Below are 57,671 nucleotides of genomic sequence, written 5' to 3'. Positions count from 1 at the left end.
CGGGACGCTGAGGCTGCACGACCTGACGCTTAGCAGCGCGGCCGCGCTGGGAGATGTGTACATATCCAGGTACAGCGCCTGACATGGTTCAACCTTCTCTCAAAGTCTGTGTACGGGATCCCAGTCGTACGTGGTGTGGGGTGCGCCGGAAGTGACGCCGAGTCAAACAGTCCCCAATACCTGTTCGAGTCTCAATCCTCTTACTTAATATTTCTCCTATTTGACGGATAAATCAAGCGGATTCAGCATAGTGGATTCATCTTTATGGGCGAGAGGAGTACAATGCCCCCTCTCGCGTTTTGGGGTTTCAGGGGCTACCTGAAGCTTTCAGTATTTTTTCCCTTATAAATATTCATAGCTTCTTTTATTTACTGGTTTCACCCTGTATTTTCATGTGAAGCTGTGAATATGCTCAATATATTTTAAGCCCCTCAAAGCACTATAGTGTTCCTCATCACATATTATCAAGGGTGTTTCATAAACCCACACAAGCGCCTAACAACACCATAAACACCCAAGACAGCAGACCGTTAGACACACATCCCCCAACACCACACCATATAACCTGCGCACAGCCTCCAGCAGACACAACAAAGCGCCCCCGCACATGCTTAAACATATGCAGAGGCGCCCCACTCACATCACGTGAATAACGCTGAAAACTACTCAGCCAGACCGTACAGGCGGTCACCAGCATCGCCCAGACCCGGAATAATGTACGCCTTCTCGTTCAGACGCTCATCACGAGCAGCCAGGAACAGGTCAACATTCTCCATACCCTCAATGCCCTTCTCCAGAGCAGCAATGCCCTCAGGAGCAGCAATCAGGCACACGCAAGTCACAGACTCAGCACCACGCTCACGCAGGAACTTAATGGCCTCAATCAGAGTGCCACCGGTAGCCAGCATCGGATCCAGCAGGTACACCTGACGACCAGTCAGGTCCTCCGGCAGACGCTCAGCATAAGTCACAATATCCAGGGTCTCCTCATTACGAGCCATACCCAGGAAGCCCACCTCAGCGGTCGGAACCATGCGAGTCATACCCTCCAGCATGCCCAGACCAGCACGCAGAATCGGAACAACCAGCGGCTTAGGATCAGCAATACGAACACCGGTAGTAGTCGCCACCGGAGTCACAACCTCAACCTCTTCCACGCGAATCTCGCGAGTCGCCTCGTAAGCAAGAAGAGTCACCAGCTCATCAACCAGCTGACGGAAAATCGGGGACGGAGTGTTCTTATCACGCAGAACACTAATCTTGTGAGAGACCAGCGGGTGGTCAAGAATCTTAATACGCATAATACGATTTTACCCACCCCCGAATCAGCAAGCAGCGGTAAAACCCTGGAAGTGGCACACACCCTATAAAACCAGGCGAATACCGCCGCACAGCCACCCACCAACGCACTCACCAAAGCACCCGTCAGCACCACCCCAGAACAACCCGGGCATGCAAAAACCCGCCGAGACGAATCTCGACGGGTTTTCGTTGGTGCGGTGGTGGAGGGATTTGAACCCCCGTTGGCTTTTACACCAAACATCATTTCGAGTGATGCACCTTCGGCCGCTCGGACACACCACCAACAGTGGAAAACTATAGCACACCCCCAACAGGAGAGCAAGAAAAACCACGTGCGGCAGCCGGGTGTCGCCCTCTTCACGGCCCCTTTTCACCGTGCCCTTTTCGACACCCGACACCGAAGTCCCGGCTACGTCTACAGACCCCAACAGGTCCGCCTAATGACGGATATACCCATCTACAACCAGCATGACAGCACGCGTTGCATCCTCAGCATTGCGCTCCGCCTGATGCACTTCACGATCCATAGCAAACATGTAAATCGCACCGAACATAGAGATCGCAATCGCACGAGGATTCTGAGCGGTATCAACCGTATAGCGGCGAGCCACAGCCTCCGTCATCTCCTCCAAAAAATCCAGAAGATTCAGACGGTTATCGCTCATCGCCTCAGTCCAACCATCCGCACCCTTCCACGCCTCCGAAAGCCACATCCGAGTAAAACCCGGACGGTCCTCAAGATACTGGAACGCGGCGCGAACAGCACTCCGCAACGCCTCACGCGGATCAGAATGAACCGACGCCGCGCGACGCGCATCGCTCAGCAGCAACTGCGTGCCGTACTGAACCAGCTGATCCACCATGGTCTTCTTAGAACCGAAGTTGTAATACACGGTTCCCTTAGAAACACCCGCCCGGGCAGCCACCTCTTCAACAGTGGCGTACTCAAGCCCCTTTTCGGTCATGATTTCCATAGCAGCGTTGAACAACTTCAACTGAGTTCTACCTGTACGGCCGGGACGACGACTTGAAGCTTCAGCGACTGGGCGCTGCAACATCAGCAGTCCTCCCTCCCTTTTTGCAGATATATCTCTATTTTATTAGACAGTTTTCCCCCGGTGCGACTAAACAGGGTTTGTTACACCGTAATCTCCGGAGCCAGCTTCTTCAGCGACCACGTACGATCACGACGCGTGCCAATGTAACCCAACATCAGACCAGCCAGACCCCACAGAGTCAAAACCAGCATGATGCCCCACAGGCTCGACTCATTAATGCCATACGCCAAACGACGCGTACCCGCCACCGCATAGCCCATCGGGAAGAAATCATGCATCCAACGAATCGACTCAGGCAAAGTCTCATACGGCATCGTGCCGCCCGCAGTAATCAGCTGCAGAATCAGAATGACCAAAGCAACAAGCTTACCCGGCGCACCCAAAATCACCGTCAAACCATGAATGAAACCGGTAAAGACCAAAGCCACATAGCAGAGGAACAGCCACACCAGCCACGGATGAGCCATCTCAAAGCCCAAACCAAACTTAATCGCGGCAAACATCAAAGTCGCCTGAGCTATACCCACCAGGCCGAACGGCATCCAGCTACCGAGCATCACACGGATCGACGGAGCATGCGAAGCCAACGCACGGTTATTCATCACGCGCAACGTCTGAACCAGCATCAAGCCGCCAATCCACAACGCCAAGCACATGAAGAACGGGCCCATGCCTTCACCATAGTTACGGCCCGACGCCAAGGAATCATGCGACAAAGTCACCGGGTTCGACATCGTATCCGCAACCTTCGCCTGATCAGTCGGCGCAAGGCTCGGAACCTGCTTAGCACCAGAAGCCAGGCCGCTCTCCAGCGACGAAGTACCATCCTTCAACTCGGAAGCACCATCATTCAGCTGAGTCGAACCATCAGACAGTTTCGCCGTACCGTCAGAAAGCTGCGACGCACCATCCTTCAGCTCATTCGCGCCATCAGCCAGCTTCTGCTGACCCTCAACCGCAGACTGCTCCTTCTCCGCCAAAGTACCGCTACCATCCTTCAGCTCGGCAGTGCCGCTCTTCAAAGAACCAGTACCCTCCTTCAGCTCAGAAGCACCACCGGACAGAGTCGCAGAACCACTCGCAAGGCTCGAAGCACCCGAAGCAATCTTGGAATTACCATCCGCCAAAGTCGCCGAACCCGACGCCAACGAGGATGCGCCAGCATCCACACGAGCGGCACCATCAGCCACCGACGAAGCACCCTTCGCCAACGACGAAGCACCGGAATCCAGCGAATCCACGCCAGAAACCAAAGTCTGAATCTTCGCCGCAGTCGACGACGTACCATCAGACACACAATGGCTCGACTTCAACGCGCTCAACTTCGACAGGGCATCAGCAGCGGCAGCATCACGAGTAGCCAGATGCGACTGCAGAGCCTTCTGATTCAGCTCAGCAACCTCATTCTTCGTCTCCTCAGAATCAACAGCCGCCACCAGCTGATCAGCCTGCTCCTGAGTCAACGTACCCGCCTCAACCAGCGGAGTCACCCGAGCACGAACCTTCTGCGCACTCGCAGACACCACAGTATTCGACAAGTCACGACCAAAATCGCCACTACCGGCAGAAGTATCCGTCTCATGCAGACGCATGCACATCGCGTTCAGCTGAGCCGGCAGCTCACGAATACCCGCCTGGTCCATGCCTTCACGCATCTGATGGATACCCGACGCCAAATCATTAGCGCCCTTCGCAACCGCCGCAGAGCCATCCTTCAAGCTCGCAGTACCCTCAGCCAGAGTCGCCGAGCCGTCCTTCAGCTTCGCCGCACCATCAGAAGCAGACGCCGCCGCCGAAGCCAAGGTCGACGAACCATCCTTCAAGCTCGAGGCACCATCAGCAAGCTTCGCGGCGCCAGAATCCAGCTTTGCGGCGCCCGAATCCAAAGTCGACACACCATCAGCAAGCTTCGCGGCACCCTCCGCCAACTGCTTCTGACCGTCCAACAGCTGGGACTGACCATCAGCCAAAGAGGAGGTGCCATCCTTCAGCTTCACGGCACCATCATTCACCGTGGCGGTGCCGTCCTTCAGCTGAGTGATAGCGTCCGCCAGCTTCACCGTACCGTTATTTACCTTCGACGCACCATCAGCGGCCTCACCCATCTTCGAATGGATGGTCGTGAAGCTAGCCAACAGCGAATTAGCCGTCAAATTACCGACCTTCTCAGCCACCGAATCACGGACCGCAGTGCCCGCCTTCGTGACGATATTCGTCAGCACATAGTTATTGGCATCATTCGTAATGACCTCAATACCCGCCGAACGCGCATCAATAGTGCCCGTCTTACCGTCAGCATCAGGCTTGAACGAACCGGCACTCTGCAAATTGCGGGAGAAATCCTTCGGAATCACCATCGCAAAGTCATAGGTACCCTTCTCCACGCCCTCAACAGCCTCAGTACGAGTCTGCACCTGACGCCAATCGAACGTACCGGCATCCAGCAGGGACTGGCGCACATCAGCACCGGTGTTCACCTGCTGACCCTCAGAATCCGTCGCGCCTTCATCCTCAACCACCAGGGCACCCACAATGCCATTCACATGACCGTAAGCATCCCAGTTACCGTACAGGTACAGGGCACCGTACAGCAGCGGAATACAGGACATCGCAATGAGCACCAGAACCGGCAAAACACCGCTAGTCAGGCGCTTAAGCTCAACAAGAGCCACACGCAGAACAGTCATTCTTACTCCTTCTCAGCGTTTTCGCCATGTTCGGGGGAATCATTGGAGGGTTCAATCTCGCCCTCAACAGGAGCCGGCACGTTTTCCTCAGGGACACGACCGACCACAGCACGCGCACCATGCCACGATTCAGAAATATGCGGAACAACAGCCACAACCGTGCGAGGGTGGTCCTCATCGGCGGCAAGCTCCTCCAGGTACGGAAGCCACATGTACGTGTGGTTCAGGTGTCGGGAAGGAGTATCGAAAACCAGCAGGTCAGAGGGGCTATGCTGAGCCAAAGCAGCCATCAGCTCAATATTCATCTCGCCACTAATCTCATCCATCCACAGGCTGTCCAGCTCCTCAAGACCGCGCTCGGCCAACCAGCGGCTCGCACGGGAACGACCAAAAATTGGCAGGTTATAGGAGAGCATCTCCGACACATAATCGTGCACGCGCATATGCTGCTCAGGAGCAGTCACATCAGGAGAGTCCACCACGCTGCTGAGAGCACGCAGACGCTTCATCGAAATACGGCGAGGCTCATCATCGCCCTTGCTCCAGCTAATCGTTCCGCCGGACAGGGGAAGGCGACCAGTCAGCGCCAACGCGAGAGAGGTACGCTCCAACTGGCTATCCGCCTGAACGATAATGACTTCACCCTCGCCCACTGAGAAGGTGGTGCGGTCAAAAAGCGGAGTGTGGCGCCCTTTTGCCCAAATATTGTCAACGCTTAACACGGTTAGATCCCCTCAGAGAATGGATGGTTCGGGTGAGTTTCTGGGAGTCATCCGCGGGCACCGCGCGGGGTGTTGAACGTCAGGCGCGGGCAGGCGGAGGCTCCAATGCCTATATATGGTAGACCCGGTTATGTGTGATGTGGTGGGCTTTTCTTGAAAAACATGGGCCATTTTTGAAATTTTTGAAGTATTTTTCAAATAAATGGGGTTTTTCGTACAAATAACGCGAAAAGCCACGCATTCCCTGCGCGGCTTTTCACGTTATACAAACTATCTTTTAGGGGTGAGGCCTAGGGCAGGTCAGAGGCGGCGTTCCTTAAAGAAGTCCACCATCAGCTGCGCACACTCATCAGCACGCACCCCCGCATACACCTCGGGAGCGGGAGCAACCCTACCGTCACGCAGTACATCGTAACGACTGCCAGCAGCCCCCGTCTTCTCCTCCCAAGCACCAAAAACCACCGTCGAAACGCGCGACGCCAGGATTGTGCCGGCACACATCAGGCACGGCTCAACCGTCACCACGAGCGTGCACCCGTCCAGGCGCCACTGACCACGATGCGCCGCCGCCTGACGAATCGCATTCACCTCCGCATGGGCACTGGGATCATGCTCCCGCTCGCGGGTATTGCCTGCCGAACCAATAATGGCACCCTGCTCATCCACCACCACAGCACCGATAGGAATCTCGCCACGCTCACCTGCAGCGGCACCCTCGGCGAGGGCGCGGACCATCCACTCGCTGTGTTCGGGGCGAGCGGGAATATCGCTGAGCACAGCGGAAGAACCGTCTGTGACCGTCAATTTTGAATATTCCGAATATGACATACAACCTCGTCAGGGGAATAAATAAACGTTAATAGGCGCAACTAGTGGGTAGTAGCCAAAGAGAAAGGATACACCGCAGAAGCACCCGCCAGCCGCAGCTCACGCGCCACAACCGTGAACGCCCACCGCGAATCCACGACATCAGAAACCAACAGAACAGGGCACCGATGCTCACGCACATAGTCCAGAACTTCTGCAGGCACCCGGTACGAGCGCAGCACATCCGCACAGCGGAATGCGCTATTACCGCCAAAGAAACGCGGCTCCCCCACCAGAGACACCCGGCCCAAATCCACCAGACGACCCACCGACGCCAATCCCCTACCCAGGGACTGAGCCAAACGAGGACGCACCGGCGAAGGCAAAGTCAACACCGCCACCGGACGACCTGCCTCAGACCACTCCCAAGCGGCAAGCACCTTCACACAAGCGCGACCCAGCTCGGCAGGGACCTCAGAATCAACCGGCTCACCCAGCTCATTCGTCGCCAGAAGCTCACGCAGACGTGTACCGTACCCCATGTCGCTCAGACGTGCCAAAGCGTAACCGGATTCAGCCTGCTCGTCCTTAGACAAACGACCGCGCGGCGCATCCGCACCCATCAGCTGGTCCAGCCCGCTCGGCCACATGCGGCGCGGTTGCAGGGGCACGCCCACCGTATTGAAGCTGCTCTGTGCCGCCTGCTGCGCCTCAGCGGGAACTTCAACCGGGTACCAGGGGCCCGCGCACACATCGCAACGGCCGCAAGCAGTCGCGGAAGCATCATCAAGCTGCTGAGCTAGGAAAAGCATACGGCACTGACTAGTACGTTCATACTCGAGCATGGCGTTCTGCTCCGCCACACGAGCCTGCGCCACCGCCGCGTAACGGGCACTATCGTACTGCCACGGCGAAGAAGTTCGGTGCCAATAGTTGCCTTCCTTCACGGCGGCACCCTCAACGTCCAGCACCTTCAGCAGAAGCTCCAGGGTGGAGCGGCGCAACTGAACGCGCGCCTCCAACGCAGTAATACTCAACCCATCCGGGGACTGGGCGAGGGCATCCAACACCGCCAGCGCCTGCTCCTCGTTAGGCATGGAGGCGGTCGCAAAATACTCCCAAATGGCGCGGTCTTCACGACCGGGCAGGAGCAGAACATCAGCGTTGACGGCACCTCGTCCGGCGCGGCCAATCTGCTGGTAGTAGCTCACCGCAGACGACGGCGCACCCAGGTGCACAACAAAACCCAAATCAGGCTTATCAAAACCCATACCGAGGGCACTCGTCGCAACAAGGGCCTTCACCCTGTTTTCCTTGAGTGCCTGCTCTGCAACCAGCCGCTCATCCGGGTCAGTTTTACCGGTGTAGGCGAGCACCTCGTAGCCGCTGGCACGCAGAGCATTTGCGGTATCTTCTGCCGCAGAGACAGTCAACGTGTAGATAATGCCCGAACCGGGCAGGCTGTTCAGGTGCGTGAGCAGCCAACCGATGCGTTGCGCCTCATGGGGCAGGGTCAGAACACCCAGGCGCAGGGACTTGCGGGACAGCGGACCACGCAGCACATGTACAGGTGCGGTGGTATCAGTGCTGAGCTGTTCGGCGATATCGCGGCTAACGCGGTCATTCGCGGTTGCGGTAGTCGCCAGCACCGGCACGCCCACCGGCAGAGATCTAATGAGCGAACCAATACGGCGGTAGTCGGGGCGGAAGTCATGGCCCCAGTCAGAAATACAGTGCGCCTCATCAATAACGAGTAGCCCCAGGCGCGGCAGCAGGTACGGTAGCCACTGCTCGCGGAACGCCGCGTTATTGAGGCGTTCGGGGCCCACCAGGAGTACGTCGAGCTCGTTAGCTTCGAGGCGGGTGCGGATTTCATCCCATTCGGTGACGTTCGCGGAGTTCACCATGGCGGCGCGCACTCCCGCGCGGGATGCCGCCTCAACCTGGTCACGCATCAGGGAGAGTAGCGGGGAGACAATAAGCGCCGGGCCCATACCGCGGGCACGCAACAGCAGGGAGGAGATGAAGTAGACCGCGGACTTACCCCAGCCGGTACGCTGCACCACCACAGTGCGGGCTCGGTCGGCGACGAGGGCACGAATCGCCTCGTACTGGCCATCGTGGAACTCAGCATCAGAAACTCCGGTGAGGCGACGCAACACTTCGCGGGCTTCAGCGTACAGAGGGTCAGCGTGCAGGGAATCGGTGCGCAGGGAGTCCGCGGGGCTGGATGCTGACTGCTGGGGGTTCATGGTTCTCTCCAACGGTGGGTGGTTGGGGTCATCGCTACGCCGCGACGCGCCGTGCTCTCTTTCCATCATGTCACACCCGGTATCACCCGGCTCTGCTGATGGTCATTTCTTGGGGAGGCGTGCGAGCGCCGCGTCACCTCGTGTAGTTTCGCGGTGCGGGTGGGGAGATTTACGCCTCGCTCACCCGTGCATCCGGCGTAAATGCCGGTAGAATTGTGCCAGTAATGCACAGCCTCCGCATAGTTTTGCACAATGTTCACCATAGGTACGCTTTCTATGCTGGTGTTACTCCGCCGCCGATCCGTGTGTGCGGTCCACTCACAGTTCAGGATTTTTCATGACTTTTCTTGCCACCGCTTTGGCGCATCTTCCGGTTGCGCTCTTGGGCCTCGACCTTGAGCAGTTCCTGCTTAATACTGGCCCCTGGGTTCTGGTTGTTTCGGCAATTATCGTATTTATTGAGTCTGGTGTTCTTTTCCCGGTTCTTCCGGGTGACTCTCTGATTTTTGCTCTGGGTATGCTGCATGAGCAGATGGGCCTGTCCCTGTGGGTTGCGTTCCCGGTCCTGGTGCTGGTTGCTATTGCTGGCGCTGAGGTTGGCTACCAGATTGGTGCCCGTTACGGCCGTAAGATCTTCAAGGATGACGCGAAGATTCTGAGCACTAAGAACCTGCACACTACTGAGGAGTTCTTCCAGAAGCGCGGTAGCTTGGCTCTGGTGCTGGGTCGTTTCGTACCGATTGTTCGTACTTTTGTGTCTCTTGCGGCGGGTATTTCTTCGTACGACCGTAAGAAGTTCCACCTGTGGAATGTTGTTGGTGCGGTTGCGTGGATTGGTTCGATTGGTCTGGCGGGTGTGCTGCTGGGCGGTATCCCGTTCGTGCACAACAACATTGAGTACATTGCTGTGATTATTGTGGCGGTTTCTGTGGTGCCGGTTATTATCGAGTACCTGCGTGGCCGTTCGAAGGCGAAGCAGGAATCTGCTGAGTAATACGTGAGTCCTTCTCGGCTGCTGAGCCGGGAATGAGAGAGGGTGGGGATACCGTCTGGTATCCCCACCCTTTTGCGTTCTCTCAAGCCCGGTGGAGGCGACGTTCCGGAAGCGAGCTACGCCTCCGCAAGGTTACTACCTCCGCGGGGTTACTTTAGGCCCATGCGTCGCAGGTCTCCACGCATTTGGATGTATCGCCCCACCTGCGGCTGGCAGAGAAGAACAATAATCACGATGCGGCTGATAAAATCAAAGGCGAGCTTCGCGCACAAGACTTCAAGGGTCATAAACGGGCCAAAGAACAACACCCTAAGCATTTGCGAATTGTATCCATTGTCAAAGAAAACGTGGGCACAGAGAACTACATACACAATATCCAGGATCATGCGTAACGCGCCCTCAATAATAATCACCACTCGCGCCCACTCATAACCCTCATTGAGGTACCAGGCAGAGACTGCTCCAAGGACAATAGGGAGAACCATCGTAAGCCCCATCGTCATACCTGCAAACATGTAAGCGCCCGTAAATTCTAGACCCACAAGAGGCTGTAGAGGGTATGTGGACATGTACAGCACCAAGAATAGGGATACAGCCCAGATGGCAATGGGACGCGACGGAAGATTAATAGCACGCTGGACGTCCGGAACACCGTGTACGGGGCGAGAACCAGCAGGAACTGGAGTCTGGGGTGCCACCGCTACGGGTGCTGCGAAGTTCGGTGCCGGAAAGTTCGGTGCTGCGGCATTAGGCTGAGGCGCCTGAGGTGCCAGCGCGCCCGCCGAGGCGCCTGAGGTGCCAGCGCGCCCGCCGAGGCGCCGGAAGCGTTGTTAAACATCGTCGTTCTTTCTCTCGTATGCTCGCACTATGGTGTGCAAATCGGTGTTTGTTCCACTTTTTTAGGTAGATTTACGCGAAACCTACCTAAAAGAGTTATTTGATGTAGTTAGCTGAGAGAATAATACTTTTTCAGTATAGGGTAAGCCCTTAGGGGGAAATAGGGCTTTTTATAGAAAGACTGGAACCTTTTAGGCAACTCAAAGGGTTTTACCAGCTAGAAGATTGCGATGTTTAACGCGAAAGGGTGGGGATACCGTTTGGTATCCCCACCCTTTTCATGCTCTAAACCTTTTGGTGATAGTGGTGCCGTCTGGGGCAAACGCCCTAGTTGAGGCGGTTCCCACCCTCGTTGGAGTTTGGGTCAGATACTGGCGAATTCTGACCGACCACCTGGCTATGCGGTGTGTTGCCGGTAGCCGTGTACGCCCACGCAGAGGGACGAGTCAGCAACACAATGTTCCGGATGTAGAGGATAGTAATGACAACACCAACCGCGGTACTCAAGAGAAGAGAAATCGCCAGGTCCATAGAGTCGTAGGACTGCAAATATTCCATCAACCAGGTGAGATAGCGGGAGTCCATCAAGAAATCTTGCGCAAACCAATACATACGGCTCAAGACCTCGTAGGCGCTACACACGAGGATAAGTATGTGCGCCCATCTGTGCCCTTCCCAGGTCTTCCAGAAGAGGAAAACCTGGATAAAAATGAAGATGAGAGGGAAGCCCAGCGTGAAGAGAAGAGACAGCGCCCCCAAGCTGGAGGTTAGATTCTTAAGGAGTATGAACGTTTGAATATTCCTGAAAAGCAACAGAATAATGATGACGGTCATGCACCGCTTAGCACTGCGCAGGGCCCTCGGGCGTACCCGACCCGCACGTTCGGAGGCGACAGCGTAACCGGCGGTCGCCTCCCGGTAGCCGGTGGTGGTTTGCTCGGAGGCGCTGGCGCCGGGTGCGCTGTCCCCCGCCGCATTACTCTCTGCAGTGCCACTGGGGGCGGTACTGGTGGGGGCGGCGTTACTCTCTGCCGTGCTATTTTCAGCCTCGTCGGAGGGCAACAGCACACTGTACTCGGGAACCGTGTACTCCGGGTCATTCAACGGTTGCTTCGGGGTACGTTCTGACATCGTCATTCCTTTCTCCCCTGGCGCCCACCCCGCGTTACAGTGCACAGGGCGGGCGTTAAAGAGTCTTACCCCAAGGATATAAGGAGGCGCGCCACACCCCAGGAAGGCGGTACCCTTTCTCAGCGTATTCAGAGGTACCCGAGTCATCACGTGCGCCATTCCGAGAGCTAGCCTCGGAACTCCTGACGTTGTTGCGCCTTTCTACGTGCCCCATCCAGCGCTACGGTGTGGCGGGCGAGGGTTGTTTCTCTCTGATGAGATGCGTTCGCCGTCCTTGTCATCAGCGAAAAGTTCTCGAAGTTCTGCCGGGACCTGACCGGCAGCCTGTCTCGTCTCAGACATCATCTGCTGGTGTTCTAGTGCACGTGCTCCGCTAACGATTTGGGTGTACGTCCTAATAGGAGCACGAGTCAGCAGCACAATCATCAGGAGGTAAAGAATGAGAGTAAAAACGCCGCTCACGATACGCACCAGGCTGGACGCCGCAGCCGCTCTAGAGCTTAACTCCGAGAAATTATCCGCAAGAATAAGCACACCGCTAGCAGCCGCGAGAGCGCAGTAGATGATGGCAAGAATGCGCGCCCACTCGCGGCCATCCCAGATCTTCCAGAGAACAAAAATCGGGATGGCGGAGATGATGAGGGTAACCACCAGTGCAGAGAAGAGAACACTCACCACCATCTCAAAATCGATATACGACCGGCTTAGAATCGGCAGAAAATTACTCAGGGGCCCCAGCACGATAATGGCGGCAGCGCACCACATGACGCTGCGCATAGCCTTCGGGCGCTCCGGAATTACCTGCTCGGAGGCGGCAGTGTAGCCGGTGGTCGCCTTCCGGTAGCCAGTAGTGGTTTGCTCGGGGGTGCTGGCGTGTTCGGAGACGCTGCCGCCGGGTGCGTTGTCCTCTGCCGCGCTAGTGTCTGCGGCGCTACCGGAAGCTACGTTGCTGGAGACGGCATCGCCCTCTGCCGCGCTGTTTTCAGGTTCGCTGGAGGGCAACAGCACGCTGTACTCGGGAACCGTGTACTCCGGATCGTTCAACGGCTGCTTCGGGGTACGTTCTGACATCATTGTTCCTTTCTTCTCTTCGCACCTGCCTCGCGCGCTGTAGCACGGGGCGGGTGGCAAAGAGTCTCCCCATGGGGAGGGGCATCCGCCCTAGTTGAGGCGGTAGCCTTCCTCGGTGTACACGGAAGTATCTTTGTAGCCGCGCTGTTCGTTACGGGAGTTCTTCCGCGCATCCGTGCGGCGGGTCGTCTTGTACTGCTGAGCGACCGCTTCTTCAGCGCGTCGGTTAGCTTCCTTTTCTTCCCGACGTGTCTGCTCCTCTTCCAGGCGAGCACGCGTTTCTGCGTCTGCACTCTGATGACCAATGACATGACCGCCACCGGCGTTCACCTGTTCGCGTGCTTCCATCCGTGCCAACCTCGCGGTAGCCATAAACAACCTGGTGGGACGGCTAATGAGCAGCACAACTATCAGGGTGGAGAGGAGCGTAATCAAGGTGTCAGCAACATTCTCAGACAGCACAGCTGACGCGTAGTACTGAGAACTCCACGTCTGCGTACCATTCAGCAACCGGGAAAGATAACCAGTCGTCAGGAAGGTGTTCACAAAATCTATCAAGCCCCTGATAGCTATAAAAGCGAAGCTAATAAAGATGACGACATACGCCCAGAGTCGGCCCCTCCACAGTCGCCAAAGGACAAACATCGGCATGGCGTGCTCAACGAGGAGGAGCACTACACCGGGGATGATGAAACCCACCCATAATTCGACGCCACCGGCTGAACGCCCATCAATCATATGTAGGAAAATTTTATGGATTGCTTCCACCGCCATAATGGCAACAAAGCATCGCATGACGATACGTAGCGACTTCGGGCGCGGCGGGAGCACAACCTTAGGCGCGGCAGGCGCGGTGGAGGCGGCGGTAGCCTTCGCACCATCGTGCGCTTCCTGTTGGGGCTTATCCGACCCGCCAGACGCGCCTCCGAAGTTAGGCTTTACACCCGCCTTCTGGGCGCGCTGAACCTGCTGTATCTCAGCCAGCAGGCGGTTCTTCTCCGCCGGGTCCTTCGACAACGCATAATCGGCGGAAAGCTCACGCAACAGATGCTCGGTAGAGTCCTTGACCGGGCCTTCTTCCTTCTCGATCTGACGAAGAACATCCTCACGGGTCGGCTCTTCCTCATCATCCGCCATGCTGTCCTTAATGATCTGCATCTGCTCCCGAATCGCCGCGGGGCTCGGGACCACGCCCACAGCCGGGCGAGTCAGCAAAAACAGGAGAACGGCGCTACCCGCCGTAATTACCGCAACCAGAGCCTGCGTCACGATAGACGAGGCGGTAGCAGGATGCGATACAGGGTCAAGGGCGGTAAACGCGGGGAAAAGCACCTGCGCCAGGCCAAAGACACCGGCAAAAGAGAGCACACCGCTCAAGGAACACAGCAGAAGGTACAGCATCAGCAGGCGGCGCGGATTAACGTACCCTGCCTTGATGTAGTCCAGAACGAACCAGAGGAACGGCACCACAAAGACGGCGTCAGGCAGAATCTTCGGCACGGCATAGCCAATGAACGAGCCGATGTTCAAACTACGACCCGCAGTTACGAGAATCTGGTACGCGTCCAAGAGGAAGTACACCAGAATGAGCATCATCGCAATGGAATACGCTTTACCGAGAATCGCCATTCCCCGGTCGAATTGTTGCTCCTTATCGCCAACTATGCCGAGGTTCCTTTTTGCCTCTTCAAACGCCGCCCTCTCATCGTAGGTACGCTTGGCAACGCCGGGGCTCGTCTGCGGTACGGACTCGTGTGCAGGTTCGGAAGTAGGGTGCACGGGTCATCCTAACAGTGGTTGGTGAATAGTGGTTGGTGAATAATGTTATCGGTGAGCCGCAGGCCCGAAACCCGCGGCTAGAATCTATACGACCAGAATCTGCAAGGCTAAATCAGGTAGTCCTCGCTACGGCGCAGACGCCAATCACGGCGCGCCTCCATGTAAGAACGCGACTGACGAGACCACACCAACGCCAACGCCACCACGCACACCAGCATGTACGGCGCAGCAATATACACGGGCGTGTACAGCGGTGAAGCGCTACTGAGCAGCAGCTCAACATCCTGGCTCGGCGCACCATTCAACGTACCCAGAAGAGCCGCAACCGCCAGCATAATCAGCAGGGACGCCAACACACCCAACGCCAACGCCACCGACAGCACCAGCGCCGCCCAACGGTAACCACGCAGGTACGCCACCGTGCAGAAAGCATGCAGCGCCACGTTACCGAAGGCACTCACCAGCAAGAACATCACCGGATAGTACGCCTGCGCCTCCACCAGCGACTGGGCGCGCCAGGTCGAAAAATGCGACAGCTGCGTCGTCGCATACGTGACACCCGTGTACCCGATCAGCACCAGCCAACCCACGGCAATAGCGAGCAGAACCCAACCCGCCACCGACACGAGAGTCGGGGTGGCAGGCTTCGTAGGATGCGTGGTGTTCGGGGCGGATGGCGGAGAGGACTCGACGGCGGACATAGCGGAATCTTTCGGATGTCGGCTGATAGTGTGCGGAAGATGTATGAGCGAGTGTGTGGTGTGTGGGTGGCGGCGCGGCGTTCGTCTACCGCGCCGCCTCAAAAAATTAGGAAGAAATGGACGGGTCAACCGTCGCGGAAATACTGTCAGGTAACGACGGCGAATCTGCCTGATTCGCCATCGCAATCCGCAAGTTATTGAAGCGGTAAATGGTCAGCAACGATAAGCCGACCTCGCTCAACCAGACCAGGCCCAAAGCAACAAGTATCAGCAGGGGGTCTAGGCCCATCGAAACCCCAGCCCAGTCAAGCATCAGCAGCAGGAACGTAATCGGTGAAAGCACCAGCCCCACCGCAACATACCCAATCAGGGAGCAGATAGCCCAGACGCTATACACGGAGGCGTCCGCCGAATCACGCGGAGGGCGCATCAGTGGCCACATCTGAACCACCAGGTAAAGCGCCGCCACAAAACCAAAGCAAATCGCCAACGGCTGCGTGTACTGAGAAATAATGAGACCCTCAACCAGGCTCAAAATACACAGAATAACCGCGCGGACCAGCAGGTTCTTCTTGAGCATCTGCTGGCGTTCCTTCACCTCTTCAGCGGTGTAAGTGCGCAGAAAAGCGGGAACCTGACCCTGCCCCGGGAACGGCGGTAGAGGACCCGTCGGATGCGTACGCACCACAATCGGCGGGTTCGTACCATCCTGAATAATGACGGTAGAAGTCGCCGAAATAACCGGATGCGAACCAGTCACCACCGACGGCACGTTCAGAGGAACGGACACCTCCGGCGTGGCAGGAGTCGCGTGGCGGATAGGCGCCTGATAGCGAGTCTGCACACTGATATCTTCATCCGGGTGTTCTGCGGATGAAGCAGCATCTGTGTTCAGATGTGTAGCGCCCATGGGTGACCTCCTGACAGGTGCTGGTCGTGTTTCTGTCTCTACCGTATCACGCGTACTTTAAGGGAATCTGAGCAGTAGCTGGGCGCCGCAGGCAACGCCGCCCAGCATCATTATTTGCCTCCGTTGAGGCGCAGGTTAGCCCTGCTCCGCCGCCTGCGAAACCTCCACGTTCGGCCCTGCTACCTTCTGCTCTTCTGCATTCTGGCGCCCTTCCTCCGCCTTCTTCCGCTTGCTACGGCGCAGGCTCCTGCGAACCGCCAAACTATAGAACAGCGAGAACAGGATCTCCAACGCGAAGGAAGCCATCACCGTCAGCAGGCTCACCGTATAGAACATGCCCACACGGTCCAGCAGAGTCTGCGGGCCGTGCAGGGTTACGAGTACATACGTGAAGAACGCCGTCATGATGGTAGCCGCAACCCCGGATGCCACATTCGCAAGCAGCACCAGCTTCACCGAACGGTTCGCCCGGTAAATCATGGCAAGCCATATGTGCATCACCAGGTACACCAGCGGCACCGCACCAATCGGGAAAAGCGTGACGCGGATGAAGTAGTAAACAATAATCAGCGAAGGAACCACCAGCAGGAGCACACGCACCAGGTAAAGGTTCTTAGCCGGCAGCGGGTACTCACTGGCAACATTCCAGAACTCATCAGCCTGCTGCTCCAGCTCCTCAATCACCTGCAACTGCATGAGCTGCGCCTGCGACATGTGCTCCTGGGACATATGCTCCTGCGGCACAAGATCCGCGGAGCCCTCCACCGGCGCAAGCTCAGCGGCAGAAACCGGTTCGCTCCTCCGCATACGAGCGGAATCAGCCATACTAGCCCTCAAAAATGCCGCGCGAACGGTCCTTACGCACGCTCTCAGCAGGGAAAATACGGCCGCTCATGCTGATGTACACGCCCGGCTCCAGCAGGTTCAGGGCAGCAATAGCGGCACCCAGGTTGAAGCCGGCATCCGAACGAGCCATCACAGCGGGCTGCATCGCGCCGGTCAGCACCACAACCTTATCGCCCAGGTCGGCGTGCTCCACCAGGTAGCGGGCGGTCTCCGGCATGGTGTCGGTACCGTGGGTGATGAGCACCTGGTCGTTAGTGACAGCATTCAGAGCCTCGGTCAGCTCGGCACGATCCTCATCGGTCATGTCCAGGCTGTCCTTGCCAATCAGCGGGCGAATATCGAAACGCACATCAGTGATAACGCGGTCCAGCAGGTCCTTAGCGGCAGGCTCACCAATGTCCATGGTGCCCGCGACGGAGTAGAACTTATCGATCGTGCCGCCAGTGGCAAGAATCGTAATTTCTTCGGGGTTCTTAATGGTGACGCTCACGGGGTTTCCTCATCTTTTCGGGTCAACGTACACGAATTAAAAACTGCCAGGCCAACCCGGCAGAATACGCCCCCACCGCACGGGATAACCACGGGGTAAAACCCCGCGCACGAGGGTGGAGACGCAAAAACCCGCCGACCCCCGCAAAGCGGGAGGCGACGGGTCGGCTAGTGCGCCCTGTGGGGCTCGAACCCACGACCTGCGGATTAAAAGTCCGTAGCTCTACCGACTGAGCTAAAGGCGCTCCTATCCACACAAAACTGAAAGTGTGCAGATAGAAATACTATACACTACCGGCGCACTACCAACCCCAGCGCAGTGGCGGTACACTGGAAAATCCTATGTCTACACCCGCAGCATCAACCGGCGCCTCCGGGCGCACCCGACACCGAACCCACCACCGACCCGTCCTCTACTCCGCCGAGAAATTTGAACGCCACGAAGGCGGCATGGACCCCGCCGCACGCGAGGAGGCGGCACACGCCTCCGCACGCATCCTGCTGATGCGCGGACGCGGCACCGACGAGCAGATGACCGAGCGGCTCGTCAGCTTCACCGACGACTACGGTATTGAGATGCTCGCCGAACTCTGGTCCCACGCGAGCGCCCACTCCCTGCCGGGTGCCCTGTGGCGCATGTACTGGCTGCGGGATACGGTGCACCGTTCTCCGCGCGGGGTGAGCCGCGCCTTTGAGCTGGCCATGGCGGAGGATTACCGTTCGCACGTGGTGGCGGGTGTTCCCGACCCGCCCGGTGCCGATGAGGTGGTCCGCACGATTGATGAGATTCTGGCGGGCCTGTACACCGGCGATATGGATATTGCGATGGAGCGTTGCGCGGCGTTTGCGCACGTGGTGGCGTTGGGTATTCGTACCGATTATGCGCGCTCTGCCGGTCAGGATGGTGCGGTTCCGGGTAGCCACGAGGTGAAGCGTGAGGCGGTGGAGCGTCGTGCACGCCTGCCGCGTCAGGCTCAGCAGATGGAGCAGATCGCGCACGATTTGGAGGCGGTTGCCGCCCAGTTGCGCGCCGTTGAGGCTGGTCAGCAGGCTAACGGGGGTTCCGAAGCTGATTCTGCGCAGGAAAAATCGCAGACTAACCTCGAAGCATTCTAGTCTTCTGCGCCGTTTAGCCGCCCAAAAATGTGGTTTCGTGCCGCGAATTGGCACAGGTTCCACATTGGGTCGCACAGGCGTGAAAAGCCTGTTTCCGATTGACTCTGCGCCGGGTGCGGGTAGATAATAATTACAAGATGTCGGGTTGCTAATAGGTAGCCCCGGGCTCCAAATCTTTAGCCGCTTCGAGCGGCCTTCCGCCGAGAGGCGCTCCCAACCCGACATCCCTAAACGTTCCGGTGGGGGTCGAGAAATCGACCCCCACCGTTTTATGTTTAACCCCGGTCAAGAGGCCGCTATCAGCTCGGCACGATTGCGCATGAAAACCGGGTGTCCGTGAGATACCCACGAGCTGCGCGCACCCGCAACCCCTAATACTGGTTAGACTGGGAACTATGCTGCACCGCCTTTTTCCCCACGCTAACGAATCCCTCGCCTCCCTCGCTGAAATTTCAGCGCAGGTCGGTGAGGCAGCCGCGTTGCTCTCCGAAATGGTCGGCTCCCCCGTCGCAGAGTACCCCGAACTCTTCGAACGCATGCTCACCCACGAGGCGGACTCCACCAACCTGCTGTTCCGCACCCTCACCGAGGTGCGCAGCTCCTTCTCCCCGCCGATTCCGCGTGAAGACCTGTACACGCTGGCACGCAAGCTCACCAACGCCGTTGAGAAACTCACCAGCGCCGCGCACGTGCTGTCCCTGCACAGCATTGACGGCTTCGCCACGCACATCACCTCAATCCTGGACATTATTCAGCGTCAGGCGGTGCTGACCGCCGCCGTCATCCCCAAACTCGCCGATATTCGCGGCCTCGACAACTACTGGATGGACATGCTGCGCATCTCCCGCCAGGCGCTGCGCACCGCCGAAGAATACGACGCGTACATTGCCGAACGCTACACCCCCGAACGGTACCGCCGCTACGCCACCTTCCTGGCGCAGCTGACCGCCGCCTCCAATGCTATGCGTGATGTGTCCGCCGAAATCGGTCGCATCATCGTTCAGGAATCCTAATGCTCCTGGGTCTTCTCGCCTGCTGCGCCTTCATTGCCGCGGTCTACGTCACCGGTGTGCACGACGCCTCAAACGCCGTCGCTGTTCCGGTGCGTACCCGTGCCCTCGGCGAGCGCTCCGCCCTGTACCTTGCCGCGCTGTTCAACGTGCTCGGCGTGGTCGGTGCGTTCCTGCTGCTCGGTGAGTATTCCGCCTCGTGGGTGAGCGCCCCGGAGGGTACCACCGGCCTGAACGGCATCGTTGCGGCGCTGCTGGTCTGCGCTATTTGGGGTGTGCTCACCTGGTTCCTGCGGTTGCCGTCCTCTTCGACCCACGCGCTGGTGGGTGCCCTTGCCGGCGTGAGCTGGTGGACCCAGACGAAACTCGAGGACGGTGCTGAAGGCTTCGGTTCCCTCGCCTTCCTGCCGCATATTTTTGGGGCGACCCTGCTGCCGCTCTTCTACCTGCCGCCGCTCATTTTTCTGCTGTCCTGGCTGATGGTGGTGCCGTTCTACCGGCTGGTGGTTGGTCATAACCCGCGCCTGGTGAATCAGCACGCCCGCGAGGTACTGGCGGTGTCTGCCTCCGCAATTTCGCTACTGCACGGCCTGCAGACCGGCTACCTGTACCTGCTGCTGTGGGCGCTACTGAGCGAACGCATCATGGACCCGGCGCTGATTCAATCCCTCACCCGAGGCGGCATGCTCCTGGGCACCCTCATCATTGCCCTCAGCCTGGGTGCCGGCACGCTGACCGGTGGCCGCCGCATCGGCTACACCTTCGCGTACAAGATGGTGCGCCTAGATCCCTTCCGCGGCGCGGTCGCACAGGGCACCACCGCCGTGGTTCAGGTACTCGGCTACTTCCTGCTGCAGGTGCCGTTCTCCTCCTCGCACCTGGCGACCGCCTCGGCGCTCGGCGCGGGCGTGAACCAGCGTTTTAACGCGCTGAAATCCAGGATTGTTCTGCAGATTCTTCTGGTGTGGCTGGTAACCATTCCGGCGTGCTTTGTGCTCGGTGTGCTGGCAATGGTGGCGCTACAGTCCATCCACTAGATTTTGGGGACGCTGCATACCCCACCGTGCCTACTGCCGCGGGATAGGCGGGCGGCGGGTTGAGTCTGAACAGTGCACACCTTCATAATGGGTTGAGTTCTTGGGCTGGCACGCGCCCACTCACCCTCGACTGATTGTGGTTATGTCTTCTCCTACCGTAGCTATTCTGGTCCGCACGAAGGACCGCCCCCGCTTTCTGCGCCGCGCCCTGGAGAATATTGCGCAGCAGACCTTCACCGACTACACGGTCTGCGTGATCAACGACGGTGGCGACGAGCAGGCAACCCGCACCGTTATTGAGGCATCCCCGCTGGGCTTGCAGGGCTCTGATGCGCAGGGTTCCGGCCGCGTGCAGCTGCTGACCACCGCCGGCGACAACATGGAGGCGGCATCCAACGCCGGTTTGGCGGCGACCACCTCCAAATACGTGGCGATTCACGATGACGACGACCTGTGGGCACCCGAATTCCTGGAACGCACCGTCGCCGCGCTGGAAGAGAGCGGCGCGCTCATGTGTACCACCCGCATTGTGGAGCGGTACGAGCGTGAGAACGCCGATGGCGAGTTCGAGGTGTACGAGGAGCGTATTTTCCACGACGGCCTGCCCGGCGTAGGTTTGCAGTTCCTGTTCCGCACGAACCGTGCCGTGCCGATTGGCATTCTCTACCGCCGCAGCCTGCACGAGCTGGTCGGTTTCTACGACGAGTCTCTGCCGGTGGTCGGCGACTGGGAGTTCAACATGCGTGCCGCCTCTGTTGCAGATATTCTGCTGGTGGATGAGCCGCTGGCGTACTGGTCGCTGCGCCCCGACGCGGAGGGCTCCGAGGCGAATAGCGTGAAGCGTCAGGCTGATCACGCCCGCTTCGATTCGATGGTGCGTGCCCGCGCTATCCGCGAGGATCTGCAGGCGGGTGCCCGACCGGGCGCATACCTGTACCAGGCACATCTGGCGGCTGACCTGGAGCGCCGCGTGATTGACGGGCACGATCTGACCCGCGAATCCCTGGACATTCTGCGCTCTATTGAGAGCCGCCTGGAGCGTATTGAGGCACGTCAGCAGGCTATTGAGTCCCGCCAGCAGAGCATCGAGGAGCGCCTGCGGGTTCTGAAGCACCTGCGCGCACCAGGCCGTGCACTGCGTTCCTTCGCGCAGCGTTCGCTCAATCAGCGTTCTCAGGCTCGTCGCGGTGATGAGACTGGTTCTACCGGCGAGAAGGGCGCATAGCCGTGGCAGAGAACAATCATTCTTCTACAGCACTGCCCGTTACTGAAGCACCGCACTTTAATGAAGCACCGCGCGTACTCGTCATCGGCGATATTGGCCAGCACACTTACCACGTGGGCGACGAGGCCATGACCATCGCGAGCGCCCAGGCACTTTCCGAAGGCGGCGCGGCGGTCACCCTCATGACCCGCGATGTGGGCCATTCGGCGCGCTATATCGGCGCGGCTGCTCATGAGGCGGGCGCCCCCTACGAGTACCTGCCGTTCCTCCTCTTCCCCTGGGCACCGGCTGAACGCGAGCTGACCCTCGCGGCGCTCGAATCTGTTCTGGCGGAGCTGCACGCTGACCGGGAGCGGCCCTCCACCGCCGAGCTGGTGGCGTTACCGCAGGTGCAGGCGCTGCCGGAGGTGCTGCATCCGCTGGAGCAGACCGTCGAGCGCATGGTGGAGTTTGCGGACTCCATCGCCGCCATGGACGCGGTCGTCATCTCCGGCGGCGGCAACCTCAACTCCCGCTACGGCTGGCTGCTCTACGAACGCGCCGCCGCGGTGCGTGCCGCCGAGCATGCGGGCGTGCCCGTGTACGTGACCGGCCAGTCCCTGGGCCCGGTCCTCAACCCCGAGGACGCGCAGATCCTGGAGCGCATGCTGCGCACCGCCCGTTCGGTGACGGTGCGCGAACGTTCTTCCCTCGCTTGGTGCCGTGAGCGGGGTATTGACGCGCGCCTGAGCGTAGATGACGCCACCGACTACCCGGTAGCTTCTCCGGCGCGTACTCTGCACTATGCGGAGGGTGTTTCCGCAGGTCAGGCGCTTGATGAGCTGCCGGAGCACTACGTCTGCGTGACCGTCAACGAGTGCACCGACCAGCAGGCACAGCAGATTGCGCGCCTGCTCGACGGCATGTGGCGCGAGCACGGCTACGCACCCGTCTTCCTGAGCCACTACGGTGACCCGCAGGACCCGGCAAGCGGCGATATTCAGGCGCACCAGCGCATCGCCGAGCGGCTCAGCCCATCCACCCCGGCGACCCTGCTACCGATTCTGCACGCCGACCAGAGCATCGCCGTGCACCGTGCGGCGGCGTTTACTCTGACCAGCCGCTACCACCCGGCGGTGTTCTCCGCCGCGGCGGGTATTCCCGTGCTTGCCCTCGTGCCGGATGCCTTCACGCAGATGCGCGTGGGCGGCGCCCTGAGCCTGTACGGGCTGGGCGAGTTCACCCTGCCGTTGGGCATGCTCGCCGGTGGTGTTCCCGAGCTGATGGTTGCCGCCGCCCTGCGACACGCGGCGGTGACATCGGATGCGCGCCGCACCGAGCTGCTGGAGGTTCTGCGAGCCGAACGTGCCTACCTGCTGGCGCAGATTCTTGCATCTGGCGCAGAAAAGCTGGACGAAGTAGAGGCACCCGCGCCCTTCCCCGCCGTGGAGCAGATTCCGGCGATCCCCGAACCGCTGGGCGCGACCGTCCGTGCCGCCCGCGAGCTCTTCACCGAAACCTCCCTCACCGCGGGGTTCGAGTGGGCGATGTCTGACCAGGCGCATTCCTGGGATGCCGAGCACCGCCGGCAGCTCGAACGTGCCCGCGCAATCGGCGGCGGGTACAGCGCGCATGGTATTCACAGCGCACACGGCGCCGAAGAAACGCACCCCGTAACCGTTGAATCTGACGCACCTTCCGAGGCACCCACCGCCCGCCCCGGCCTACTGGCGAGGGTAGCGCGCCGCCTCCGCGGCTAGATTCGCGGCTAAGCCCCTTGCACTGAGGTTTCGGCACGCAAGCTGAGGTTTCGGCACGCAAAACCGCCCAAGCCGGGGCGCTAAGCAGGGTTCGGGGCGCGGGGTCTCTCACACTTCAACCCAACACTCCCCTACCCCCTTGTACACGGCACACGCGCCGGTATGATGGTGCCCATGGCACGATTCGCAGACATTCTACGCACTACTGAACAGAACACCCGACAGTTCATCCGTGAGGGTATTCACCGAGTCCGAGCAGACTTCTTTCAGTCTGTGCAGATTGTTGCGGCGTCTATGGGCGCTTGGCTTTTCGCTGAGCGCGTCCTGGGCCACCACGAGCCCATTTTCGCGCCGGTCGCTGCCCTCGTATCCCTCGGCTATGTGAGCGGCGCGAAGCACTCCCGCCGAATCCTTGAGGTCTCCTTCGGCGTGACCCTCGGCATTCTCATTGGCGACCTTCTGCTAATCCTGCTTGGTCACGGTACCTGGCAGGCGGCAGTGGTGCTTTTCTTGACCGTGATTATTGCCCGATTTATTGATAAGGGCATTATTTTTACGATTCAGCTCAGCTTCCAGGCCTGTTTCACGTTGCTGCTGCCCGTACCTGACGATGCGTTCACCCGCAGTTTCGACGGCATTGTGGGTGGCGCCTTTGCATTCCTCGCGATGTACCTGATGCCGCGCGACCCGCGCAAGAACCCGCGTGCCCGCGCACAGGCCCTCATGGATGCGTTCGCGAAGGTTTTCCAGCTCTCCTCCGACGCAATCCGCTACTACGACTACAACAAGGCGTACCAGAGCCTGCTCGACGCGCGCGCACTGCAGCCGCTCTACGATGCATGCCGCGGCGACCTGATTACCGCGCAGGGTATGAGCGAGCTGTCGTGGAATAGCCGCAAGAGCAAGGGCGAGCTGGCGCGTATGTCGAAGACCCTCGCCGCGGTGGATTTGGCGATTCGTAACGACCGCGTGCTTAACCGCCGCATGGCATCCACGATTCACCACGTGCAGTTGCGTACTGCTGCGCAGCTCTCGCTCAGTGACGCGCTGAACGAGCTGTCGCTGGCGGCGCAGAGCCTCGGCCTGGGCATGTCTGCACCGACCGAAGGCGAACGCGAGCACTACATGATGGAGGCACGCGAACGCATGATTAAGCTTGCCGGCACCCTCGAGCCGCGCACCATGGGTGTGGCGACTTTTGAGGGCGAGTCGCTGGTGCTGATGCTCCGCCTGATTGTGGTCGACTTTTTGGAGGCGACCGGCTTGTCCCACAAGGACGCCGTGGCGGTTCTCGTGCCCCTCGGCGAGGCAGTCACGAAGCATGCACCGCGCACCTCGGCAATCCCGATTGTTGACGCTGACATGGACGACTCCACGGTGGTTGATGACGTGACCGATAGCGCGGTGAACACCCACCACACGAACAAGCTCAATACCCGCTCAATCAACATTATGTTGCACGAGAACGAGGAGGAGAGCCGCTCCTCCTAGCGGGGCTCTAGCAAGGTTCTGGCGGGGTCAGCGGCAACCGTCAAGACACAGAGGAGGGGGCTCCCGGCGGCATTCACGCCAGCCGGGAGCCCCCTCTGCTGTGTTCTTAAAGGTTTTACTTCTGCGGGAAGAGCAGCGCGAGCGCCTCACCCAGGGTGGTTACCTCACGCACGGTGACACCCTCGGGTACGTCCCCCACTCCGGTCGGGGAGGCGGGCACCAGCACGTGCGTGAAGCCCAGGCGGCCCACCTCCGCGATGCGCTGGCGGATGCCCGGAACGGCGCGCACCTCACCCGCCAGACCGACCTCGCCAAAGACCGCGAGTTTGCGCGGTAGCGGCTTATTTTGCGCCGCCGAGGCAAGCGCCATGACGCACGCCAAATCGGCGGCGGGCTCAGCAATTTTCGCGCCGCCCACCGTGGAGACGTAGCAGTCGAGCTTGCCCACGTTCAGCCCGGCGCGGCGCTGCAGCACCGCCAACAGCATCTGAATACGCGCCGAATCCAGACCGGAAACGGTGCGGCGAGGGGCGGGCGCCACCGCCTGATCCAGCAGCGCCTGCACCTCCGCGAGCAGGGGGCGGCGACCCTCCATCGTGACGGTCACACAGGTGCCAGCCACCGGGTGCGGGGTACTCGAAACAAACATGCCGGAGGGGTCCAGCACGGGCGCAATACCGTCCTCGTACATGTCGAAGCAGCCCACCTCATCGGTGGGGCCGCATCGGTTCTTAATCGCGCGCAGCATGCGGATATTCGAGTGCTTATCACCCTCGAACTGGCAGACCACGTCCACCAGGTGCTCGAGCAGGCGCGGGCCCGCGATGGTGCCCTCCTTGGTCACGTGCCCCACGAGCAGGGTGCACATATTGCGTTCCTTCGCGGCGGCAATGACAGAGGCGGCGACCTCGCGCACCTGGGTGACGCCGCCGGCGCTACCCTCAACTTCCGCGGAGGCGAGGGTCTGCACGGAGTCGATGACCAGCAGGGAGGGGTTGACCTGCTCAATATGCGCCAGGGCGGTGCCGAGGTCGGTTTCGCTGGTCAGGTAAAGGGTCTGCGCGATAGCGCCGATGCGGTCGGCGCGGAGCTTGACCTGCGCAGCGGATTCCTCGCCGGTGATGTACAGGACCGGGCGCGGCGGCTGGGGTGCGCTATTCTGCGCGGGGGTGTTCGTACGGTTCTGCGCGCCCTTCTGCCCCGTAATCCCCGCGGTGCCGCGCGCGAAGGTGGCGGCAACATCCAGCAGCAGGGTGGACTTGCCCACGCCGGGTTCACCCGCCATGAGGATGACCGCGCCGGGTACGAGCCCGCCGCCGAGCACGCGATCAAATTCGGGGTTTCCGGTGCTCATGTAGGCGGCTACGCGCGAGTCAACTTCTGCGATGGGCTGGGCGGGTTTCTGCACGCTGGATGCGGCGCGGGTGCGCGCGCGGGTGCCCCCGGCGGCTTCTTCGACGGTGCCCCAGGTTTGGCATTCGCCGCAGCGGCCTACCCATTTGGCGGTGGTCCAGCCGCATTCGGTGCAGCGGTAGGCGGGTGCGGTTTTGGTGTTTTTCGTGCGCGCGGTCATGGGTCTATTTTAGGGTCTGGGGCGATACGGCGCGCGGTGTTTGGTCACGGCGAAATGGGGTGCCACAGAACGCATTTTTACTCTTAAACGCAGATAGTTTAGCCCGGTGCACTCCCGTATAAATATCGAGAATATCCGTTCGTTTTTGAGGCACTTTAGCCCGCCGTTCCGCCCCTGACCTGGCTCAATAACCACCCTTACGGGTACAATGGTTTTCGTGCAGATGAATTATAGTGACCTATTGCTTAAAACTATCGCCCGAATCGCCCCCGGCACCGAGCTCCGCGAGGGCCTGGAACGCATCATGCGTGGCCGTACGGGCGCACTCATCGTACTCGGATCCGACCGCACCGTATCCTCCCTGTCCTCGGGCGGTTTCAACATCGACACTGAGTTCTCGGCAACCCGCCTGCGCGAGCTGGCGAAGATGGATGGCGCTATCATCTGCGACCGCGACGCCACCCGCCTGCTGCACGCCGGCGTGCAGCTCATGCCAGACGCCTCCATTGAAACGAACGAGTCCGGCACCCGCCACCGCACCGCCGAGCGCACCGCAATTCAGACCGGTTTCCCGGTGATTTCGGTGAGCGCGTCGATGTCCGTGATTTCGGTATACGTTGACGGCACCCGCTACATGGTTGAGGACAGCCAGTACCTGATGGCTCGCGCAAACCAGGCGATTCAGACCCTTGAAAGCTATAAGAAGCGTCTGCGTTCGGTGCTCTCCAACCTGTCTGCCCAGGAGATTGAGTCGAACGTTTCCCTGAGCGACGTGGCGATGACCCTGCAGCGCATGGAGATGGTGAACCGCATTATCCGCGAGGTCAGCCACTATGTGCTGGAGCTCGGCGTGCACGGCCGCCTGATTGCCCTGCAACTGGAGGAGCTGCGCGCCCCCGAGATGACCGCCAGCGACCTGATCCTGCGCGACTACCTGCCCGAGGTGAACGACGAGCTGATTACCGCCGGCGTTGAGGCGCTGCAGAACCTGGACGATATGGACATCGTGGATCTGCGCACGATTGCCCGCACCGTCGGCTTTGGTGAGAACCCCGACCTGGAGCTTCATCTGCAGCCTCGCGGTTTCCGTCTGCTCGCCGGTATTCCGAGCATTCCGAACGCTATTTCTGAGCGTCTGGTGGAGCGCTTTGGTAGCCTGCAGGCTCTCATGGCGGCGTCCCTTGAGGACTTGCGCGCCGTGGACGGTGTGGGTGAGGCTCGTGCCCGCACGGTGCGTGAGCAGCTATCCCGCATGGCGGAGAGTAGCCTGGAGAAGTACCTCTAAGAAGACCTATACGAAAGCCCCCGCGCCGGAAGAATATCCAGCACGGGGGCTTTTTTCTGACCTCGCGAGAACCTTTTGCATTATGATGTAGTGACAGTGAAGCTTACCCTTCACACCTTGACACCCCAAGGAGGTCACAATGTCGTACTCACAAACTAAACGCCCCCTCCCGTTCTTCGTGTGGGCGTCCCCCATCCTGTTCCTGATTTACCTGCCGCTACTGTGGTTCAAGGTCATCCCCAACTCTTTTGAGGTGACCGACCTGTCCACCCTGCTGTTGGCGGCTCTGCAGTGGACTGCCTTCGGTAGCCTGCTCGGATACCTGGGCGAGCGCCGCTTTGCTAAGCCTCGCGCTTCCAAGTAATAACCATATAAAAGCTAAAGCCCCCGCGCCGGAAGAATATCCAGCACGGGGGCTTTTCGCGCCCATTCATAGGCAAAAACTATGAAAGTTCAGACGTTGTGAACATCAGGTTGGTGAACTACTGAATCACAAAGTTCACCTGAGCCGAGCTCACACCATTCACCGTAGCGGTCGCCCAGTAAGAACCCTTCTGAGCGGTCGAAGCGGAAGAGCAACCCAGGACGTTGATCTTACGGTCCCACGCCAGGTCGGTTGCCGCCTCGGCACCTGCGGCTACCTCAGCCTTCTGAACGGCAGTCGCCGCGCACAGGCTGCGGGTGTACACCTGAGCCGCACCGGAAGTGATGTTCAGGTCCACGCCGGTGTTCGCGCCCTCGCCGCCCACAGCGCAGGGGGTCTTCGAGGAGTTCGTGTAGGTCACGTGGAAGGACACCTGCTCACCGGCGGCGAAGGTACGCTTCGCGGGGGTGACGGTCACCTTCAGGTCGTTCGCGGTACATGCCGCAACAACAGCCGCGTTGGTCACGCTCGGAGTCGGTGCGGGAGCGGTCGGGGTTGCTGCGGGGGTGGTTGCCGCAGTGGGGGTCACGCTTGCGGTGGGTGCCGCAGAAGCGGTCACCGAAGGAGTTGCCGAAGCAGTAGCACTAGCCGACGCAGACGCGGTTGCAGAGGCAGTCGCGCTAGCGGACGGGGTAGCCGAAGCAGTTTCGGAGGGGCGAGCACTGAAGCTCTGGAAGGGTGCACCGGAAGCCGTCGCAGTGGAGGCTACAGTGGCGTCCTTCTTGCCGTTAATCATGCCGACCATGGAGGTCACGCCGGCGACCAGCAGCAGAATGACAGCGAGCAGAGCAATGACCGCCACGATACGACGACGGCGGTACACTTCGGGAGGCAGAACGGGACCATTTTCAGACATACCCTTAAGGATACCGGGTTTAACCCTGAGAATCACAGTGAACCCCGTTCATGCGGTTTTGGGAATATATGCCCTGTGGCGTAGGCTTTTCGGATGACCTCAGAGCCCAAACGCACCGCACGCACACGCCCCGAACCCGCCCTACCCGAAGGCACCAACATCGAGGCACTCCACCACCGAATCAATGGATGGTTCCTCGACCAGGCACGCGATTTGCCGTGGCGTCGCGACGAGTGCACCCCCTGGGGTGTGATGGTCAGCGAGTTCATGCTGCAGCAGACCCCCGTCAAGCGCGTGCTGCCCGTGTGGGAGGAGTGGATGCGCCGCTGGCCCACCCCCGCCGACCTTGCCGCCGAGCCCGCCTCGGAGGCGGTGCGCGCCTGGGGCAGGTTGGGTTACCCGCGCCGCGCGCAGCGTCTGCACGGTGCCGCAGTGGCGATTGTGGAGCAGCACGGCGGTGAGGTTCCCGCCGACTACGAGGCGCTGCTGGCTCTGCCGGGCGTGGGTTCCTACACGGCGGCGGCGATTAGCGTGTTCGCGTTCGGTCTGCGCGCCACGGTCATTGATACGAACATCCGCCGCGTGCACGCGCGCGCTGTCTCCGGCAAGGCGCTACCCTCCCGCTCGTTGACCGCGGCTGAGACTCGCCTGGCGGAGGCGCTCATGCCCGCCGATACCCCCACCTCCTGCCTGTGGAATGCGGCGACCATGGAGCTCGGTGCGCTGGTCTGCACGGCGAAGTCCCCGAGCTGTCAGCTGTGCCCGGTGGAGGATCTGTGCGCCTGGGTTGCGGCAGGCAAGCCGGAGGCGGACTACACCCCCAAGGGCCAGAGCTGGCACGGCACGGACCGTCAGGTGCGCGGCGCGGTCATGGCGGTGCTGCGTGCGGCGCATGAGCCGGTGGAGCGCGACCTCATCCTGGGTGCGGGTGTAGCCTCGGCTGGTGACACGGCCTCTTCACCCACTGCGGCTTCTTCGCCCGATCTGGCGTTCCCGGCGGACGCACCCGCGGCGGTGCACCGCCCGCTCAAGGCGCTGTACGCCCTCTCCCCTGCCGCCGAGCAGCTGCAGCGCTGCTACGCGGGGCTGCTGGCGGACTCTCTCGCCCGCGAAGTCACGCAGGGTGGTACTGTGCTCGTCTCGCTCTAGTACCCGCCACAGAGAGGCTCCTAGAGCCTCCCAAAAGCATAGAAACGCCTGAGGGGCGGTACCGGAAGATTACCGGTACCGCCCCTCAGGCGTTTAGTGCGCTAAAACTTAGCTACCTAGGGCTTAGTCCCCACCCTGACCCTCTCGAGCCTCAGAAGCAGGTGCCTCAGCTGCGGGAGCCTCAGCGGGAGCCTCAGCGGGAGCCTCGGAGGACTCGCCCTCGTTCAGCTCCTGCACCGAATCCAGAGCCAGCTCCTTCATCGGCTGAGAAGAGAAGACGAACTTCGCGGAGTCGCCCTCACCCTCAACATCCACGGTAATCTTCTCACCGGGCTTGATGTCGCCGAAGAGGATCTTCTCAGACAGGGCGTCCTCAATGTTGCGCTGCATCTCGCGGCGCAGAGGACGAGCACCCATGGACGGGTCGTAACCCTTAGCCGCCATGAGAACCTTCGCAGCGTTGGTCAGCTCAATGGACATATCCTGCTCCGCCAGACGCTTAGCCAGGCGACCCACGAACAGGTCCACAATCTGCAGAATCTCAGACTCGGAGAGCTGCGGGAAGACGATAATGTCGTCCACACGGTTCAGGAACTCGGGGCGGAAGTGCTCCTTGAGGTTCTCCATCACGCGTGCCTGCATGCGCTCGTAGTCGGCTGCGGTGTCATCCATCGCCTGGAAACCAACCGGGATGCGGCGGTTCACGTCACGCGAACCCAGGTTGGTGGTCATGATGATGACGGTGTTCTTGAAGTCCACCACGCGACCCTGCGAGTCGGTCAGGCGACCGTCTTCCAGGATCTGCAGCAGCGAGTTGAACAGGTCGGCGTGAGCCTTCTCAACCTCATCGAACAGGACCACGGAGAAGGGCTTGCGGCGGACCTTCTCGGTCAGCTGGCCGCCCTCATCGTAGCCAACGTAGCCGGGAGGCGCACCGAACAGACGCGAGACGGTGTGCTTCTCCTGGTACTCGGACATATCCAGGGTGATGAGCGAATCCTCATCGCCGAACAGGAACTCCGCCAGAGCCTTGGCAAGCTCGGTCTTACCCACACCAGTCGGGCCGGCGAAGATGAACGAACCACCGGGACGGCGCGGATCCTTCAGGCCTGCACGAGTACGGCGGATAGCGCGGGACAGTGCCGCAATAGCGTGCTCCTGGCCGATGACGCGCTTGTGGAGCTCCTGCTCCATGGTCAGCAGGCGGGTCGACTCTTCCTCGGTGATCTTGTAGACCGGAACACCGGTGGAAGCAGCAAGAACCTCAGAAATAACCTCGGGGGTCACGGTGCCGAATGCGTCGCCGCCTTCGCGCCATGCCTTCTCAGCTTCTTCCTTCTCAGCCAGGACCTTCTGCTCCTGATCACGCAGGCCTGCGGCCTTCTCGTAATCCTGGGAGTTGATGGCGTCTTCCTTCTGCTGGCGCAGCTTGGCGGCCTTCTCGTCGAGCAGCTTGATTTCCGGGGGTGCGGTCATGCGCTTGATGCGCAGGCGTGCTCCCGCCTCGTCAATCAGGTCGACAGCCTTATCCGGCAGGAAGCGGTCAGAGATGTAGCGTGCCGCAAGGTTCACGGCGGTCTCGATTGCCTCGTCGGTAATGGTGACGCGGTGGTGTGCCTCGTACTTGTCGCGCACGCCCTTGAGGATCTGCACGGCGAGCTCCTGGGAGGGCTCCTCAACCTGAATCGGCTGGAAGCGGCGCTCCAGGGCGGCATCCTTCTCAATGTGCTTGCGGTACTCGTCCAGGGTGGTGGCACCGATGGTCTGCAGTTCGCCTCGAGCCAGCATGGGCTTGAGGATGGAGGCAGCGTCAATCGCGCCCTCAGCTGCACCCGCACCGACGAGGGTGTGAATCTCGTCGATGAACAGGATGATGTCGCCGCGGGAGCGGATTTCCTTCAGGACCTTCTTCAGGCGTTCCTCGAAGTCACCGCGGTAACGGGAACCTGCAACCAGGGAACCGAGGTCCAGGGTGTACAGGTGCTTGTCTTTGAGGGTCTCGGGGACGTCACCGTGCACGATAGCCTGTGCCAGGCCCTCCACGACGGCGGTCTTACCGACGCCGGGCTCACCGATCAGCACGGGGTTGTTCTTGGTACGGCGGGAGAGGACCTGCATAACGCGTTCCATCTCCTTGTGGCGACCAATAACCGGGTCCAGCTCGCCCTCACGCGCTGCGGCGGTGAGGTTGCGGCCGAACTGATCCAGGATGGTCGAACCCGCGGGAGTGCCTTCGCGAGAGTTACCTGCACCCACGCCGGCGGTTTCCTTCTCACCGGAGTTGTTGCCGGGGTAGCCGGAAATCAGGTCCATGACAGCCTGGCGCACGGCGGCAGGCTCAGCACCCAGCTTGACCAGCACCTGGTTTGCCACGCCCTCGTTCGCGCGCACCATGCCCAGCAGGATGTGTTCGGTGCCGATGTAGCCGTGGTTCAGCTGAATAGCCTCGCGCATGGACAGTTCGAGAACCTTCTTCGCGCGGGGGGTGAAGGGGATGTGACCGTTAGGCGCCTGGGGGCCGGGGCCGACGATGTCCTGAACCTGTTCACGTACTGCGTTCAGGGTAACGCCCAATGATTCCAGGGCGCGAGCACCGATGCCTTCGCCCTCGTGAATCAGACCGAGCAGCAGGTGTTCGGTACCGATGTAGTTGTGGTTGAGCATGCGTGCCTCTTCCTGGGCAAGCACCACAACGCGCCGAGCTCGATCGGTAAAGCGTTCAAACATTTACGCACTCCTTGCATTTTCCTATTGATACAAGAGTACGTTGAGCTGCGGGTTTATGCCCCGCGTGTGGGCGCCTGTTCGCCATCAAGAGAACAGATGAGCTGTTCGGGGCGTATTGAGCGTGTTTTCGGGCGCCTAGGAGGGGGTTCCGCGGGATTTTGGGGAGGTTTCAAGGGGATAGCTCAGCAGGCGAGGAAGATAGCGGGACAACCAGCACGGAGGGGCTACAAGTGGGTTCGGAGGGGCGGTAGCGCCGATACGAAGGCTCCCGAACACGAGGAACACACAAGAAGCCACACAGACCCACACGGGAACCCCTAGTTTTCTGCACGCGCGTGAATATAATGCAGAAATTTTTAAAAATTTATATGTTTGCGTGAGAAATTTCAATAATTCGCAAAAATATATACAGCGCCATTGGCGATAAATATTTTTACGCAATTCACAGGCAATCCGCAGCAGAATTTCCACCGATAATCATCGTGGTATCGGGGGAAGTATCAGGGGAAATCTCCACGACAGCACACGGTGGCACACTTATTATTTTCGGCTCTATTCAGGGTAGACCCCACGCCCCACACAGAGGGAATATCCGACGAATAACAACAGCATCAAAGGGATTAATGCGCCAACACCTTTAGTGTTCCTGCCGATGCATGAAATCTAAATGAACGCAGATTCCGAATGTAAACTATGCCGCTGTGGCCGACCAACTCCCCCTCATCATTGCACAGAATGTACCATCAACCAACCCAATATATTTTACGCGTAAATAGTTAATTGGAATTAGCCATAAAACATCCGCCCCATTCAGATATGCAGAACATACAACACATACAAGAGGGCAAAACAAAAGGCGGACGGTGATAACACCGTCCGCCCTAAGCACCCGGAGGTTTAGAACCTTAAAGAACCAACCCCTCCGGCTACACGCAATGCGTAGAACCCTTAGTCCTGAGCCTTCATTGCTTCGTAGTATGCGTCCTGAATATCCTGGTGGATGCGGCCGCGGTCAGAGACCTTGTGGCCGTTAGCCTTAGCCCACTCGCGGATTGCTGCGGTCTCGGGGTTGCGCTTGACCGGAGCAGCGGTGCCGCGGGGTGCACGGGTGCGCTGGGTAGCGGTACCCTGCACGCGGCGGGACTTTGCCACGAAGGGGCGGATAGCGTCACGCAGACGAGCTGCGTTAGCGGAGGACAGGTCGATCTCGTAGTGAGCGCCATCCAGGCCGAAACGGATGGTTTCGTCTGCGGGGCCGCCGTCGAGATCGTCTTCAAGGATGATGCGAACCTTCTGTGCCATTGAGGCACCTCCTCATCTGTTGCATATATCCTGTGGATAAACCCAAAAGCCTCTATCGGAGATTGAGAAAATAGTGTGCCGGATATATTTATGTACTAATTTTCTTTCACATAATAACAGAAATATATTAAAGATTCCGAAAACTTCCTGAATATTGAAACAATGCGCTGATCGCCCTGAGCGATATATCCATTCCGTTCACCTCCGTTAAATCCTCACCCACCCCGCACACATTAATGCGCAGTTTAGAGTGCAAATACTTTGGATTCCTCCGGCACACACTATGGGGACAATATCGAACAATGCACAACACGGCACCACCAACAATCCCCAGGAATTACATCACCCGCACGGGCACCCACAATACGCCATTCACTCCAGGCATTCCTAGGCTATTCAAAAGCGAAATTCTGATCCTATCCCAACAGCTCATTCTTTTCTACACAACACATTTGTGTACAAGAACAGAAGCATCTGCCAGAGTGAATAGAGCAGCATAAATCAGCACCAGAATAGAACGAAAATCCCCTTTAAAAGCCCCTGACCTGTGCAAATAAACAGAAAACTCCACCTCAGAAGCTATACACCGTGCAAAACAGTGCACATAGAACGGCGGGTGCCGCAGATACATACCGTACCCGCGGTACCCGCGGCACCCGCCGCTACAAGAACCCTAGAGGTGAAGTAGAAGCTTAGGCTTCCGGCTTCATCAAGGGGAAGAGAATAGTCTCACGAATACCGGGCTGACGCACCACAGTACCCGGACGCTCCGGATCCTGGTCGCCCGCCAGCAGCATAATCAGACGGTCAATACCCAGACCCAGACCACCCATCGGGGGTGCACCGTGCTCCAGGGCGCGCAGGAAGTCCTCATCCAGCTCCATCGCCTCGTCATCACCGGCAGCAGCCAGCAGCGACTGAGCGGTCAGGCGCTCACGCTGAATAACCGGGTCAATCAGTTCGGAGAACGCGGTGCCGCGCTCCATACCGCCAATAATCAGATCCCACGCCTCAATCAGCGGCTCACCGGAACGGTGCGGACGCGCCAGCGGCTGAGCGCTCGGCGGGTAATCGTACACGAAAGTCGGGTTCACCAGGGTCGGCTCAACAATCTCACCGAAGAGCTCGGTCACCAGCTTCTCAGCGTCCCACTTCAGGTCGATGTCCACCTCGTGCTTCTCTGCAATCTCACGCAGAACGGAAGCGTCAGTCTCCGGGGTGATCTCAACGCCTACAGCCTCGGACAGGCCCGGGTACACGCCAACCCACTTCCACTCACCGAACAGGTCAATGGTGCCGTTCTCGGTCTCAATACGCTCGGTACCGACAGCCTTCGCGCAGCTCTGGATAATCTCCTTCATGCGCTCAGCCATCACAAACTGGTCAGCGTAGGTCTCGTAGCATTCCAGGGTGGTGAACTCGGGGCTGTGGGTCGAGTCCACACCCTCGTTACGGAACACGCGGCCAATCTCGTACACGCGGTCAATACCACCCACCACTGCACGCTTGAGCGGCAGCTCGGTCGCAATACGCATGGTCATCGGCTGGTCAAAAGCGTTCAGGTGGGTGCGGAACGGGCGAGCCGTCGCGCCACCGTGCACCAGCTGCAGAACGGGGGTCTCAACCTCAATGTAGCCGTGATCCTCCAGCACGCGGCGGACGGTGCGGGTAATCAGGGCGCGCTTCTTCACCAGCTCGCGAGCCTCATCGCGAACCATCAGGTCCAGGTAACGCTGGCGAACGCGGGTTTCCTCGTTGAGGTCCTTGTGCAGAACCGGCATGGGGCGCAGCGCCTTCGACGCCATCTTCCAGTCGGTCACCATAATGGACAGCTCGCCGCGGCGAGAAACAATCACGCGGCCGGTCACGAACACGTGGTCACCCAGGTCAACCAGGGACTTCCACTCAGACAGGGACTCCTCGCCAACTTCAGCCAGCGACAGCATCGCCTGGATGCGCTTACCCTCGGTACCACCCTGCAGGGTCGCAAAGCACAGCTTACCGGTGTTACGGACGAACACCACGCGGCCACCAACATGCACCACACGGTCAGTCTCGTCGCCAGCCTTCAGCTCCTCAGCAGCCAGCTTCGGATCGTACTCGGCGCGCAGATCCTCAATGTGGTTGGGCTCCACGCGGTTACCCTCAGAATCCAGCAGACCCACCGGGTATGCCTCGCGACCCGACTCGATCAGCTTCGCACGCTTCTCCAAGCGAATCTGCATCTGCTCGGACATATCAGCAATCGCCGGTGCGGCAGTGTGCTCAGTGCTCACAGTGATACCTATCTGTGTAGTGTGTTGGGGACTCTTCTAAACGAACGAACGCTTAGCGCAGGTCCATGTTGTCAATCAGGCGGGTCGGGCCAACGAACGCAGCAACCAGTGCCAGCACTCGCTCCGACTCCTCAGTCGGCTCACCGAAAGTCATCGGGTCGACCAGTTCCAGGTAGTCAAGGCGTACACCCGGAGTGGAGTTGATACGCTCACGCGCACCGTCCAAATCAATCTCGTGGAAGCCACGGTTCAGCGAATTCTCACGCAGCATCGCCAGGGTGCGGGACAGCACCAGGGCAGACTCGCGCTCCTCATCCGACAGGTAGCCGTTACGCGAAGACAGCGCCAGCCCGTTATCGTCGCGAACGATTGACACAGGGCGCATGGTCACGTCGTGGTTGAAATCGCGCACCATACGCTGGATCAGGATGTACTGCTGAGCGTCCTTCTGACCGAAGTACGCATTCACCGGGTGGTTACCGGCTGCGGGGCGAATAATGTTGAAGAACTTATTGACCACGGTCAGCACGCCATCAAAGTGGCCCGGACGGGTCGCACCCTCAAACTTGGTGCCCAGCTCGCCGCTCGAAATGCGGATGAGCGGGTCGCCGTCGGGGTACATCTCTTCAACCTCGGGAGCAAAAATAATGTCAACACCGGCAGCACCAGCCAGGGCAGCGTCTGCCTCCAGGGTGCGCGGGTATGCTTCGTAATCCTCGCCGGGACCAAACTGCAGCGGGTTCACGAAAATGGAGGCGACCACTACATCGTTCTGTTCAGCGGCGCGACGCAACAGGGTTGCGTGGCCGTCGTGCAGGGCGCCCATGGTGGGCACGTAGCCCAGGGATGCGTTCTGATACTGAACTGCGGTGCCGTTCTGCTCCGCCTCCTGGCGGGCTGCTCGGTCCAGTTCCTCCTGCGCTGCGGCAAGGGATTCGGTGATTGCCGTGCGGAAATCCGCAATGGTGGTCACGACTCGGGGCATCGAAGTCTCAGTCATGACGAGAACTCCTTGTTTTCGGGGGCTGAATCATCAATATCGCCGGGGTGGTTGCGGTCCGAAGACTCACCCAGCAGATTCTCAATTCGTCCCAGTTGTTCATCGTTTAACAAACCTCTATTATGCGCTCTTTTTGCGGTTGCGTGTGCCAGAGCGGCGTAAGAGTCTGTAATATCACCTGTTTTCTCATGCTCTGAGTACTCATTCAGAGCCTGAAGGTGAGCCTTCACGGTGCCGGCGTCTCCACGTGCCACGGGCCCGGTGAGAGCGCCTTCGCCGCTGGCGAGCGCATTGTCCACGGCGGCTCGCACGAGCGGCCCCATGTAGCGTGCCGGGTCCTCAATACCGATGGAGGCGAGCATCTGCTGGGACTGACCCAGGATGGTCACGAGGTGGTTCGCGGCGTGCGCCAAGGCTGCGTGGTAGAGCGCCCGGTCAGCCTCAGCAACGTGCACGGGTTCGCCGCCCATTTCCACCACGAGTGCCTGAGCAATCGGGATGAACGGTGCCGGCCCGGTCACGGCGAAGCAGGTGCCGTTCAGGCGCTGCAGGTCCACAGACATGCCGGTAAAGGTCATGGCGGGGTGAATCGCCAAACCGATAGCGCCCAGCGCGGTCGCCGGTGCGAGAACCTCGGTGCCGTGACGGCCGGAGGTGTGCACCAGAATCTGACCGGCGGTAATACTTCCCGAGGACGCCAGGTAGGTGATAAGGCCCGGCAGCTCATCATCGGGAACCGCGAGAATCAGCAATTCGCTACGCTCAGCAATCTGCTCCACCGGCAGCAGCGGCACATCGGGAAGCAGCATCGCGGCGCGCTCCTGAGAAACCTCAGACACCGCGTGAACACCCACAATAGTGTGCTCGCAGGCGCGCAAAGCCGCACCGAGGACGGATCCGACCCTCCCGGCTGAAATAATTCCAATGCCCAAACGCGCAGGTTTTGAATGCTGTATCACGGCTTTAAGTATATTCTCCCTTTCACGCCGGCCCTGCCGTCAGTGTTATGAAGAACACCGGCGGCAGAGCGCGATCTGTAGTTTTACTGGCGGGGAAGCTCAGCTGACGGATGAGCTAAACCGGCAGGTTAGCGCGCGCTGTACCCGTTCGCGCTGTACCCATTCGCAACAGGCGCAGAACCCAGCGCAGGTTCCGGTACGCGGTAGTAGGGCTCAATACCCTCCAGCCGAACCGTCATCAACCACACCAGGTCCTCGCAGACGCGCTGCGGTAGGTGCATCATGAGCGTGCGCACCGGGCCGGGCACCGTACCGAAATGCACGCTCGCGCATCCGAAGGCACGCTGCAGCGGGCCCTGACCTCGGCTCACGCTCAGCACACGGCTGACCGGAACAATCGACAGCGTACGGATAAAGTAGCCGCCACGAATCAGCAGCAGGTCACCTCGCGTATGCTCGCCAACGCTCGAACGTGCCGCATCAGAATCAATGCGGGTGGTCGCCCGCACCGAACCGGCAGTGTAACCGACCGTGGTTACGCCGTTACGCTTCCAGGTGAGCAGGTCCATCCAGCGTGCCGAAGAGGGCGTCACAATCATTGCCGGAACCTGCGGCTTCTGACTCTTCAGCGAACCATCGGCGGTATCCAGCAGCACCTGCGCCTGCGCCTCATCCAGGGCGGGCAACAGCAGACGCAACACCATCAGCGCCTCCTGCCTGTTACCCACCGGCAGGGCAACATTGCGGGTCACCAGCTTCTGGTTGTCGTTCTTCTCAATACCAATACCGGCAATGGTCATCTTGATGCGGTACCAGCCGAACGCACGCCACAGGATGGACTGCTCCACAGCCAGCGCCTGAATACGCTCAACCAACACGTTCTGGGTGTGCGTGCCGGTGAAACCGTACCGCAGGGTCACGCCGCCCTGACCGCTGGGGGTGATTTTGAAGTTTGCGGCACCATCAAAACGTGTCCAGAGGGCAACCACGTAACCAACCATGGGCGCGAAGGTGCCGGGCAGTATCGCCATGAAAATGAGGAACGGGCTCTCACCAGCCAAGATCGCGGTGAAGACAGCGGCACCGATCATGACGCCCACGGCGGGCACCAGCCACACCAGGTGCTCCAGCATGATGGAGGCAATCAGACGCACATTCGAGATGCGGAAAATCGGCGGCTGCGAGGGGTCTGCAGCGACCGGCATCGGCATACGAGCGCGAGCGCTGCGGCGGGATGCTGCGGGTTGCTGAGGTGCAGGCTGCTGGGTGCCGTCTTGATAGGGTGCAAACTGGTCGGGTGCGGGGTGCTGGGGTACAGACTGCTGAGTACCATCCTGCACCGGCGCACCATAGGAGGCCTCGAACGGCTGGTGCAGCTGATCCGCAGCCGGCATGCGCTCCGCCGAAATCTGCATGCTATCGGGCAACACGTCGACCGGGCGGCCAGCCGCCTCCGAACGCAGCAGGTTAATGCTCGCCATCGCGGTGCGGCGCAGAACCTCCGCCTTGCGGGCAGAAACGTACTTGATGTGCAGCGCCTCCGAAGAGCCGTCAGCCACCTCAAAACGAAGCTCCGACAGACCCAGCAGGCGCGCCACCAGAGGACGCGAAATGTCCACGCTCTGCACGCTCTCCAGACGAATCGTGCGGTTCTTCTTGAACAGAAAACCGCTGCGGCGGTGAATCGCTAAATCATCCAGGCTGTAGCGGGTAAACCACCAGTCAATCGAGCCACCGACCAGAATCAGTACGAGCACGGCGAAGCCGATGAGCTGCGAGTACGTCGCGCTGAGGTAACTACTGTTCTCGTCGAATGCCTGCGTCAGGCGCGCACCCCACTCATTCGGCGGGGTGGTCAGAATATTCAGGATAATGCTCTGAAAGAAACCAAACGCCAACAGAATAATGAACCAGAGGTTCATGATGAACGTGCGGATATCGGCACGCCACCACTTCTGCTCCTGCGGCACCTGAGATACAGGAGGCTGCGGTGCCTGCGACGCGGGGTTGGGCGGAACCGGGGTACTCATTAGAGTGCCGCCATTCGCTCATCGGCGCGGCGCACCAGATCCGCGCGCAGCTCCTCCGCCACGTTCAGCGGAATACCGAACAGCACCATCGTGCCGGTCGTCGTGCCCGCGGTGCGCACCGTCAGGCGGGCAACACCGCACATGCGCTCGAGCGGGCCCGAATCCACATCAACATACTGGATACGACCGTACGGCATGGAGCTCATGGAACGGAACACGATGCCACGGCGAGCCATCAGGTGATTCGACTCCAGCGCGTAGCCGAGTGCGCGAGTGCGGCGCGGAGTGGTCAGAATCCACCACAGACCCCACAGACCAAACACCGCGATTACCGCCAGACCGACGATGCGTAGCGCCTCCGGGCCGCCGAAGAACGCACCCGCACAATACAGGGCAACACCCGCAAGAATCGGGAACGCCAAGGCAGAAATAGTGTGCACAAAACGAACCGTCAGGTAGCCGGAGGCGGCGGGCGCCCACTGCGGCTCCGGCACAGATTGCGGGGGCACAGGCTGGGAAGATACTGGCTGTGGCGCGTTCGGGTACGCGGCAGCGGGCGGAACCTGCTGACCGTACTGTGCCTGCTGCTCAGGCTGGGCTTGCTGTCCATAAGGAGCACCAGGCTGACCGTAAGGCTGCTGGTACTGCCCGTACTGGTTCTGCTGAACAGGCTGACCCTGACCATACTGACCCTGCTGGGCGTCCTGCCCATACCGTCCATTCGGCGAATAACTATTCTGGTTAGGAGCCGACATAGGTTCCTCCCTCTCGCGGCTTGACAGCACCGGAAGAGGAGGCCGCATCCTCATCATCCTCCGGCGGAATACGACAACAATGCTGCGCCCACAGGCCAGCAATCAACAGGGCAACACTGCCCACACAATTAACAAGAACCTCCCAAAAGACCACCGAAAAACCGCGCGTAGACACCATCGCCACATGGTAGCCAAGAATCGCACCGCACCAGCCCGTCAACAGGGCACCGGTCATGATGGCCCCCTGCGCATACGCCACCGCACGCGCCGCAAGAATCGGGCCCATATGCGGCACCTTCTCACGCGTCTGAATACGACGATAACGAGCCACCTGCACGCCCAGCCACACGGCACCCGCCGCAACCAGCAGGCACACCGCGCCGAGCATCCACGAAAAATTCAGCTCGCCAAAACCGGCGCGAATCATCACGGAATTCACCATAACAGCGACAGCGGCAGCGCACACCGCCGCCACAATAATCGCCCGATAGCTCAGGGGCTTCATGGTGTTTCCTTTCGGTAGGTTTCTCTACCTTCCAGAGTGCCACATTTAAGGCTAATCAGGTACCTGCATCTCACGCATATAGCTAATAGCGTCTTCATCCGCCCCAACCAGCGTGCGGGACAGCTCCGCAACGTTCACGACCTCGCGGCTCAGCGGCGCAGGAACCTCATCCGGCCGCTCCCCCGAAGGCTCCGCACGCCGGGTCACCGTCAGGCGCGCCTGCGGGTCCATCTGCGCCCACGGCACCAGCACAAAAGCACGCTCCTGCGCCCGCGGATGCGGCAAAGTCAGCACCGGATCCTCAGAGATCACGCCGTCATAGTCAATCACGTCAATATCGAGGGTGCGCGGGCCCCAACGCACCAGGCGCTCACGGTGATGCGCCGCCTCCACCGCGTTACACAGCTTCAGCAGCTCGTAGGCGCCCAGGTCAGTGGCCACCTCAATGACCGCGTTCACGAAATCCGGCTGACCCGCCGGGCCACCCACCGGGGCAGTACGGTACAACCCGGAGGCGCGCACCAGCTGCACGCCGCCCGCCACCAGGTCGGCGACGGCACGCTCCAGGGTGTCTTCGCTTTCGCCCAGGTTCGAGCCCAATGCCAACACCGCGCGGTGTGTATATTCTGCTGCGCCCGCCACTAGCGGCCGCCCTCCACAGCACCCTCAGCGGCGCGTTCGCGGAACACACTCACCGCAACGTTACCGAACGGCAGCTCAATCGGCACCTGCGGCTTCGACACGGTAATCTCCACCGCCTCAACGTACTCAAACATCGCGAGAATACCCTCGGCAATGTTCACCGCGAGGGTCTCAATCAGGTCCAGCGAACCGTTCGTCACGTGGCGGTGAATCAGATCCACCACGAGCGCGTAGTTCGTGGTCTTCGTCAGGTCATCCGTGGCGGCCGCGGCGGAAAAATCGCTGTACAGGGTCGCGTCCACGACGAAAGGCTGGCCGTCGCGCTTCTCAAAATCGAGCACGCCGTGGTAGCCCCTGGCGGTAATGCCGGTGAGGGTGATGCGGTCGTGGCGTGCGTAGTCTGCCTGGGTCATTGGGGTCTCCTAGAGGGTATTCGGGTAGTCGGCGGTCGCGGATGGGAATTAGCTGACAGAACGCAGCGCGGAGGCGACCGTCACCGCATCCACGCTGGCGGGCACGTCGTGCACGCGCACCGCCCACACGCCCCGCGCCGCCACCAGGGCGGTCACCGCCGCAGAGGCTGCGGCACGATGCTGAGCCGGGCGCGGCTCCGACAGCGACTGCCACAGTTCGCGTTCAGCCTCACCGGCATCGGTTGCGGTGAAGCCGCTCGCGTTCAGGCGCTCAGCCAGCGCCATATCCGCCGCGGTCAGGGCGTTCGCGATAAAACGCTTGCGGGAACCGGCAATGAGCAGGCGGTGGCCCAGACCCTGTAGCTCGTCAATGGCGGCGAGCAGCTCCCAATCCTGCATACCGCCCTTCGCGAAGCCCAGGCCCGGATCAAGAATCAGGTTCTGCGGCAGCACACCGGCGGCGAGGAAACGCTCACGCAGGCCGGTCAGCTCCTCCACAACCTCGGTGACCACGCCGCGCGGGTACTCCGCCAGACTGTCCATGGTCTGGGAGGTGCCGCGGGCGTGCATGAGGATGTACGGCACCTGCAGTTCAGCGGCGGTTTCAATCATTTCATTGCTGACGTTCAGACCGGACACATCGTTAATGATGTGCGCACCGGCGGCAATGGCGGCGCGAGCGGTCTGCGGGTTCATGGTGTCAACGCTGATGGTGGTGCCCATCTGCGCGACTGCCTCGATGACGGGCAGGATGCGGCGCTGCTCCTCCTCCACGCTGATGCGCACGGCACCGGGGCGGGCGGATTCGCCGCCAATGTCGATAATGGAAGCGCCCTCGGCAATCATACGGGCGGCGCGGGCGATGGCGTCGGTGGCGGCGTAGTGCTGGCCGCCATCGCTGAAGGAGTCGGGGGTGACGTTGAGAATGCCCATCACGAGGGTGCGTTCGGCGGCGAGCGCGTCGCAGGGCAGGGGTGCTACACGGGTGGATTCGGTCATGGTTTTAATCGTACCGAATCTGCCGGATGACACAGCGCGCCATATTTGCATATGGCATACCGATTTAGGGGTATCCTGGGAGGGTATGCTCTGCCTGCGTCACAGCGGTGTGGGTTGGGCACCTCATACACATACATACTCTAGGAAGTGACTCATCGTGAATATGAAGACCGGCGCTTGGATCCTGTCCCTGGTGGCTCTTGCTGCGCTTGTGACCATTGTGCTTGCTGAAGGCGCCCCCGCGGTCCGCTGGATTGCTTTCGGCACCGCAACCGGTTGCGGCTTTATTGCTGTGGGCCTGATTGTGACTCTTGCGCTGGGTTGGGACGATAAGAACGAAGCCCGCTAAGGGTCTTTGAGTCTTCTTCGGGGTTTGTACGGCACCATTGCCGGTGCCGTCGGCTCCAAGGGACACAACCGCACGGCAAAAGGGGCGGAGGTGAAAACCTCCGCCCCTTTTAGCGTGTCTATAGGCCGTGAATAATTTAGCTCCACAAACGGGTTTCTTCCCAACCTTGCGGTATACCCATTGCCCGGGAGATATCAACTCCAGGAACGGAAATATTAGGACGTTCCTTCAGAATCCGCGTTAGAGATTCCGTATCCCCGATTCCACCCTGGTCCATCAGATATTTGAGGAGGGTGAGCATGCCGAAGGTCTTACGCATTTTATGGTTTTCTTCAGGCTGAGGAACACCGAATAAGTCAATAACCTCACGGATTTCAGGACTCTCGGCCCTTCTACCCGATGTTGCCCTAGGTAGAAGAACTTTGGAATGCACCCTGTTATACAGTCGTGCCTGATGTGCGCAGATATTTCGAATGCCTCTCAACGAACGTATCCAGCTTCCAAGCTGCGGATCGGTACAGTTCATATCCTGTGCTATCTGGCGACGAACTCTTCTCGGGGAAAGCATGTATAGAGTCTGCAAGGCTCCCAGGTCTAGAACCTCTACCAGCACCCATACGGGGACTTTACCATCGTATTGTTCTATGTGATGTACAGCGAAATCTTCCTTAGAACGTTGAAGAGAGTCACCACAAATCCGAACAAATTTATTCCAGATTTCTCTCCTTGCAGGAGCTACATCTAGTAGATTTTCCTTCTCGTGAATTAGCGGGTCAATCTCTCCCAGTAAATACCCCAGCCTAGCTCGTAGGTACACTTCAAGCTGGGATAAATGGGGAAGTGCAATAGAACGCAAACGCCGGTCGTACTCATAAAGAGCTACAACGTCATCAAAACATACCCCTTCTCTAAACTGGTCAACCGGGGTAATCTCTCCAGAGGCATCACGCTCAGTCTGGCGTAGGGCATGCCAATATCCGCTGAGACGGTAGTAATTAACCTTGGCGAGGGATTCAATCGCTTCTTCACGATTTTCTATCGCCATCCCTCGCCCTTCGAGTATGGCTAGTTGCTCACCGTAGCTTTTAAATTCTTTAACTTCCCGCACCGTAACAAGACCCGAATCTACTGAAGATAAAAAAGAAGACCGGTCCTGTACTCCTTCAGAATTCTCAATCATTCATCAGGCAGTGGTGCCGGTTCTAGTAGTAACAACTTTACAATCACTAATGCTCTTCATGCAAGGGCTCTCGTCATACAGCCCAACAAATGCGACCGCATAGCGCAGGGGGCAGGATTCCTTAGAATCCTGCCCCCTGTCATATAGCTATATGCTCATCCGGTGGGCTTAGCGCTGCGAGAAAATCAGGCTCATCGCCTCCGCACGGGTTGCGGTGTTCATGAGCGCGCCGCGTACCGCGCTGGTCACGGTCTTCGCGCCCGGCTTACGCACACCGCGCATCGACATGCACATGTGCTCAGCCTCAATCACCACAATCGCGCCGCGCGGGTTCAGGTGCTCCTCCAAAGCCTCCACCACCTGCGTGGTCAGACGCTCCTGCACCTGCGGGCGGCGAGCGTACAAATCCACCACGCGGGCGAGCTTGCTCAGGCCGGTAACCTTACCGTCCGGGCCCGGAATGTAACCCACATGCGCCACACCGTGGAACGGCACCAGGTGGTGCTCACAGGTCGAGTAAAACGGAATGTCCTTCACCAGCACCATCTCAGAGTGGGCAATGTCGAAGGTCGTACCCAGAATCTCGCCGGCGTCCTGGTGCAGGCCCGAGAAGAACTCCGCGTAGGCACGCGCCACACGAGCCGGGGTCTGCTGCAGACCATCACGGTCCGGATCCTCACCAATCGCGAGCAGAATCTCACGGACGGCAGCCTCAATACGCGGCTGGTCGACGGCGTTCTTAGCCTCGCTCATTCTCTGCTCCATTCTGGTTCGGGGTGCCGTTCTCCGGGCGCTGCGCCGGAGGGGCGGGGTAGTTCGGGTACTGCTGGGTGGGCATTGCGACGGTCGGGTCGGCGTCCGGGTCGGTGAGGGGTGCCTGAGGCGGCAACGGCTGCGTAGGTGCTACCGGAACCTGCTGCGCGGGTGCAGCCGGTGCTACCGGAACAGTAGGTGCCGTAGCAGTAGCGGTAGGTGCTTCCTCAGCCTTCTGCGCCTCCTGAGCCAGCTCGCTCGGTGCCTTAACCGGCGGGATGTCGGTACGCTCGCGGGTCGGCTTGGAGTACCAGTGCTCACGCTCGGGGCGCTTGCGAACATCCTTGAAGATTTCGGCAATCTCGTTCTCGAGCAGGGTTTCCTTCTCCAGCAGGGCGAACGCCAGGCGATCGAGAATATCGCGGTTTTCCAGCAGAATCTGGAATGCCTCATCGTGTGCCTGCTCCAGCAGGGCTCGGATCTCAGCGTCGACCTTTGCCGCAGTTGCGTCGGAGTAGTTGCGTGCCGAAGCGCCGCCACCACCGAGGAACGGTTCGGTGTCTTCGCCGCCAAGCTTCACGGAACCAATCACGGCGCTCATGCCGTAGTCGGTGACCATCTTGCGGGCGGTGTCGGTTGCCTTCTGAATGTCGTTAGACGCACCGGTGGACGGGTCGTGGAAGACAATCTCCTCAGCGGCACGGCCACCCATCGCGTACGCCATCTGGTCGAGCAGTTCGTGGCGGGTCGTGGAGTACTTATCGTCCTGCGGCATGACCATGGTGTAACCCAGGGCGCGACCACGCGGAAGAATCGTAATCTTGGTGACCGGCGCGGAGTTACGCAGTGCCGCCGCGACCAGGGCGTGACCGCCCTCGTGGTATGCGGTGACCTTACGCTCGTGCTCGTTCATGATGCGCGAGGAACGCTGCGGACCAGCCATGACGCGGTCGATTGCCTCGTCGATAGCGCGGTCGTCAATCACGTTGCCGTTATCGCGGGCGGTCAGCAGAGCCGCCTCGTTCATGACGTTCGCCAGGTCAGCACCGGTGAAGCCGGGGGTGCGCTTAGCGACCTGTGCCAGGTCAACGGTGTTAGCGATCGGCTTGCCTGCGGCGTGAACGCGCAGGATGTGTTCGCGGCCCTGCATGTCGGGGGCGTCCACACCAATCTGACGGTCAAAACGGCCGGGACGCAGCAGCGCCGGGTCCAGAACGTCGGGTCGGTTCGTTGCCGCAATGACGATGACGTTCGAGTTGCCGTCGAAGCCGTCCATCTCAACCAGCAGCTGGTTCAGGGTCTGCTCACGCTCGTCATTACCGCCGCCCATGCCGACGCCGCGGCGGCGGCCAACAGCGTCGATCTCGTCGACGAAGACGATGGCGGCGGGGTCGCTCTTCGCTTCCTTGAACAGGTCGCGCACGCGGGACGCACCCACACCCACGAACATTTCAACGAAGTCAGAGCCAGAAATCGAGTAGAACGGCACGCCAGCCTCGCCCGCCACAGCCTTGGCGAGCAGGGTCTTACCGGTGCCAGGAGGGCCGTACAGCAGCACGCCCTTGGGGATCTTTGCACCCAGGCGGGTGAACTTTTCGGGTTCAGCCAGGAACTCGCGGACTTCTTCCAGTTCGGCGAGCGCCTCGTCCACGCCGGCAACGTCGCTGAAGCGGACTTCCGGCTTGTCCTTGGTGAACTTCTTCGCGCGGGACTTGGAGAAGCTCATCACGGAGGAGCCGCCTCCGACTCGTCCCATCAGGAACCAGAAGAGCACACCAAAGAGCAGAATCGGCAGGAGCAGGGACACCAGGGAGCCCAGGAAGCTGTGCTCAACGGGCTGGTCCGTGTAGCTTTCCAGCTCGGCGGATTCCATTGCCTTAGCAACTTCGTCGCCGCGGGGCTGCACGTAGTAGAAGCGCACCGACTTACCGTAGTTGTCGTTGCCCTTCTTGTAGTCGTCCTTAAGCTGCAGCTCGACGCGCTGGTCGCCGTCGTAGATCTTTGCGCTCTTGACCTGGTGGTCGTTGAGCAGCTGAAGACCCACGTTGGTGTCCACCTGACGCGAGGGCTGAGTGAAGAAGGAGGCCATGAGGAAAGCCAGCATGATTACGAGAGCTGCACCCGGCCAGAACCAGGGGCCGTTAATCAGCTTCTTCAGGAAGCCCTCCGAGCCTTTCTGCGGAGTATTGGGGTTTTGCGCCAATGCTTTGTCCTTACGTTGCGGCTGTAACCCGTTGGGGTGCGGCATGCCTGCCGGAACACCCAACGGTGCAACCTTAAATGTACCCTACCCCGGCGGGCGGCTAGGTACCGGGCTTCTCTATTTCACCTGCGGGCTAAAGGGTTGTAGCACTCGGTGGGGGTGAAAGTGCATCTTCTTCGGCGGGTACATCCGCCCCCGAGTACATCCACCGTCGGGTACAGCAACGCCCCGCTCCCCCACAAGCGTGAGGAGGCGGGGCGTCACCACCTACAGCATGGTTGCTGAGGTGAAGGCTTAGGAGTAAACGTGCGGGTGCAGGGTTGCGACGCAGTCCAGGTTGCGGTACTTCTCAGCGAAGTCCAGGCCGTAACCAACAACGAACTCGGGCTCGATGTCCCAGCCGACGTACTTGACCTCAACGTCAGCCTTGACAACCTTGGGCTTGCGCAGCAGGGTGCAAATCTCAACGGAAGCTGCGCCGCGAGAAATCAGGTTCTGCTGCAGCCATGCCAGGGTCAGGCCGGAGTCAATGATATCTTCAACGATCAGGACGTTGCGGCCCACCAGGTCGGTGTCCAGGTCCTTGAGGATACGCACAACGCCGGAGGACTTGGTGCCGGAACCGTACGAGGAAACAGCCATCCAGTCCATGGTGTAGTGGCCCTTGAGAGCGCGGGAAAGGTCAGCCATGATCATGATGGCGCCCTTGAGAACACCCACCAACAGCACGTCCTTACCGGCGTAGTCTTCGTCGATGCGCGCCGCCAGTTCGGCGACCTTCGCATTAATCTCTTCCTTGCTGAAGAGAACGTTCTTGATATCGTCCTGCACGTCGATAGCCTGCACGATGTATTCCTTCGTATTCTTTTAGACGCTCTGCGCCTCCGCCGGGGGCCCCGGGTGCGAGGTTTCATGCCTTCCCACGGCGGATAATGTGGATGGTGTTCGCCTTAAGTATGGCTTAAAACGGCGCCGCGGCGCACCTCACCATGCAGATAGTGTGTGCTGAGGATGCTCCGCGGGCATCTAGCTGGGCACCTAGTTAGGGTCGAGTTGGCACTAATACGAGCACGTCCAGGCGTTCACCGGTTGCCGGATGCACAATTTTGCGGCGGCGGTACGCGCTCACGTGGCCGGGCATCTGAACTGGCCCAGCCACCGCGTATTCGGCAGTGAAAGAGTCCAGCGCCTGCAGTCGCTCGAAGCCGGGGTTCTCTCCCCCGGCGGTCTTGCAGGCGGTCGCAAGCACACGCAATCGAAGCGCCGGGTGTAGCGCCGCCACCTGTGCACGGTCCAGTAGCACGGCGTCGTCACGTTCGATGCCACGCACGGTGGTTCCGGCGGGTAGGAGCGCCTGCTCGTAGGCTGCCTGTGCCTGTTCGTCGAGGTATTCGGCGTCGGGGCCAGCTACGGAGGCGGTGCGCGCCAGGGAGCGGGCGACGTCCCCGCCGAGGTGCTCCTCCAGGTAGGGCAGCACGCTGTGGCGGATGCGGGCACGCATGAGGGTTTCGTCGGTGTTGGTCGGGTCGATCCAGGGGGTGAGGGTTTCGGCGTCGCAGATGTCGAGCATGTCGGTGCGGCGCAGACCGAGGAAGGGACGCAGGTAGGTGACACCCTCTTCGATGCGTACGGGCGGCATACCGGCAAGGGAGCGTGTGCCGGAGCCGCGGCTTAGGCCGAGTAGCACGGTTTCTGCCTGGTCGTCGAGGGTGTGACCGAGCAGTACGGCGCGGGCGCCGGTGGCTTCAACAGCTTTCGTGAAAGCGGCGTAGCGGGCGGTGCGCGCCGCCATTTCGGGGCCCATGTTGCCGACGGGAACCTGCACTTTTTCGGTGATGACGGGGTGAAGCCCCAGGTCGGTGAGGGTCTGCGCGGTCTGCGCGGCGACCGCGGCGGAGTCTTCTTGCAGGCCGTGGTCGACGATGATGGCGCCTACGCGTACGTCGCTGCGGCGTGTGAAGTGCGCGGCAATGGCTGCCAGCGCGAGGGAGTCGGGGCCGCCGCTGCAGGCGACCAGGAGCAGGGGCAGGTCGGCGGCATCCGCGGTGGAGGCGGTGCGGGAGCGCCCGGTAGCTTTGATGCTTCCAGCGCCGAGGAGCTTTTCAAGGGCGGCGGCGAGGTGGCGGCGAGCAGTGCCGACGGCGGGGTGCAGGCGTCCTGCGCGTCCATTCTGCATGGTGGTTCCTTTATATAGGCGTGCGGGAGGGGTTAGGTGAGGGGGTTGGTGATAGCCAGCTCGATGCCGAGCTCTTGGGCGACCTTGAGGACCGCACCAATTGACGGGCCGGGTAGCCCACGCTCAATATCGCGGATCGTTTTATCGCTGAGCCCAACCATCCATGCCAACTCCATTTGGGTGATTTTTTCGTACTTGCGGACGGCGCGAACCTGGGCACCAAATTCCTGTGCGAACCCCGTTGCGTCGAATGCCATGGGGGTTTCCTCCTCACCGCTACAGAACCTCACGTTATACGAACTATTCTTCGTAATATGCCCATAATAGCACCTCGAGAAGCTCTCTGAGGCTATTTTCCGAAGAATAGTTCGGTTACGCACCCTTCCACGGAACCTCCGAACACAATCAAGGAGCACAACAAAAGGGGGCGTGCCCACCGCCTCCAGTACGCACGAAAACTCGCACGAACCAGACACGGGGAACACGCCCAGCAAGCCCTCCGCTCACCTGCCGCTAGGACAGCGACTGCAGACGAGCCACAATGGGCGCCAACTCCTCGTGGTAATCAAGAACCATGAGAGGGGTGAAAATAGTGCGGTACGAAGCGTAATAGAAATCCGGTGTTTTATTGAAATCCCACGGCGTGTACCCGTTAGTGAAGAAGTTAGTGTCATACGCCCGAATATCTCCCCCCTTCGCCAGCGCATGCTGGTACACCCAGCTCATTGCTCGATGCAACTCACTCCCTTCCTTAATGGGAGCAGCACCCTTCTCAGCACGCACAGCATTCGCCGCATCCAGGGATTCCAGAGTCACCTTGGGGCTACCCGCAGCACGATAAAGGAAGGTAAAGTAGGCGCCACGGCTCGCCGGAGTGTCATAGTGGAAGGAGCCGTCAGACCAACCAGCGCTCAAACCCACGCGGGTCGCCCAGATAGCAACCTTATAACGAGCATCGCCCGGAGTCAGGTCGGTGTACGGGGACTTCTCCGGCAGGTTCTTCACCTCGGGTGAACCCGCCAGATGGTACAGGTACTCCAGCAAGCGGCCACGCGAGATAGTCATGACCCCGTTCGGCAACTTATCTTCATCGGTTGTAGCCAGCCCAACAACCTGATTCTTCGTAATCAGGCCAGTGCACTCTGCCCACTTCAAACTGCTTATAGCGTTCTTGCCGTAATAGAAGTACATATCAAAACAATTAATATCAAATTCCAGCTCTTCAACAGGCTGTGCAGATTTCGGATGAATGTATGCCGCCTGGGCTACGCCCTGACCCATATACCCCATAGCCAGTGCCAACAGTGCCGCCGCGCCGCGGGTCGAAAGGTTTTTCTTCATTTTCTATCCTCGGTGAAAGGTGTGAGATTAGAAGAAGAGTGAATCCCTTTGAACATACTCGGGATTCACTCTCCGCGCAATTATTTCAGAATGATTAAAATTTTATGTCATCTTTTTTATTCGAATTAATAATACTATCTAGCGAGGTCCTCATGACCTTAAAATTAATATCAATATAGAAATTTCTCCAGGGGACACTGGAATCGTACTTAAAGAAAAGGTGCCGGTCGTCACCCTGGGTCAATTTATTGCCATTACGTGATGAACCAGCCACAATACTAATATCATCCAGCTTATTCTCAATATAAAATCCATAACGTGACGCCTTCCTGTCGGATTTAGGATTAGCAGAACGCGGCGCAACAAGACGAGCTCCAGAAGCATTTCTACTGATATACCAATTAGCCGCCTGGTCCGTCCGAGCTGCACCCCTTAAAGTGATTTTATCTTCATAGCTTGATGACTCACCCAAACAGTTCATAAATTGATTATCTTTAAATCCAACAATCCATCCGTGCCCACCATTCTCCTGAGCGGTACATCCGATGAACATATTCCGTTCGCCAAAAATCGCCCACCCGGCACCAGACTTTCTGCGGTACTGATCTCTATCGTGATAAAGGTCGGAATTTGGCTTATTGCGAATAGCAAACCAGGCGGTACATGCCACAAATTTACATTGAGCTCCGTACACCTCAATTGCCCCATGATATCCGCCACCAAGATTGGCATCAGAGACCTCAACCATCACAAACTTATTATCCGCAGCTCCAGAGTTCAAACTCTCTGTTCTACGCTGAACATGACCCACCGGCTTTCCCACCAAGAGCCCTTGTCTGCGAGTTTTACGAATGCGGACCTTATCAACCTTCATAGCACGATCATGTTCACCCAGGATGGCAATTCCGATTGCCGTATCCCAGATTTCAATATTTGAAATAATAGGGGCAGCTTCAGGTTCATTAAAAATATCATATCTTGTATGAACAATAATGCCCGCAATATTATCCGGTATATAATTATCAGCAACGTGCTTACCCTGAGCAATTTGATACTCAAAAAATCCTTTACGAATATTAGGATTCAAAAGATTAAGATTGGCGGCACGAATAAACATATCCCGTACCCCAAAACGCATTGGTATATTTGTTCCCATATCACCCACAAAGGTATTGTATGACCCCATATGAAATACCCCCTGACACTCCATATCGTCACCATCAACATCTCTTAAAATCTTCGGGTTTTTATTAAACCCAATAATTTGTGTTGAGAATCCATGACCATACACCTCTACCCTATCCCTGAGATTAATAAAATCATTACTCACAAGATAGATTCCCGAAGGAATCTCGACAGAACCACCACCGGGAACAGCGGCCACCGAGTTAATGGCATTTTGAATTGCTGGTGCGGAATCCTTCGTACCGGTTGGGTCTGCACCAAAATCCAAAACATTCACATGCTTTGATTTACTATAATCAACCATATTGTATTCCTTTCTTAAGCCATGTAGTTCAAACGCATTCAAATAGTTTGAATGCCAACCCACCAATTTTCCCTGAATATCTATACATAAAGATGATTTGATGTTTAATTCTATTAAATCTGTACCAACCCCCTATCAATCATCTCTTTTTGCAGAGCAAGATTTCCCGAATCCACAACCCTGCGATTACCCCCATAATTGTTTTATGGGGCAGCTATTGTGGTACATGTCAACACGCCTCCCGGCGTCCTAACACTAATCCGATAGGAAGCCGACACAGTAGATCCGCCGTATTCGCTACGACCCGGGAAATACACGCCAAAGCACCCTCGTTGAAACAACTCTTCCGGCTGAGAAATATCTTTATCTACCTCAAGACCCCATTCCCAGCGCTGAGCTTGAATAAACGCACCGTCATCTTCTCCAAGGGATGCGTTTCCCTTCATCTCCCCTTGGTAGACACCACAAAAATACTCAGTGCTCTCCGTTGAGGCACCACGCGCACGAACCACCTTCAGACCCGAGTCTTCACGCACTGTCAGTGATGGTGCAGCCGGGTACCCCTCAGGAGAATGGCTTGTCAATCCCATAGAACCCGGCTGCCAACGGCTCATCTGCACCATGTATTCTTGCGATCCACTCAGCTGTTCAAGCTCAACCACAATCTGCTGACCCGAAGGAATTTTAGACAGCCACTGCCCTGTATCACGGTGAATATGGGGACGAATTACCTCATATAAGGCTGACTCTTCTTGATTCCCCATCAGTTCTACCGACGGAAGCGCATGCACCCCTACAAAAGGGCCCGAAAAGGGAAGAAGCTGAAACCACAGAATGACATTATCTGCACCATTAGTCGGCACCCATGCTTCACGAAGCGGGGCAACAGTGCATCCATCTATTTGCTGGGGAGACCCAACAGAGCCCTGAATACCCCATGCCGTGCTCTGAGGTGCTGCGAAGAAACTTACCAGGGCAAATGACGAAAGCCGGCACACATGCCGGCGTGACAGTTCAGACATGATAGTCCTTAAATTAAGTTGAGTGATGACAATAGTGTGTGGCGTTTACGCTTCGTCGACGCTCTATACACCACACTCCTTCAACCCTACTCTGAAAATTCACCGTTTCGAGTATTCACAAGCAAATATTTCATTCTCGTGAAAAAATATATATCAATGTAAACCTGAAGTTTATTAAAATCTCACTTTAAACTTGAATATTTATGTAACTAGAACTTTAGAAATATCTTTAAAAATCTGAACTTTCAGAAATATTACAAGCCCCACCGCGCAAAGTACTTGTTGAAATCGACCTCGACAAAGCCCTGGGCAACAACTCCGAGCACAACAAAAGGGGGCGTGCCCACCGCCTCCAGCACGCACAAAAAATCGCACGAACCAGACGCAGGGAACACGCCCCCTACAAAACCGGGTGCACCTAACGGTGCGGCAGCTTAGTGACCCTCAGCTGCGAAACGGTCGATAGCCTCCTGGACCATCTTCTCAGCAGCAGCCAGATCCTCCCAGCCCTCGCCCTTAACCCACTTGCCGGGCTCCAGGTCCTTGTAACGCTCGAAGAAGTGCTGAATCTCAGCCTTCAGCTGCTCCGGAACATCAGCCAGGGACTTGATGTGGTCGTAGCGCTTGTCGGTGGGAACGCACAGAACCTTAGCGTCGCCGCCAGCCTCATCGGTCATGTTGAATACTGCAACGGGGCGGGACTCAACCAGCACGCCGGGAACAACGTCAACGTCCAGGATCAGCATTGCGTCCAGCGGGTCGCCGTCCTCACCCAGGGTGTTCTCGAAGTAGCCGTAAGCGGTGGGGTACTGCATGGAGGTGAACAGCACGCGGTCCAGGCGCAGGCGGCCGGTCTCGTGGTCCACTTCGTACTTCACGCGGGAGCCGCGGGGAATTTCAATAGTGACGTCGAGTTCCATCGGAACCTTCTTTCTCGTGAGTTAGAGTCACTTTCGCGGCGACTTCGGCGCGCAAGGTGCGAAAGTTAGGTGTTGAACTCACCCATTGTAACCCGTTCACGCACACCGAAACCGCGTATTCGGCGCCAAAACCAGCGTAATTTACCACGCGCACACCACTGTTAACGTTCCGCCTAGTCCCGCGCCCGCCAACGCGACCCGCCGCCGTGCCGGACAGGTCAGATAGGGTTCGTGAAGGGCGGGAGGAACGCGGCAGGAGTGTTCCAACACCGGCGCGTAAATTCGATAGGCACCCCATCCGCCCGCTATGCTCAAAAGATGCCTTCCAACAAGCCCAACACACAGACCACCACCCTCACCCGCCGCGCCGCCCTCACCCTCGGCGGTATGTTCCTCCTCACCGCCTGCGGATCCGCCGCAACCGAACAGAAACGCCCCGAAGGTTCCGCAAGCCCCAGCGGCAGTGCGTCCGGTACCGCCGAGGCGACCGCCTCCGCAACCCCGAGCGCTACGCCGAGCCTCGCGCCCGCACTGCCCGAAGCGGAACAGGGGCAGCTACGCAACGCCCTCACCGCGCTCTTCGCGGACGGCACCTACCCGCAGTACAGCCTGCTCGTCACCGGCATGGACGGCAACCTGCCCAGCATCAAGGCGACCACCGCACCCGCCGACCTGTACGCCGCCAACGCCGACACCGCGCGTGTGCCCGCCTCCACCTTTAAGGTGCTGACCCTGTTCGCGCTCAACCACTACGCGAACCTGCAGGCGCGCCTGCGCACCCGCGTCACCCGCGACGCCGCCGGACTGTACCTCATGGCTGGTGGCGACACCCTGCTCGGTGCGGGCGCCTCCAACCCGAAGCAGATTGTGGGACGCGCAGGCCTGGGAACCCTCGCCGAGCTGACCGTGAAGGCGCTTCTTCAGGGTGAGAAGCCTGCCGCGGCGCTGCCCGTCTACCTGGACGGCACCTTCTTCAGTGGCCCCGGTGTGAACCCCGGCTGGGATGCTGCTGACGTGGCGTCCGGCCAGATTACGCCCATTCACCCGATTGCGCTCGAATCGCACACGGTGCCGGGCAAGTCGACCGCAAGCAACCCGGTACGCCCGGATGATGCGGCGGTTGCCGCCCAGCAGGCGCTCGTGGATGCGCTCAACACCGCCGGTAAGGAGTCCGGGCTGAGCTTCACCCTCGCGGAGCGCCGTACCGCCCCCGCGGAAGCGGTTGAAATCGCCGCGGTCGAGTCGGCAACCCTGCTGGAGCAGGCGCAGCACATGATGCTCGAATCCGATAACGCCCTGGCTGAGGTGCTTGGCCGTTGCGCCGCCATCGCCGCCGGTAAGGAAGGCAGCGGCGAAGCGGCACAGCAGACCGTGCGCCAGGCGCTCGTGGATGCCGGCGTGAACGTTGAAAACCTGGTGCAGGCGGATGTGTGCGGCATGTCCCTGACGGACCGCGTGACCGCCCGAACCCTCGTGCAGGTTGTGGCTCTGCTGAATGCTGATGAGCATGCGGAGCAGCTCATGAGCACGTTCCCGGTCGCGGGCGTGAGCGGCACCCTGTCCAATCGTTTTGGCGCGGCGAACGCCGTGCACGCACGCACTTTTGTGCAGGCGAAGACCGGCACCCTGTACACGGTGTCTTCGCTGTGCGGTGTGGTGACCCGGCCCGACGGTACCCGCCTGATTTTTGCGATTATTCTGAACGATCTGGGCGGCTCGGATGCGCTGCCCGCCGCGAAGGAACGCGTGGACGCCGCGGCGGCGGCGATTGCGAACCGCTCGACTGCGCCGAGTGCTTCTAGTGCCTCTAGTGCTTCTAGCGCGCCGGAAGCTACTGCAGAAGCAGTAAAAGCCCCCTAAATCACCCTGTGCGGGTTGATTTTCTATAGTGTTTCACGTGAAACCTGAAAATCAACCTCTCGGGGTGAGGTAGCCCGGAGCGCCGATAGGCTCCTCAACCGGGCTCACGCCCACTCACCCGGCGGGGTTTTATGCCCGCCTTGTTTCTCTCTCCTCCAGCAGAAAAGTCACCATGGACCTTACCTTCACCCTCGCTGACCTGACCGCCACCTCCGCCTGCGAGCTGCGGCTCTACACCGAGCTCCGGGAGCGTGCGCAGAAACAGTCTGCACGCCCGAC

51 protein-coding genes and 2 tRNA genes (2 of these 53 cut by a window edge) are annotated in these 57,671 nt (G+C 59.4%); 13 read left to right on the top strand and 40 right to left on the bottom strand.

Annotated features, from left to right (window positions below; translation table 11 throughout):
* The 8 genes from RQ593_RS00485 to RQ593_RS00450 form a co-directional block, all read right to left on the bottom strand.
* Positions 1-85, bottom strand: partial view of a winged helix-turn-helix domain-containing protein gene (locus tag RQ593_RS00485; protein ID WP_219100512.1) — the 5' portion only. 668 nt of this gene lie to the left of the window's left edge; 85 of the gene's 753 nt are visible here — the first part of the coding sequence; the start codon lies at positions 83-85; its stop codon lies off the left edge, out of view.
* Between the two features lie 577 nt (positions 86-662).
* Positions 663-1,301 carry a uracil phosphoribosyltransferase gene (upp, locus tag RQ593_RS00480; RefSeq protein ID WP_005504417.1) on the bottom strand — a complete coding sequence of 213 codons (639 nt, stop codon included), beginning with the start codon at positions 1,299-1,301 and terminating at the stop codon, positions 663-665.
* Between the two features lie 196 nt (positions 1,302-1,497).
* Positions 1,498-1,584: transfer RNA gene (locus RQ593_RS00475), tRNA-Ser, on the bottom strand.
* A 155-nt stretch (positions 1,585-1,739) separates the two neighbouring features.
* Positions 1,740-2,360 (bottom strand): TetR/AcrR family transcriptional regulator, encoded by a 621-nt coding sequence (locus tag RQ593_RS00470; RefSeq protein WP_005504416.1) that lies wholly within the window; start codon positions 2,358-2,360, stop codon positions 1,740-1,742.
* Positions 2,361-2,440: 80 nt separating this feature from the next.
* Positions 2,441-5,047: a YhgE/Pip domain-containing protein gene (locus tag RQ593_RS00465; RefSeq protein ID WP_311449504.1), complete on the bottom strand. Its 2,607-nt coding sequence runs from the start codon at positions 5,045-5,047 to the stop codon at positions 2,441-2,443.
* Between the two features lie 2 nt (positions 5,048-5,049).
* Positions 5,050-5,769, bottom strand: a complete 720-nt coding sequence (locus RQ593_RS00460) for a multidrug ABC transporter ATPase (RefSeq protein ID WP_070615374.1) — start codon at positions 5,767-5,769, stop codon at positions 5,050-5,052.
* Between the two features lie 300 nt (positions 5,770-6,069).
* Entirely contained in the window at positions 6,070-6,597 is a 528-nt protein-coding gene (locus RQ593_RS00455; protein WP_044141780.1) for a nucleoside deaminase, read from the bottom strand.
* A gap of 41 nt (positions 6,598-6,638) precedes the next feature.
* Entirely contained in the window at positions 6,639-8,828 is a 2,190-nt protein-coding gene (locus tag RQ593_RS00450; protein WP_311449503.1) for a RecQ family ATP-dependent DNA helicase, read from the bottom strand.
* A 337-nt stretch (positions 8,829-9,165) separates the two neighbouring features.
* Between RQ593_RS00450 and RQ593_RS00445 the strand changes: the two genes are divergently transcribed.
* A complete protein-coding gene (locus RQ593_RS00445; RefSeq protein WP_044150059.1) occupies positions 9,166-9,822 on the top strand; it encodes a DedA family protein in 657 nt (218 codons plus the stop codon).
* Between the two features lie 149 nt (positions 9,823-9,971).
* Here the strand turns inward: RQ593_RS00445 and RQ593_RS00440 are convergent, their stop codons facing one another.
* From RQ593_RS00440 to RQ593_RS00400, 9 genes are all read right to left on the bottom strand, one after another.
* The gene (locus RQ593_RS00440) at positions 9,972-10,391 is read right to left on the bottom strand and encodes a hypothetical protein (protein ID WP_311449502.1); all 420 of its coding nucleotides are present in this window, start codon (positions 10,389-10,391) and stop codon (positions 9,972-9,974) included.
* Between the two features lie 595 nt (positions 10,392-10,986).
* Entirely contained in the window at positions 10,987-11,790 is an 804-nt protein-coding gene (locus RQ593_RS00435; protein WP_231917929.1) for a hypothetical protein, read from the bottom strand.
* A gap of 201 nt (positions 11,791-11,991) precedes the next feature.
* Complete coding sequence (locus RQ593_RS00430) at positions 11,992-12,864, bottom strand: multidrug ABC transporter permease (RefSeq protein ID WP_231917928.1); 873 nt, start codon at positions 12,862-12,864, stop codon at positions 11,992-11,994.
* Between the two features lie 87 nt (positions 12,865-12,951).
* The gene (locus RQ593_RS00425; RefSeq protein ID WP_311449501.1) at positions 12,952-14,640 is read right to left on the bottom strand and encodes an ABC transporter permease; all 1,689 of its coding nucleotides are present in this window, start codon (positions 14,638-14,640) and stop codon (positions 12,952-12,954) included.
* Positions 14,641-14,747: 107 nt separating this feature from the next.
* A complete protein-coding gene (locus RQ593_RS00420; protein WP_049346032.1) occupies positions 14,748-15,341 on the bottom strand; it encodes a multidrug DMT transporter permease in 594 nt (197 codons plus the stop codon).
* 106 nt (positions 15,342-15,447) lie between these two features.
* On the bottom strand, positions 15,448-16,251 hold the full coding sequence (locus RQ593_RS00415; RefSeq protein ID WP_311449500.1) for an organic solvent tolerance protein OstA: 804 nt from the start codon (positions 16,249-16,251) through the stop codon (positions 15,448-15,450).
* A 135-nt stretch (positions 16,252-16,386) separates the two neighbouring features.
* Positions 16,387-17,076, bottom strand: a complete 690-nt coding sequence (locus tag RQ593_RS00410; RefSeq protein ID WP_311449499.1) for an amino acid transporter — start codon at positions 17,074-17,076, stop codon at positions 16,387-16,389.
* Position 17,077: 1 nt separating this feature from the next.
* Positions 17,078-17,587, bottom strand: coding sequence for an asparaginase domain-containing protein (locus tag RQ593_RS00405; protein ID WP_070689713.1), 510 nt, complete (start codon positions 17,585-17,587; stop codon positions 17,078-17,080).
* A 171-nt stretch (positions 17,588-17,758) separates the two neighbouring features.
* Positions 17,759-17,831: transfer RNA gene (locus RQ593_RS00400), tRNA-Lys, on the bottom strand.
* 97 nt (positions 17,832-17,928) lie between these two features.
* Here RQ593_RS00400 and RQ593_RS00395 point away from each other — a divergent pair.
* The 6 genes from RQ593_RS00395 (at position 17,929) to RQ593_RS00370 (ending at position 25,204) form a co-directional block, all read left to right on the top strand.
* The gene (locus RQ593_RS00395; protein WP_311449498.1) at positions 17,929-18,702 is read left to right on the top strand and encodes a histone acetyltransferase; all 774 of its coding nucleotides are present in this window, start codon (positions 17,929-17,931) and stop codon (positions 18,700-18,702) included.
* Between the two features lie 395 nt (positions 18,703-19,097).
* Positions 19,098-19,715, top strand: coding sequence for a hypothetical protein (locus RQ593_RS00390; protein ID WP_005504391.1), 618 nt, complete (start codon positions 19,098-19,100; stop codon positions 19,713-19,715).
* Entirely contained in the window at positions 19,715-20,749 is a 1,035-nt protein-coding gene (locus RQ593_RS00385; protein WP_311449497.1) for an inorganic phosphate transporter, read from the top strand. The genes RQ593_RS00390 and RQ593_RS00385 overlap by 1 nt, the downstream gene beginning before the upstream one ends.
* A gap of 142 nt (positions 20,750-20,891) precedes the next feature.
* Complete coding sequence (locus RQ593_RS00380) at positions 20,892-21,974, top strand: glycosyltransferase family A protein (RefSeq protein WP_311449496.1); 1,083 nt, start codon at positions 20,892-20,894, stop codon at positions 21,972-21,974.
* A gap of 2 nt (positions 21,975-21,976) precedes the next feature.
* The gene (locus RQ593_RS00375) at positions 21,977-23,713 is read left to right on the top strand and encodes a polysaccharide pyruvyl transferase family protein (RefSeq protein ID WP_311449495.1); all 1,737 of its coding nucleotides are present in this window, start codon (positions 21,977-21,979) and stop codon (positions 23,711-23,713) included.
* A gap of 162 nt (positions 23,714-23,875) precedes the next feature.
* Complete coding sequence (locus tag RQ593_RS00370) at positions 23,876-25,204, top strand: FUSC family protein (RefSeq protein WP_311449494.1); 1,329 nt, start codon at positions 23,876-23,878, stop codon at positions 25,202-25,204.
* 115 nt (positions 25,205-25,319) lie between these two features.
* Here RQ593_RS00370 and RQ593_RS00365 read toward each other — a convergent pair whose 3' ends face one another.
* Positions 25,320-26,777, bottom strand: coding sequence for an AAA family ATPase (locus tag RQ593_RS00365; RefSeq protein ID WP_311449493.1), 1,458 nt, complete (start codon positions 26,775-26,777; stop codon positions 25,320-25,322).
* 208 nt (positions 26,778-26,985) lie between these two features.
* On the opposite strand from RQ593_RS00365, the gene disA reads away from it, so the two are divergent.
* Both disA and RQ593_RS00355 read left to right on the top strand, forming a co-directional pair.
* Positions 26,986-28,062 (top strand): DNA integrity scanning diadenylate cyclase DisA, encoded by a 1,077-nt coding sequence (gene disA / locus RQ593_RS00360; protein ID WP_297605572.1) that lies wholly within the window; start codon positions 26,986-26,988, stop codon positions 28,060-28,062.
* Positions 28,063-28,201: 139 nt separating this feature from the next.
* Positions 28,202-28,426, top strand: coding sequence for a phosphoglycerol transferase (locus RQ593_RS00355; protein ID WP_297604691.1), 225 nt, complete (start codon positions 28,202-28,204; stop codon positions 28,424-28,426).
* Between the two features lie 118 nt (positions 28,427-28,544).
* Here the strand turns inward: RQ593_RS00355 and RQ593_RS00350 are convergent, their stop codons facing one another.
* Positions 28,545-29,342, bottom strand: coding sequence for a hypothetical protein (locus RQ593_RS00350; RefSeq protein ID WP_297604693.1), 798 nt, complete (start codon positions 29,340-29,342; stop codon positions 28,545-28,547).
* Between the two features lie 93 nt (positions 29,343-29,435).
* On the opposite strand from RQ593_RS00350, the gene RQ593_RS00345 reads away from it, so the two are divergent.
* A complete protein-coding gene (locus tag RQ593_RS00345) occupies positions 29,436-30,491 on the top strand; it encodes an A/G-specific adenine glycosylase (RefSeq protein WP_303980978.1) in 1,056 nt (351 codons plus the stop codon).
* A gap of 123 nt (positions 30,492-30,614) precedes the next feature.
* On the opposite strand, the gene RQ593_RS00340 is transcribed toward RQ593_RS00345, so the two are convergent.
* The 11 genes from RQ593_RS00340 to folP form a co-directional block, all read right to left on the bottom strand.
* Positions 30,615-33,218 carry an ATP-dependent Clp protease ATP-binding subunit gene (locus RQ593_RS00340; RefSeq protein WP_311449492.1) on the bottom strand — a complete coding sequence of 868 codons (2,604 nt, stop codon included), beginning with the start codon at positions 33,216-33,218 and terminating at the stop codon, positions 30,615-30,617.
* A 948-nt stretch (positions 33,219-34,166) separates the two neighbouring features.
* Positions 34,167-34,520: an Lsr2 family protein gene (locus RQ593_RS00335; RefSeq protein ID WP_005504366.1), complete on the bottom strand. Its 354-nt coding sequence runs from the start codon at positions 34,518-34,520 to the stop codon at positions 34,167-34,169.
* 692 nt (positions 34,521-35,212) lie between these two features.
* Positions 35,213-36,796, bottom strand: coding sequence for a lysine--tRNA ligase (gene lysS, locus RQ593_RS00330; protein WP_397545892.1), 1,584 nt, complete (start codon positions 36,794-36,796; stop codon positions 35,213-35,215).
* 52 nt (positions 36,797-36,848) lie between these two features.
* The gene (gene panC, locus RQ593_RS00325) at positions 36,849-37,796 is read right to left on the bottom strand and encodes a pantoate--beta-alanine ligase (protein WP_311449491.1); all 948 of its coding nucleotides are present in this window, start codon (positions 37,794-37,796) and stop codon (positions 36,849-36,851) included.
* Positions 37,793-38,755, bottom strand: a complete 963-nt coding sequence (locus RQ593_RS00320; protein ID WP_311449490.1) for a DUF2520 domain-containing protein — start codon at positions 38,753-38,755, stop codon at positions 37,793-37,795. The genes panC and RQ593_RS00320 overlap by 4 nt, the downstream gene beginning before the upstream one ends.
* A 128-nt stretch (positions 38,756-38,883) precedes the next feature.
* Positions 38,884-40,785: a PH domain-containing protein gene (locus RQ593_RS00315; protein ID WP_311449489.1), complete on the bottom strand. Its 1,902-nt coding sequence runs from the start codon at positions 40,783-40,785 to the stop codon at positions 38,884-38,886.
* The gene (locus RQ593_RS00310; RefSeq protein ID WP_311449488.1) at positions 40,785-41,540 is read right to left on the bottom strand and encodes a PH domain-containing protein; all 756 of its coding nucleotides are present in this window, start codon (positions 41,538-41,540) and stop codon (positions 40,785-40,787) included. Before RQ593_RS00310 ends, RQ593_RS00315 begins: the two co-directional genes overlap by 1 nt.
* Positions 41,527-42,045, bottom strand: coding sequence for a DUF3180 domain-containing protein (locus tag RQ593_RS00305; RefSeq protein ID WP_311449487.1), 519 nt, complete (start codon positions 42,043-42,045; stop codon positions 41,527-41,529). Before RQ593_RS00305 ends, RQ593_RS00310 begins: the two co-directional genes overlap by 14 nt.
* A 51-nt stretch (positions 42,046-42,096) precedes the next feature.
* On the bottom strand, positions 42,097-42,687 hold the full coding sequence (gene folK, locus RQ593_RS00300) for a 2-amino-4-hydroxy-6-hydroxymethyldihydropteridine diphosphokinase (protein WP_311449486.1): 591 nt from the start codon (positions 42,685-42,687) through the stop codon (positions 42,097-42,099).
* Positions 42,687-43,100, bottom strand: coding sequence for a dihydroneopterin aldolase (gene folB, locus RQ593_RS00295; protein WP_311449485.1), 414 nt, complete (start codon positions 43,098-43,100; stop codon positions 42,687-42,689). The genes folK and folB overlap by 1 nt, the downstream gene beginning before the upstream one ends.
* Positions 43,101-43,148: 48 nt before the next feature.
* Positions 43,149-44,099 carry a dihydropteroate synthase gene (gene folP, locus RQ593_RS00290; RefSeq protein ID WP_311449484.1) on the bottom strand — a complete coding sequence of 317 codons (951 nt, stop codon included), beginning with the start codon at positions 44,097-44,099 and terminating at the stop codon, positions 43,149-43,151.
* 157 nt (positions 44,100-44,256) lie between these two features.
* Between folP and RQ593_RS00285 the strand changes: the two genes are divergently transcribed.
* The gene (locus RQ593_RS00285) at positions 44,257-44,448 is read left to right on the top strand and encodes a hypothetical protein (RefSeq protein WP_070641880.1); all 192 of its coding nucleotides are present in this window, start codon (positions 44,257-44,259) and stop codon (positions 44,446-44,448) included.
* Positions 44,449-44,584: 136 nt separating this feature from the next.
* Here the strand turns inward: RQ593_RS00285 and RQ593_RS00280 are convergent, their stop codons facing one another.
* From RQ593_RS00280 to ppa, 10 genes are all read right to left on the bottom strand, one after another.
* Positions 44,585-45,628, bottom strand: a complete 1,044-nt coding sequence (locus RQ593_RS00280; protein WP_311448781.1) for an Abi family protein — start codon at positions 45,626-45,628, stop codon at positions 44,585-44,587.
* 168 nt (positions 45,629-45,796) lie between these two features.
* Positions 45,797-46,381 carry a GTP cyclohydrolase I FolE gene (gene folE, locus RQ593_RS00275; RefSeq protein WP_070641882.1) on the bottom strand — a complete coding sequence of 195 codons (585 nt, stop codon included), beginning with the start codon at positions 46,379-46,381 and terminating at the stop codon, positions 45,797-45,799.
* Positions 46,368-48,584 (bottom strand): ATP-dependent zinc metalloprotease FtsH, encoded by a 2,217-nt coding sequence (gene ftsH / locus RQ593_RS00270; protein WP_070641883.1) that lies wholly within the window; start codon positions 48,582-48,584, stop codon positions 46,368-46,370. Before ftsH ends, folE begins: the two co-directional genes overlap by 14 nt.
* Before the next feature lie 294 nt (positions 48,585-48,878).
* Entirely contained in the window at positions 48,879-49,430 is a 552-nt protein-coding gene (hpt, locus tag RQ593_RS00265) for a hypoxanthine phosphoribosyltransferase (protein WP_005504342.1), read from the bottom strand.
* Positions 49,431-49,626: 196 nt separating this feature from the next.
* Complete coding sequence (gene tilS / locus RQ593_RS00260) at positions 49,627-50,760, bottom strand: tRNA lysidine(34) synthetase TilS (RefSeq protein ID WP_311449483.1); 1,134 nt, start codon at positions 50,758-50,760, stop codon at positions 49,627-49,629.
* A gap of 32 nt (positions 50,761-50,792) precedes the next feature.
* On the bottom strand, positions 50,793-51,017 hold the full coding sequence (locus RQ593_RS00255; RefSeq protein WP_005504337.1) for a helix-turn-helix domain-containing protein: 225 nt from the start codon (positions 51,015-51,017) through the stop codon (positions 50,793-50,795).
* A 256-nt stretch (positions 51,018-51,273) separates the two neighbouring features.
* Positions 51,274-52,101 (bottom strand): S-layer homology domain-containing protein, encoded by an 828-nt coding sequence (locus tag RQ593_RS00250; RefSeq protein WP_070593044.1) that lies wholly within the window; start codon positions 52,099-52,101, stop codon positions 51,274-51,276.
* A gap of 94 nt (positions 52,102-52,195) precedes the next feature.
* The gene (locus RQ593_RS00245) at positions 52,196-53,590 is read right to left on the bottom strand and encodes a glycosyl hydrolase family 28-related protein (RefSeq protein WP_311449482.1); all 1,395 of its coding nucleotides are present in this window, start codon (positions 53,588-53,590) and stop codon (positions 52,196-52,198) included.
* A 203-nt stretch (positions 53,591-53,793) separates the two neighbouring features.
* Positions 53,794-54,612: a hypothetical protein gene (locus tag RQ593_RS00240; protein ID WP_141752125.1), complete on the bottom strand. Its 819-nt coding sequence runs from the start codon at positions 54,610-54,612 to the stop codon at positions 53,794-53,796.
* Between the two features lie 434 nt (positions 54,613-55,046).
* Positions 55,047-55,532 (bottom strand): inorganic diphosphatase, encoded by a 486-nt coding sequence (ppa, locus tag RQ593_RS00235; protein WP_005504328.1) that lies wholly within the window; start codon positions 55,530-55,532, stop codon positions 55,047-55,049.
* Positions 55,533-55,850: 318 nt separating this feature from the next.
* On the opposite strand from ppa, the gene dacB reads away from it, so the two are divergent.
* Positions 55,851-57,392 carry a D-alanyl-D-alanine carboxypeptidase/D-alanyl-D-alanine-endopeptidase gene (dacB, locus tag RQ593_RS00230; protein WP_311449481.1) on the top strand — a complete coding sequence of 514 codons (1,542 nt, stop codon included), beginning with the start codon at positions 55,851-55,853 and terminating at the stop codon, positions 57,390-57,392.
* A 172-nt stretch (positions 57,393-57,564) separates the two neighbouring features.
* On the top strand, positions 57,565-57,671 hold the 5' end (the start) of the coding sequence (locus RQ593_RS00225) for an AAA domain-containing protein (RefSeq protein WP_311449480.1). 2,977 nt of this gene lie beyond the right edge of the window; the window shows 107 of its 3,084 coding nt (coding positions 1-107); it begins with the start codon at positions 57,565-57,567; its stop codon lies off the right edge, out of view.

The organism is uncultured Rothia sp., from assembly GCF_963507905.1.
Taxonomy (GTDB): Bacteria; Actinomycetota; Actinomycetes; order Actinomycetales; family Micrococcaceae; genus Rothia.
This window is presented reverse-complemented; position numbering and strand designations above follow the sequence as displayed.

Bases quoted from the DNA above. Each gene is read 5' to 3' on its own strand.
- upp (WP_005504417.1), bottom strand. From the start codon at position 1,301: ATGCGTATTAAGATTCTTGACCACCCGCTGGTCTCTCACAAGATTAGT.
- RQ593_RS00470 (WP_005504416.1), bottom strand. From the start codon at position 2,360: ATGTTGCAGCGCCCAGTCGCTGAAGCTTCAAGTCGTCGTCCCGGCCGT.
- RQ593_RS00465 (WP_311449504.1), bottom strand. From the start codon at position 5,047: ATGACTGTTCTGCGTGTGGCTCTTGTTGAGCTTAAGCGCCTGACTAGC.
- RQ593_RS00455 (WP_044141780.1), bottom strand. From the start codon at position 6,597: ATGTCATATTCGGAATATTCAAAATTGACGGTCACAGACGGTTCTTCC.
- RQ593_RS00450 (WP_311449503.1), bottom strand. From the start codon at position 8,828: ATGAACCCCCAGCAGTCAGCATCCAGCCCCGCGGACTCCCTGCGCACC.
- RQ593_RS00445 (WP_044150059.1), top strand. From the start codon at position 9,166: ATGACTTTTCTTGCCACCGCTTTGGCGCATCTTCCGGTTGCGCTCTTG.
- RQ593_RS00440 (WP_311449502.1), bottom strand. From the start codon at position 10,391: ATGTCCACATACCCTCTACAGCCTCTTGTGGGTCTAGAATTTACGGGC.
- RQ593_RS00435 (WP_231917929.1), bottom strand. From the start codon at position 11,790: ATGTCAGAACGTACCCCGAAGCAACCGTTGAATGACCCGGAGTACACG.
- RQ593_RS00430 (WP_231917928.1), bottom strand. From the start codon at position 12,864: ATGATGTCAGAACGTACCCCGAAGCAGCCGTTGAACGATCCGGAGTAC.
- RQ593_RS00420 (WP_049346032.1), bottom strand. From the start codon at position 15,341: ATGTCCGCCGTCGAGTCCTCTCCGCCATCCGCCCCGAACACCACGCAT.
- RQ593_RS00415 (WP_311449500.1), bottom strand. From the start codon at position 16,251: ATGGGCGCTACACATCTGAACACAGATGCTGCTTCATCCGCAGAACAC.
- RQ593_RS00410 (WP_311449499.1), bottom strand. From the start codon at position 17,076: ATGGCTGATTCCGCTCGTATGCGGAGGAGCGAACCGGTTTCTGCCGCT.
- RQ593_RS00395 (WP_311449498.1), top strand. From the start codon at position 17,929: ATGTCTACACCCGCAGCATCAACCGGCGCCTCCGGGCGCACCCGACAC.
- RQ593_RS00390 (WP_005504391.1), top strand. From the start codon at position 19,098: ATGCTGCACCGCCTTTTTCCCCACGCTAACGAATCCCTCGCCTCCCTC.
- RQ593_RS00385 (WP_311449497.1), top strand. From the start codon at position 19,715: ATGCTCCTGGGTCTTCTCGCCTGCTGCGCCTTCATTGCCGCGGTCTAC.
- RQ593_RS00380 (WP_311449496.1), top strand. From the start codon at position 20,892: ATGTCTTCTCCTACCGTAGCTATTCTGGTCCGCACGAAGGACCGCCCC.
- RQ593_RS00370 (WP_311449494.1), top strand. From the start codon at position 23,876: ATGATGGTGCCCATGGCACGATTCGCAGACATTCTACGCACTACTGAA.
- RQ593_RS00365 (WP_311449493.1), bottom strand. From the start codon at position 26,777: ATGACCGCGCGCACGAAAAACACCAAAACCGCACCCGCCTACCGCTGC.
- disA (WP_297605572.1), top strand. From the start codon at position 26,986: ATGGTTTTCGTGCAGATGAATTATAGTGACCTATTGCTTAAAACTATC.
- RQ593_RS00355 (WP_297604691.1), top strand. From the start codon at position 28,202: ATGTCGTACTCACAAACTAAACGCCCCCTCCCGTTCTTCGTGTGGGCG.
- RQ593_RS00350 (WP_297604693.1), bottom strand. From the start codon at position 29,342: ATGTCTGAAAATGGTCCCGTTCTGCCTCCCGAAGTGTACCGCCGTCGT.
- RQ593_RS00345 (WP_303980978.1), top strand. From the start codon at position 29,436: ATGACCTCAGAGCCCAAACGCACCGCACGCACACGCCCCGAACCCGCC.
- RQ593_RS00340 (WP_311449492.1), bottom strand. From the start codon at position 33,218: ATGTTTGAACGCTTTACCGATCGAGCTCGGCGCGTTGTGGTGCTTGCC.
- RQ593_RS00335 (WP_005504366.1), bottom strand. From the start codon at position 34,520: ATGGCACAGAAGGTTCGCATCATCCTTGAAGACGATCTCGACGGCGGC.
- panC (WP_311449491.1), bottom strand. From the start codon at position 37,796: ATGACTGAGACTTCGATGCCCCGAGTCGTGACCACCATTGCGGATTTC.
- RQ593_RS00315 (WP_311449489.1), bottom strand. From the start codon at position 40,785: ATGAGTACCCCGGTTCCGCCCAACCCCGCGTCGCAGGCACCGCAGCCT.
- RQ593_RS00310 (WP_311449488.1), bottom strand. From the start codon at position 41,540: ATGTCGGCTCCTAACCAGAATAGTTATTCGCCGAATGGACGGTATGGG.
- RQ593_RS00305 (WP_311449487.1), bottom strand. From the start codon at position 42,045: ATGAAGCCCCTGAGCTATCGGGCGATTATTGTGGCGGCGGTGTGCGCT.
- folB (WP_311449485.1), bottom strand. From the start codon at position 43,100: ATGACCCAGGCAGACTACGCACGCCACGACCGCATCACCCTCACCGGC.
- folP (WP_311449484.1), bottom strand. From the start codon at position 44,099: ATGACCGAATCCACCCGTGTAGCACCCCTGCCCTGCGACGCGCTCGCC.
- RQ593_RS00280 (WP_311448781.1), bottom strand. From the start codon at position 45,628: ATGATTGAGAATTCTGAAGGAGTACAGGACCGGTCTTCTTTTTTATCT.
- folE (WP_070641882.1), bottom strand. From the start codon at position 46,381: ATGAGCGAGGCTAAGAACGCCGTCGACCAGCCGCGTATTGAGGCTGCC.
- tilS (WP_311449483.1), bottom strand. From the start codon at position 50,760: ATGCAGAATGGACGCGCAGGACGCCTGCACCCCGCCGTCGGCACTGCT.
- RQ593_RS00255 (WP_005504337.1), bottom strand. From the start codon at position 51,017: ATGGCATTCGACGCAACGGGGTTCGCACAGGAATTTGGTGCCCAGGTT.
- RQ593_RS00250 (WP_070593044.1), bottom strand. From the start codon at position 52,101: ATGAAGAAAAACCTTTCGACCCGCGGCGCGGCGGCACTGTTGGCACTG.
- RQ593_RS00245 (WP_311449482.1), bottom strand. From the start codon at position 53,590: ATGGTTGATTATAGTAAATCAAAGCATGTGAATGTTTTGGATTTTGGT.
- RQ593_RS00240 (WP_141752125.1), bottom strand. From the start codon at position 54,612: ATGTCTGAACTGTCACGCCGGCATGTGTGCCGGCTTTCGTCATTTGCC.
- ppa (WP_005504328.1), bottom strand. From the start codon at position 55,532: ATGGAACTCGACGTCACTATTGAAATTCCCCGCGGCTCCCGCGTGAAG.
- dacB (WP_311449481.1), top strand. From the start codon at position 55,851: ATGCCTTCCAACAAGCCCAACACACAGACCACCACCCTCACCCGCCGC.